This is a genomic window from Devosia riboflavina, assembly GCF_000743575.1.
GTDB classification, from domain to species: Bacteria; Pseudomonadota; Alphaproteobacteria; order Rhizobiales; family Devosiaceae; genus Devosia; species Devosia riboflavina.
Genome location: NZ_JQGC01000001.1, coordinates 1 through 56,982, shown reverse-complemented (window position 1 = coordinate 56,982; position 56,982 = coordinate 1). Strand labels below are relative to the sequence as shown.

General features: G+C 62.2%; 52 protein-coding genes, 1 tRNA gene and 1 pseudogene (1 of these 54 only partly in view). 22 read left to right on the top strand and 32 right to left on the bottom strand.

All coding sequences use genetic code 11. The features are described from left to right. From JP75_RS00270 to JP75_RS26395, 6 genes are all read left to right on the top strand, one after another. Positions 1-324, top strand: partial view of a sugar ABC transporter substrate-binding protein gene (locus JP75_RS00270; RefSeq protein ID WP_035077550.1) — the 3' end only. The gene continues 636 nt to the left of window position 1, outside the view; the window shows 324 of its 960 coding nt (coding positions 637-960); the start codon falls outside the window, past its left edge; it ends in the stop codon at positions 322-324. Positions 325-564: 240 nt separating this feature from the next. Further along, positions 565-1,575, top strand: coding sequence for an ABC transporter permease (locus JP75_RS00265; RefSeq protein WP_051960142.1), 1,011 nt, complete (start codon positions 565-567; stop codon positions 1,573-1,575). Further along, complete coding sequence (locus JP75_RS00260) at positions 1,572-2,300, top strand: ATP-binding cassette domain-containing protein (RefSeq protein ID WP_035077544.1); 729 nt, start codon at positions 1,572-1,574, stop codon at positions 2,298-2,300. The genes JP75_RS00265 and JP75_RS00260 overlap by 4 nt, the downstream gene beginning before the upstream one ends. Positions 2,301-2,454: 154 nt before the next feature. Further along, positions 2,455-2,610 carry a hypothetical protein gene (locus tag JP75_RS26400; protein WP_160194621.1) on the top strand — a complete coding sequence of 52 codons (156 nt, stop codon included), beginning with the start codon at positions 2,455-2,457 and terminating at the stop codon, positions 2,608-2,610. 10 nt (positions 2,611-2,620) lie between these two features. Then, entirely contained in the window at positions 2,621-3,076 is a 456-nt protein-coding gene (locus JP75_RS00250; RefSeq protein WP_035077540.1) for a GNAT family N-acetyltransferase, read from the top strand. 127 nt (positions 3,077-3,203) lie between these two features. Continuing rightward, a complete protein-coding gene (locus JP75_RS26395; RefSeq protein ID WP_160194620.1) occupies positions 3,204-3,359 on the top strand; it encodes a hypothetical protein in 156 nt (51 codons plus the stop codon). On the opposite strand, the gene JP75_RS00245 is transcribed toward JP75_RS26395, so the two are convergent. The 4 genes from JP75_RS00245 to JP75_RS00230 form a co-directional block, all read right to left on the bottom strand. Next, the gene (locus JP75_RS00245; RefSeq protein ID WP_035077538.1) at positions 3,352-4,251 is read right to left on the bottom strand and encodes a dihydrodipicolinate synthase family protein; all 900 of its coding nucleotides are present in this window, start codon (positions 4,249-4,251) and stop codon (positions 3,352-3,354) included. The two genes, JP75_RS26395 and JP75_RS00245, sit on opposite strands and share 8 nt — an antisense overlap. Before the next feature lie 149 nt (positions 4,252-4,400). Continuing rightward, on the bottom strand, positions 4,401-6,131 hold the full coding sequence (gene araD / locus JP75_RS00240; protein ID WP_035078363.1) for an L-arabinonate dehydratase: 1,731 nt from the start codon (positions 6,129-6,131) through the stop codon (positions 4,401-4,403). Positions 6,132-6,231: 100 nt separating this feature from the next. Continuing rightward, positions 6,232-7,512 (bottom strand): Gfo/Idh/MocA family oxidoreductase, encoded by a 1,281-nt coding sequence (locus JP75_RS00235; protein WP_035077536.1) that lies wholly within the window; start codon positions 7,510-7,512, stop codon positions 6,232-6,234. Positions 7,513-7,686: 174 nt separating this feature from the next. Then, a complete protein-coding gene (locus JP75_RS00230; protein WP_035077534.1) occupies positions 7,687-9,015 on the bottom strand; it encodes an MFS transporter in 1,329 nt (442 codons plus the stop codon). Positions 9,016-9,218: 203 nt separating this feature from the next. On the opposite strand from JP75_RS00230, the gene cyoA reads away from it, so the two are divergent. Genes cyoA through JP75_RS00205 form a run of 5 tightly spaced genes read left to right on the top strand, consistent with a single transcriptional unit; the run spans position 9,219 to position 14,165 of the window. Continuing rightward, positions 9,219-10,409, top strand: a complete 1,191-nt coding sequence (gene cyoA / locus JP75_RS00225) for a ubiquinol oxidase subunit II (protein ID WP_051960031.1) — start codon at positions 9,219-9,221, stop codon at positions 10,407-10,409. Further along, entirely contained in the window at positions 10,406-12,403 is a 1,998-nt protein-coding gene (gene cyoB, locus JP75_RS00220; protein WP_035077532.1) for a cytochrome o ubiquinol oxidase subunit I, read from the top strand. The genes cyoA and cyoB overlap by 4 nt, the downstream gene beginning before the upstream one ends. Before the next feature lies 1 nt (position 12,404). Then, complete coding sequence (gene cyoC / locus JP75_RS00215; RefSeq protein ID WP_035077530.1) at positions 12,405-13,034, top strand: cytochrome o ubiquinol oxidase subunit III; 630 nt, start codon at positions 12,405-12,407, stop codon at positions 13,032-13,034. Further along, complete coding sequence (cyoD, locus tag JP75_RS00210; RefSeq protein WP_035077527.1) at positions 13,031-13,441, top strand: cytochrome o ubiquinol oxidase subunit IV; 411 nt, start codon at positions 13,031-13,033, stop codon at positions 13,439-13,441. Before cyoC ends, cyoD begins: the two co-directional genes overlap by 4 nt. A 4-nt stretch (positions 13,442-13,445) precedes the next feature. Further along, the gene (locus JP75_RS00205) at positions 13,446-14,165 is read left to right on the top strand and encodes an SURF1 family protein (protein ID WP_035077524.1); all 720 of its coding nucleotides are present in this window, start codon (positions 13,446-13,448) and stop codon (positions 14,163-14,165) included. On the opposite strand, the gene JP75_RS00200 is transcribed toward JP75_RS00205, so the two are convergent. Next, on the bottom strand, positions 14,162-15,508 hold the full coding sequence (locus JP75_RS00200) for a sensor histidine kinase (protein ID WP_035077521.1): 1,347 nt from the start codon (positions 15,506-15,508) through the stop codon (positions 14,162-14,164). The genes JP75_RS00205 and JP75_RS00200 overlap by 4 nt on opposite strands. Next, on the bottom strand, positions 15,505-16,173 hold the full coding sequence (locus tag JP75_RS00195) for a response regulator (RefSeq protein ID WP_035077518.1): 669 nt from the start codon (positions 16,171-16,173) through the stop codon (positions 15,505-15,507). Before JP75_RS00195 ends, JP75_RS00200 begins: the two co-directional genes overlap by 4 nt. Positions 16,174-16,484: 311 nt before the next feature. Here JP75_RS00195 and JP75_RS00190 point away from each other — a divergent pair, with 311 nt between their 5' ends. Further along, positions 16,485-17,681 (top strand): efflux RND transporter periplasmic adaptor subunit, encoded by a 1,197-nt coding sequence (locus tag JP75_RS00190; RefSeq protein WP_051960028.1) that lies wholly within the window; start codon positions 16,485-16,487, stop codon positions 17,679-17,681. A gap of 5 nt (positions 17,682-17,686) precedes the next feature. After that, complete coding sequence (locus JP75_RS00185; RefSeq protein ID WP_035077515.1) at positions 17,687-20,839, top strand: efflux RND transporter permease subunit; 3,153 nt, start codon at positions 17,687-17,689, stop codon at positions 20,837-20,839. Between the two features lie 42 nt (positions 20,840-20,881). Here the strand turns inward: JP75_RS00185 and JP75_RS00180 are convergent, their stop codons facing one another. Next, positions 20,882-21,484, bottom strand: coding sequence for a DNA-3-methyladenine glycosylase I (locus JP75_RS00180; protein ID WP_035077512.1), 603 nt, complete (start codon positions 21,482-21,484; stop codon positions 20,882-20,884). Positions 21,485-21,635: 151 nt separating this feature from the next. On the opposite strand from JP75_RS00180, the gene JP75_RS00175 reads away from it, so the two are divergent. Next, positions 21,636-21,712 (top strand) — tRNA-Arg (locus JP75_RS00175). A gap of 564 nt (positions 21,713-22,276) precedes the next feature. Here the strand turns inward: JP75_RS00175 and JP75_RS27320 are convergent. From JP75_RS27320 to JP75_RS00150, 5 genes and pseudogenes are all read right to left on the bottom strand, one after another. Beyond that, a pseudogene (locus JP75_RS27320) lies at positions 22,277-23,329 on the bottom strand (recombinase family protein); the annotation flags it as partial. A 504-nt stretch (positions 23,330-23,833) separates the two neighbouring features. Further along, a complete protein-coding gene (locus tag JP75_RS00160; protein ID WP_035077506.1) occupies positions 23,834-24,217 on the bottom strand; it encodes a hypothetical protein in 384 nt (127 codons plus the stop codon). 4 nt (positions 24,218-24,221) lie between these two features. Further along, positions 24,222-24,353: a hypothetical protein gene (locus JP75_RS27170; protein WP_280113982.1), complete on the bottom strand. Its 132-nt coding sequence runs from the start codon at positions 24,351-24,353 to the stop codon at positions 24,222-24,224. A 211-nt stretch (positions 24,354-24,564) separates the two neighbouring features. Continuing rightward, positions 24,565-25,593: a tyrosine-type recombinase/integrase gene (locus JP75_RS00155; RefSeq protein WP_035077504.1), complete on the bottom strand. Its 1,029-nt coding sequence runs from the start codon at positions 25,591-25,593 to the stop codon at positions 24,565-24,567. 67 nt (positions 25,594-25,660) lie between these two features. After that, positions 25,661-26,509, bottom strand: a complete 849-nt coding sequence (locus JP75_RS00150) for a hypothetical protein (RefSeq protein WP_152565680.1) — start codon at positions 26,507-26,509, stop codon at positions 25,661-25,663. Positions 26,510-26,574: 65 nt separating this feature from the next. Here JP75_RS00150 and JP75_RS24970 point away from each other — a divergent pair, with 65 nt between their 5' ends. After that, positions 26,575-27,279 carry a division plane positioning ATPase MipZ gene (locus JP75_RS24970; protein WP_051960026.1) on the top strand — a complete coding sequence of 235 codons (705 nt, stop codon included), beginning with the start codon at positions 26,575-26,577 and terminating at the stop codon, positions 27,277-27,279. Beyond that, on the top strand, positions 27,279-27,572 hold the full coding sequence (locus JP75_RS00140; RefSeq protein WP_035077500.1) for a hypothetical protein: 294 nt from the start codon (positions 27,279-27,281) through the stop codon (positions 27,570-27,572). The genes JP75_RS24970 and JP75_RS00140 overlap by 1 nt, the downstream gene beginning before the upstream one ends. A gap of 503 nt (positions 27,573-28,075) precedes the next feature. Here JP75_RS00140 and JP75_RS00135 read toward each other — a convergent pair. From JP75_RS00135 to JP75_RS00110, 6 genes are all read right to left on the bottom strand, one after another. Next, the gene (locus JP75_RS00135; protein ID WP_035077498.1) at positions 28,076-28,894 is read right to left on the bottom strand and encodes a sugar phosphate isomerase/epimerase family protein; all 819 of its coding nucleotides are present in this window, start codon (positions 28,892-28,894) and stop codon (positions 28,076-28,078) included. 43 nt (positions 28,895-28,937) lie between these two features. Then, complete coding sequence (locus JP75_RS00130; protein ID WP_244446232.1) at positions 28,938-29,741, bottom strand: ABC transporter permease; 804 nt, start codon at positions 29,739-29,741, stop codon at positions 28,938-28,940. 127 nt (positions 29,742-29,868) lie between these two features. Continuing rightward, the gene (locus tag JP75_RS00125) at positions 29,869-30,804 is read right to left on the bottom strand and encodes an ABC transporter permease (RefSeq protein ID WP_035077495.1); all 936 of its coding nucleotides are present in this window, start codon (positions 30,802-30,804) and stop codon (positions 29,869-29,871) included. Then, positions 30,804-31,817: an ABC transporter ATP-binding protein gene (locus JP75_RS00120; protein ID WP_035077492.1), complete on the bottom strand. Its 1,014-nt coding sequence runs from the start codon at positions 31,815-31,817 to the stop codon at positions 30,804-30,806. Before JP75_RS00120 ends, JP75_RS00125 begins: the two co-directional genes overlap by 1 nt. Continuing rightward, a complete protein-coding gene (locus JP75_RS00115; protein ID WP_035077489.1) occupies positions 31,814-32,800 on the bottom strand; it encodes an ABC transporter ATP-binding protein in 987 nt (328 codons plus the stop codon). The genes JP75_RS00120 and JP75_RS00115 overlap by 4 nt, the downstream gene beginning before the upstream one ends. 3 nt (positions 32,801-32,803) lie before the next feature. After that, positions 32,804-34,384 (bottom strand): ABC transporter substrate-binding protein, encoded by a 1,581-nt coding sequence (locus JP75_RS00110; protein WP_035077486.1) that lies wholly within the window; start codon positions 34,382-34,384, stop codon positions 32,804-32,806. A gap of 218 nt (positions 34,385-34,602) precedes the next feature. On the opposite strand from JP75_RS00110, the gene JP75_RS00105 reads away from it, so the two are divergent. Continuing rightward, complete coding sequence (locus tag JP75_RS00105) at positions 34,603-35,307, top strand: GntR family transcriptional regulator (protein ID WP_035077483.1); 705 nt, start codon at positions 34,603-34,605, stop codon at positions 35,305-35,307. A gap of 374 nt (positions 35,308-35,681) precedes the next feature. Here the strand turns inward: JP75_RS00105 and JP75_RS00100 are convergent, their stop codons facing one another. From JP75_RS00100 to JP75_RS00075, 6 genes are read right to left on the bottom strand one after another with little or no spacing between them, the layout of a single operon-like run. Next, the gene (locus tag JP75_RS00100; RefSeq protein WP_341872252.1) at positions 35,682-36,572 is read right to left on the bottom strand and encodes a MurR/RpiR family transcriptional regulator; all 891 of its coding nucleotides are present in this window, start codon (positions 36,570-36,572) and stop codon (positions 35,682-35,684) included. Between the two features lie 48 nt (positions 36,573-36,620). After that, complete coding sequence (locus tag JP75_RS00095) at positions 36,621-37,646, bottom strand: ABC transporter ATP-binding protein (protein WP_035077480.1); 1,026 nt, start codon at positions 37,644-37,646, stop codon at positions 36,621-36,623. Continuing rightward, a complete protein-coding gene (locus JP75_RS00090) occupies positions 37,643-38,392 on the bottom strand; it encodes a glycerophosphodiester phosphodiesterase family protein (RefSeq protein WP_035077477.1) in 750 nt (249 codons plus the stop codon). Before JP75_RS00090 ends, JP75_RS00095 begins: the two co-directional genes overlap by 4 nt. Before the next feature lie 16 nt (positions 38,393-38,408). Next, on the bottom strand, positions 38,409-39,218 hold the full coding sequence (locus JP75_RS00085; protein WP_035077473.1) for a carbohydrate ABC transporter permease: 810 nt from the start codon (positions 39,216-39,218) through the stop codon (positions 38,409-38,411). Further along, positions 39,208-40,074, bottom strand: a complete 867-nt coding sequence (locus JP75_RS00080) for a carbohydrate ABC transporter permease (RefSeq protein WP_035077469.1) — start codon at positions 40,072-40,074, stop codon at positions 39,208-39,210. Before JP75_RS00080 ends, JP75_RS00085 begins: the two co-directional genes overlap by 11 nt. A gap of 60 nt (positions 40,075-40,134) precedes the next feature. Then, positions 40,135-41,394, bottom strand: coding sequence for an ABC transporter substrate-binding protein (locus JP75_RS00075; RefSeq protein ID WP_035077466.1), 1,260 nt, complete (start codon positions 41,392-41,394; stop codon positions 40,135-40,137). Between the two features lie 206 nt (positions 41,395-41,600). Here JP75_RS00075 and JP75_RS00070 point away from each other — a divergent pair, with 206 nt between their 5' ends. From JP75_RS00070 to JP75_RS00055, 4 genes are all read left to right on the top strand, one after another. Then, positions 41,601-42,656 carry an ABC transporter ATP-binding protein gene (locus JP75_RS00070; protein WP_035077463.1) on the top strand — a complete coding sequence of 352 codons (1,056 nt, stop codon included), beginning with the start codon at positions 41,601-41,603 and terminating at the stop codon, positions 42,654-42,656. Further along, positions 42,653-43,717, top strand: a complete 1,065-nt coding sequence (locus JP75_RS00065) for an MBL fold metallo-hydrolase (protein ID WP_035077460.1) — start codon at positions 42,653-42,655, stop codon at positions 43,715-43,717. The genes JP75_RS00070 and JP75_RS00065 overlap by 4 nt, the downstream gene beginning before the upstream one ends. A 77-nt stretch (positions 43,718-43,794) precedes the next feature. After that, positions 43,795-44,784, top strand: coding sequence for an ABC transporter substrate-binding protein (locus JP75_RS00060; protein WP_035077457.1), 990 nt, complete (start codon positions 43,795-43,797; stop codon positions 44,782-44,784). Continuing rightward, positions 44,762-46,498 (top strand): ABC transporter permease, encoded by a 1,737-nt coding sequence (locus JP75_RS00055; RefSeq protein WP_152565677.1) that lies wholly within the window; start codon positions 44,762-44,764, stop codon positions 46,496-46,498. The genes JP75_RS00060 and JP75_RS00055 overlap by 23 nt, the downstream gene beginning before the upstream one ends. Positions 46,499-46,786: 288 nt before the next feature. Here the strand turns inward: JP75_RS00055 and JP75_RS25680 are convergent, their stop codons facing one another. The 6 genes from JP75_RS25680 to JP75_RS00020 form a co-directional block, all read right to left on the bottom strand. Continuing rightward, the gene (locus JP75_RS25680; protein WP_084587325.1) at positions 46,787-47,362 is read right to left on the bottom strand and encodes a DNA-binding protein; all 576 of its coding nucleotides are present in this window, start codon (positions 47,360-47,362) and stop codon (positions 46,787-46,789) included. Between the two features lie 110 nt (positions 47,363-47,472). After that, complete coding sequence (locus tag JP75_RS27315) at positions 47,473-47,772, bottom strand: DUF6634 family protein (protein WP_051960021.1); 300 nt, start codon at positions 47,770-47,772, stop codon at positions 47,473-47,475. Next, positions 47,769-48,374, bottom strand: coding sequence for a hypothetical protein (locus JP75_RS24965; RefSeq protein WP_051960018.1), 606 nt, complete (start codon positions 48,372-48,374; stop codon positions 47,769-47,771). Before JP75_RS24965 ends, JP75_RS27315 begins: the two co-directional genes overlap by 4 nt. Continuing rightward, complete coding sequence (locus JP75_RS00030) at positions 48,371-50,332, bottom strand: AAA family ATPase (protein WP_035077449.1); 1,962 nt, start codon at positions 50,330-50,332, stop codon at positions 48,371-48,373. The genes JP75_RS24965 and JP75_RS00030 overlap by 4 nt, the downstream gene beginning before the upstream one ends. A gap of 84 nt (positions 50,333-50,416) precedes the next feature. Continuing rightward, positions 50,417-51,712 (bottom strand): hypothetical protein, encoded by a 1,296-nt coding sequence (locus JP75_RS00025; protein WP_152565676.1) that lies wholly within the window; start codon positions 51,710-51,712, stop codon positions 50,417-50,419. A gap of 348 nt (positions 51,713-52,060) precedes the next feature. Beyond that, a complete protein-coding gene (locus tag JP75_RS00020; protein ID WP_035077443.1) occupies positions 52,061-52,774 on the bottom strand; it encodes a hypothetical protein in 714 nt (237 codons plus the stop codon). Positions 52,775-53,185: 411 nt separating this feature from the next. Here JP75_RS00020 and JP75_RS00015 point away from each other — a divergent pair, with 411 nt between their 5' ends. Then, positions 53,186-54,376: a DUF3644 domain-containing protein gene (locus JP75_RS00015; RefSeq protein WP_244446220.1), complete on the top strand. Its 1,191-nt coding sequence runs from the start codon at positions 53,186-53,188 to the stop codon at positions 54,374-54,376. A 359-nt stretch (positions 54,377-54,735) separates the two neighbouring features. Here the strand turns inward: JP75_RS00015 and JP75_RS00010 are convergent, their stop codons facing one another. Continuing rightward, positions 54,736-55,923, bottom strand: a complete 1,188-nt coding sequence (locus JP75_RS00010) for an IS91 family transposase (RefSeq protein ID WP_035077437.1) — start codon at positions 55,921-55,923, stop codon at positions 54,736-54,738. A gap of 4 nt (positions 55,924-55,927) precedes the next feature. Further along, positions 55,928-56,833 (bottom strand): tyrosine-type recombinase/integrase, encoded by a 906-nt coding sequence (locus JP75_RS00005; protein ID WP_035077435.1) that lies wholly within the window; start codon positions 56,831-56,833, stop codon positions 55,928-55,930. Positions 56,834-56,982: the final 149 nt, after the last annotated feature.

Here is a 56,982-nt window from a genome sequence, read left to right as displayed (position 1 = left end):
ATCGCCAACCCTGATATCAAGGCCGTATTCGGCACTGGCTCGGTGACCTCTACGGTTGGCGCAGGCGCTATCAAGGATGCGGGTGTTGAAGTGCCGTTTGGCGGGTTCGACCTTGCGGTCGAAATTGCCGATGCCGTCGAGAGCGGCGCCATGTTCGCAACCATGGACCAACAGCCCTACCTCCAAGGCTACTATCCGATCGCCCAGATCGCCTTGGCCGCGCGCTATGGCCTGACCCCGACCGACGTCGATACCGGTCAGGGGGCTTTCCTCGACCAAGCCCGTATCGGCACCGTCAAGCCGCTCATCGGCTCTTATCGCTGATCGTCCGGGATGGAGCTGCGGGACTGGTTCCCGTGCCCCACCCCACCCTCGTTCCTTCTTCCTCAAATCTCTCCACCGGAGAGATTTGCCCTCGGGACGGCTCGAAGCCCATCAAGGGGAGGGAGGCGATTGACAAAGCTTCGGTTCCTTAGTCTCCCTCCCCCCTGTGGGGAGGGATCAAGGGTGGGGGTGCGGCAGTCTGATGTTTATTGTGACAACTGGATACAAAACGTGACCGATATGACCCATGACCGGGCCGTTGCGCCCCGGCGCTCGGCAGGAGAGTGGCTCCATAGCCTTCTCAGCATGCCGGCGGGCGCCATTCTGCTGCTATTCCTCGTTGTGCAGCTTGGCTGCATTGTCGCCGGGCTCTTGTTTCCCGACGACTTCCGTTATCTCTCATCGGCCAATATGGGCATCATGATGCGCTCCGTGCCAGTGCTCGGCTGCCTCGCGCTCGGAGCGGGCGTGCTGATGATCGCCGGTGAGTTCGATCTCTCCATCGGCTCAGTCTATACGCTCACAGCCGTCATCATGGCCCTGCTCGTGGGGGTGGGCGTCGATGCGTTTATCGCCGCACCTGTCGGGCTGCTGATCGGCGCGACCATTGGGCTTGGCAACGGGTTTCTGACGCTAAAATTCAACCTGCCGAGTTTCATCGTTACGCTGGGTGGCTTGCTGTTCTGGCGCGGTGCGGTGCTTCTTATTAATGGCGCGGTGCAGGTGCGGTTCGACCCGAACCCGGTATTCAATGCGCTGTTCTCGGGCACGATCTTTGGCATCAATGCGGCGTTCATCTGGTTCATCGCGCTGTGCCTGGTCTTCTGGGCAATGCTGCATCGGCATCGGCTGGGTAACCACATCTTTGCAACGGGTGGTAATCGCGCGGCTGCTACAGCCATCGGCGTCAATACCGGGCGGATCAAGATGATCGCCTTCGCCATCGCAGGGTTCATGGCTGCCTTTGCCGGCATTCTGGCGACCACGCGCGTTGGTTCGGTGCAGCCGGGGCAGGGTGCTGGGCTGGAGCTTCAGGCCATCGCCGCCTGCGTCATCGGGGGGCTTTCCCTTCGTGGCGGCCGGGGTTCAATCCTTGGAGTGTTTCTCGGGGTGATGCTGATCTTCACCATCACCGACGTGCTGCTGTTGATGCGGGCACCGGGTTTTTATCTCGACATGTTCATTGCCACGCTGATCGTCGCTGCCTCGATCTTCAATCACGGTCTTGATCGCCGGGGAGCCGAGTCATGAGCCTCTTGGAACTGCACAACATCAACAAGACCTTTGGACCGCTGAAGGCGCTGACGGATCTGTCTTTCACTGTCGGGCACAGCGAAGTCGTCGGGTTGCTGGGCGATAATGGCGCGGGGAAGTCGACCACCGTCAACATGATCTCGGGCATTCATCAACCAAGCTCGGGCTACATCTCGGTCGATGGGCAGCGTCAGACCTTTGCCAATCGCCGCGACAGCGCCGAGGCGGGGATCGAGACCATCTACCAGAACACGGCGCTTGTGGACTGCCTGTCCATATCGCGAAACATCTTCCTTGGGCGTGAGCTGACGGATCGCTTCGGGTTTCTGGACCTGAAAAAGATGCGCGAGATCGCCATGCAGGTGCTGGAAAGCGCCGTGCATATTTCGGGCATCGATAGTCCGGACAAGATGGTGGGTGATCTCTCGGGCGGGCAGAAACAGGCCGTGGCGATTGCACGGGCGGTGTTCTTCAAGCGGCGAGTGCTGCTGCTCGACGAGCCGACATCGGCGCTATCGGTGCGCGAAACGGAAGCCCTGCTCAATCAGGTGCTGAAGTTGAAAGCCGAGGGCGTGTCGAGCGTGCTGGTGACTCACAATCTCTACCATGCCTACCAGGTCTGCGATCGCTTCGTGATCATGAGCCATGGCACGAAGGTGTTCGATGTGGCAAAGGCCGACACGACGATCGAGGAACTGACGCAGCAAGTGGTTCTGACTTAGCGGCGTGGTCCGTCACCCCGGATCGGACCGGGGTGACGGACCATGTGAGCGCGGCTTCTTTATGCCGGCCTTATATCGCGTGCATGATTTCGAATGGAGGCTTTATGCGCCAGAGGCGCAGGATCGTCTTGCAACCAACATGGAGTGCAAGACCATGCGTCCCCCCTATTACCTTCTTCACTATCGAAATGGCCTGTCTGGCGATCAGCCGCATGAAGTGGTCGAGACGAAAGGCGGTAGGTTTGTCCTGTTCACCTGCTCGATCATCATGGCAGGGCTGATTGCCATCGCCTTTCTCAGTGGCTGGTGAGGAGCAGGTCATGTCCATGGTGACAGCGATGGCGCGCCTTGAAACCTTTGCCCGGCTGCATGAGGCGCGCCTGGTGGATGTTCACGGCCTGTGGGGCTTATCGGAGCGGCTGCCGGGTGGCGTCGGTGGCGAACACCCGATCTGGCAGACATTGCTACAGGCAGAAGATGCCCATGTGCATGTCGCGACGGAGTGCCAGCTAGTCGTCGGCGCAGTGGTGATCTGGCACCACAAGGGCGCCGATGTGGCCCGGCTGGCCTGGCTTGGTGTCGAGGCTTCGACGCGGCGGCGGGGCATCGGGCGGCTATTGCTCGAAACCGGCATTGCGCGGGCGGACCTTGCTGGTGCCACGGTCGTAACCGCCCATGTTCCGGGTGACGCGGCCGATCTGCAGGCCTTTCTCGCCGATAACGGCTTTCTCAGTGTAAAGGGTGGCGAGTTTCGTCTGCCGCTGGTGGCGTCATGAGGCGGGATATGGCTCAGCGCGGGCCTGAGGCGCATGAGCGCGATGCCGACAAGGGCGCGCTACTGATCATTGCCTTTGTTTGTGTGTCGTTCTGTGTTCTCGCCGGTTTCGTCGTAGGGGTCGCCGGATGAGACGGCCGATCAGACGAGCGAAAAGCGGCTCAAGCACGGCGCGCGATGATCTCGAACGGGGCGTCATTGCCGTCATTGTGCTGATGGCATTGGTGCTGGTCGCCATAGGTATCGGCGCAGTGGCAGAGGTGCTGAGTGCGGGGACTATGTGAGCCCGTTCTCCGCTATGAAGGCTTCGAGCTTCTGCTGCTGGGGCGGGCTCAGCGGCCAGGCGGAGGGTGGGCGCGTGGGGCCGCAATCGCGACCCAAGGCCTGCAAGGCGGCCTTTACGCCGGTGACGTTTGTGCCGTTCATTTCTTCGGCGCGAATGTCTTCGAAGGCTTTCATGCCGGCGATGAGCTTGTTGGCGCTGACATAGTCTCCGTTATCGAGCGCAGCGTGGATCGCGAGGGAGCGTTCGGGCCAGACATTGATCAGGCCCGAGGTGAAGCCGCGGGCGCCGACGGCGTAGAGGGCGGGGGCCCAGACTTCGGCAAGGCCACCGACCCAGACGATTTCGGGATCGCAGGCGGCCTTGGCTTCGGCGAGCTTTAAGGGATTGGGCGTCGCCCATTTGACGCCTTTTACGCCGGGAACGGCGCAGAGATCGGCAATCGCCTTCGTGCCGATGGTGTCGTTGCGGAGATAAAGCATCATGGGCAAGCCGCCAGAGGCGTCGGCAATGGCCTTCAGGTAATCGACGATGCCACGTGGGGCGACGAAGGGATCGGGCGGCTGGTGCACCATGAGGGCGGTGGCACCGGCATTGGCTGAGGTTTTAGCCAACGCCTGTGCATCGCGGATACCGCGGCCGACACCGGCGAGGACCGGCGCGCGACCGGCGACGAGGTGAACCACCTCGCGCACCATGGTCGAGGCTTCTTCGGTGGTGAGCGCGTAGAACTCGCCGGTATTGCCGTTGACGACCGGCATGTGGAGGCCCGCGCCGAGGGCGCGGTCGAGGACGGGCACCAGCTTTTGCGGGGCGATGTCGCCGTTCTCGTCATAGGGCGTGACGAGAATGCCTGAAATGCCGGTGAGGGCCCGGTCGAGCGTACGGGTCATTTTTTTTGGTCCTTTTCGTCCGAGGCTGCCACGCCCTCGGTTGTCACCCCGGCGACGGCCGGGGCCGATCCCGAGATTTCAAGATGGGCCCCGACCGTCGCCAGGATGACGGCCAGAGTTTGTTTGAACACTGTGCCCATCAAGCTGTCCTAGTAAATATCCGGTTCGCCAGCGGCTGCGCCGAACCTACGTTCTAAAAAGTCGAAGTCGCAGCCCTTGTCGGCCTGGGTGACGTGTTGGGAATATATCCAGCCCCAGCCGCGTTCAAAGCGTGGGGAGGGTGGGGTCCAGGCGGCGCGGCGGCGTTCCAGCTCGTCCTCGGCGACCAACATGTCGAGCCGGCGATTGTCGAGGTCGAGGCGCACGATGTCGCCGGTGCGCAGCAAGGCGAGCGGGCCGCCAATATAGGATTCGGGAGCGACATGGAGGACGCAGGCGCCATAGGAAGTGCCGGACATGCGCGCGTCGGAAATACGCAACATGTCACGAAAACCCTGTTTTATGAGCGCCTTCGGGATGGGGAGCATGCCCCATTCGGGCATGCCGGGGCCGCCGAGAGGGCCGGCATTGCGGAGGACAATGACATGGTCCGGGGTGACGTCGAGGTTCTCGTCGTCGATGGCCGCCTTCATCTCGGCATAGGAATCGTAGACCAGCGCCGGGCCCTCATGGCGGTAATATTTTGGGTCGCAGGCGGCGGGTTTTATGACGGCGCCATCGGGGCAAAGATTGCCGCGGAGAACGGCCAATGAACCTTCGTGATAGACCGGGTTCGAGAGCGGGCGGATGACGTCGGCGTTGTAGACCACGGCGCCTTCGAGGTTTTCGCCCAGCGTCTTGCCGTTGACGGTGACGGCGCCGAGATGCAGCCGGTCGGTCAACTGCGTCATCAGGGCGCGAAGGCCGCCAGCGAAGTAAAAGTCTTCCATCAGGTAGCCCTGGCCGTTGGGCCGGACATTGGCGATGAGCGGGGTCGTGCGGCCAAGGGCGTCGAGATCGTCAAGTGAGAGTTCGACGCCGGCGCGGCGGGCCATGGCGATCAGGTGCACTACGGCATTGGTCGAGCAGCCGGTGGCCATGGCGACGATGGCGCCGTTGCGTATGGCGGCTTCGGTGACGATGTGGGCCGGGGTGATGTCTTCCCAGGCCATATCGACGATGCGGCGGCCGCAATCGGCGGCCATGCGCTGGTGCGCTGAGTCGACGGCGGGAATCGAGGAGGCGCCGGGCAGGGTGAGGCCCGTGGCGTCGACGATTGCGGTCATGGTCGAGGCGGTGCCCATGGTCATGCAGACGCCGGCTGAGCGGGCTATGCCGCCTTGCAGGCCTTGCCACTGTTCGTCGGTGACATTGCCGGCGCGGCGCTCGTCCCAGTATTTCCAGGCGTCGGAGCCGGAGCCGAGGGATTTGCCGGCATAGTTGCCGCGCAGCATGGGGCCGGCGGGCAGGTAGATCATCGGCACATTGGCTGATATCCCTCCCATGACGAGGCCGGGCGTGGTCTTGTCGCAGCCCCCCATCAGCACCACGCCATCGAGCGGGTGCGAACGGATATTTTCCTCCGCTTCCATGGCGAGGAGGTTGCGGTAAAGCATGGAGGTGGGCTTGGTGAAACTCTCGTCGACCGAGAGGGTTGGCAGTTCGACGGGGAAACCACCGGCTGCGAGGACGCCGCGCTTTACCGCTTCGACGCGTTCGGGAAAATGGCTGTGGCAGGCGTTGAGTTCGGACCAGGTGTTGAGGATGCCGATCACGGGTTTGCCCATGAAGTCGGCTTCCGAATAGCCGAGCTGCATCAGCCGCGAGCGGTGGCCAAAGCTGCGTAGGTCGTCCGGCGCGAACCAGCGCGCCGAACGGAGTTGGTCGGCTGACTTCCGCATGGCCTTTTCCTCCTCGGGCCCCTGCCGCAGCATCGCCGCCCATTCTCCCTAAGGGCATTGGCGATGCTGCAGGGCGCTAACGAAAGTCGTTCCTTTAAGGTCAGAGTTTGACCAGCGTTTTGACGTCGACCGGAAGGCCGGTCGCAAAGGACTGGTTGGCGGCGATGCCGGTCAGGATCGAGAGGGCGCCATCGCGATGGTTGGCACCGTAGCCAGGGCGCGGCGTGGCGTTGCCAAAAATTTCTTCGAGCATGATCTTGTCGCCGCCGCCATGGCCGCCTTCGGCATGCTTGATGGGGATGATGCGCGGCTCGCCGTGAAGCGGGAAATGATAGAGATCGACCCCCTTGGCCGCGCCTTCGGCGGTCGAGGTGGAGCCGGCATTGATGTAGGAGGTTTCGCGGACCATCAGTTCCAGACGGCCACCGGTGCCGTTGATGGCGACATTGAAACCTTCCCAGGGGGCATAGGCATAGAGCGAATAGGTCATTACCGCCTTGTTGCGGTAGCGGACCATGACATTCATCGTGTCTTCGATGGAAATGCCGTCGCCAAAGACGTTCTGATCGCGCTGGTAGCCATCTTCCTTTTCGGCGTCCCAATAGAGCGATTTCTGGACGGGGTTCGAGGTCAGGTCGATGGCGAACTTGTCGTCCTTTGCCGCTTCCACGCCCGTCGTGCGGGTATAGGGCGTGAAGACGCCGCGTTCCTCGGCATTGGCGCGACCGTAGAATTTGAGATCGCCCATGGCAAAGACGGTGTCAGGCTGGCTGCCGAGCCAGAAATTGACGAGGTCGAAATGGTGGGTCGACTTGTGGACCATCAGGCCACCCGAATTGCGCTTGTCGCGGTGCCAGCGGCGGAAATAGTCGGCGCCGTGGCGGGTATCGAGCAGCCACTCGAAGTGGATCGAGGTCGGGGTGCCGATGGCGCCTTCGGCGATCAGTTCTCGCAACGCCGAATTGTGCGGGGCATAGCGATAATTGAAGGTGACGCGGATGTTCTTGCCGGTGCGCTCGACGGCGTCGAGGATGTCCTGGCACTTTTCCTTGTCGACCGTCATCGGCTTTTCGGTGATGACGTCGCAGCCGAGTTCCATGGCGCGGATGATATATTTGTGGTGGGTGCGGTCGACGGAGGTGACGATGACGAAATCGGGCTTTTGCTCGGCGATCATCTTCTCGAAGTCGCTGGCCTTGTAGGTCGGCACAGCCTCTCCGCGCAGCTCTTCGACGAAGATGCGATTGGTGTAGTCCATGCGGGTCTGGTTGGTGTCGCAAAGGGCGACCACGCGGGCATTGTCTTTATGGGGTCCCAGAATGGCCTCGTAGAACATCCTGGCCCGTCCGCCCGTGCCCACGATTGCATAAGTCTTGGCCATTTCCGCTCCTCGCATGCCATCAAAACCGCAGCGTGATGACTCATCTTTTCGCCGCGCGGTTACATGTACCATACAAGATTGACGGCGTGCACTCGTTCTTTTGGCGGAAGACAAAAAAGACGAAGCGCGCGGCCATCGGAGTGGTCGCGCGCTTCAATAGATCTGCGATATCAGTTAGTTAGTGCGGGCCAGGTGCCGGTTGAGATAGAGTGCAACAAGCGTGCAGACCGCGCCGGAAAGCAGATAGGCCCCCGAGGAAATGAGGCCGAAATTGCTCGACAGCAGTAGGGCAACCAACGGAGCGAAGCCGGCGCCGAAAAGCCAAGCGAGGTCCGAGGTCAGGGCCGAGCCGGTATAGCGATAAAGCCGGGTGAAGTTGGCGGCGACGACACCAGAGGACTGACCGAAGGACAGACCAAGCAGGGCAAAGCCGATGATCATATAGATGGTTTCGCCGGTCTGGCCGGCACCGAGCAGGAGCGGCGCAAAGATACTGAAGACGCCGATGGCGGCGGCCGAATAGCCGAGGAGCTGGCGGCGGCCGATGCTGTCGGCAAGATAGCCCGAAAGCACCACGGCGACGAGACCGACACAGGCAGCGGCAATCTCGATGACGAGGAAATTGGCCGGCACTTCCTGGGTATAAAGGAACACATAGGAGAGCGGGAACACGGTCACCATGTGGAAGAGGGCGAAGCTGGCCAGAGGCGCAAAGGCGCCGATGACGATGTTGCGCCAGTCATTGGTGATGGTTTCGCGCAGCGTCGAGGGTTCGAGTTCGCCGCTTTCGAAGAGATGCGTGTATTCGGGCGTGACCACGATGCGGAGGCGCGCGAAGAGCGCGACGATATTGATGGCGAAGGCCACGAAGAACGGGTAGCGCCAGCCCCAGCCGAGGAAGTCTTCGGCCGAAAGAGCCCAAGAGAGATAGGCAAAGAGCGCTGATGCAACGATGAGGCCGATCGGGGCGCCGAGCTGGGGCACCATGGCGAACCAGCCGCGCTTGGTATTGGGCGCATTGAGCGCGAGGAGGGAGGCAAGACCATCCCAGGTTCCGGCGAGGGCGAGACCTTGGCCGATGCGGAAAATGACGAGGATAGCGACGGCAAGCCAGCCGACCTGATCGTAGCCGGGGAGGAAGGCAGTCGCCACGGTCGAGACGCCGAGCAGCATCAGGGCGATGGTAAGTTTGACCCCGCGCCCATAGCGACGGTCGACGGCAAGGAAGATCGCCGTGCCCACGGGACGGGCGACGAAGGCCAGGGCGAAAACGGCAAAGGAGAGGAGCGTGCCGGTCAAAGGATCGGCAAAGGAGAAGATCAGAGTCGGGAAAACCAGCACCGAAGCGATGGCATAAACGAAGAAATCGAAGAATTCCGAGGTGCGACCAATAATCACACCGATGGCGATTTCATTGGCATCGACGGGTCTGTGGGTGTCGTGCAGTTGGCGCGCGTCGTGTTCGGCTGAAGTCTCAGGGACCTGGGGAGTGGAGGCTGCCATGTCGCTAAGCTCCTGGTTTTATTGAATTTCCGATCCGCATTCCGGGAGAGGGGAGAAGGCGGTCAGTCGTTCGCTACGGACTGGTTTGATGGTGTCTTGCATCAAAGAGCGGGCGCTTGCGAGTGGACAAAATGTCCGATGGCGCAGAGGATGCCACGGGAGTAGTCCGCAAACCAAGCGCAGTCTTCCTCCCAAGGGCCGCAATGTCTCGTTTTGCCAAACTTCTTCTCGTGCCCCTCGCGGCACCACTTCTCGCTGGCTGTAATGCCGTGGTGATGGCGCCGGCCGGCGATGTCGCCGTGCAGCAGCGCGATCTCATCATCATCGCAACAGTGCTCATGCTGCTCATCATCATTCCGGTGATGGTGCTGGTCGTGCTGTTCGCGCGCAGATATCGGCAGGGCAACAATGCCAAGTACGAACCGAACTGGGATCACTCGACCCAGCTCGAGCTGGTGATCTGGTCGGCGCCGCTCGCCATCATCATCTGCCTTGGCGCGGTGACCTGGGTGTCGACGCATCTGCTCGATCCCTATCGCGAGCTTGGCCGTCTCGGTCCTGATCGGCCGGTTGTCGCGGAAGTTGAGCCCCTCGAAGTGGAGGTCGTGGCGCTCGACTGGAAGTGGATGTTCATCTACCCGCAATATGACATTGCCACCGTCAATGAACTGGTGGCGCCGGTCGATCGCCCGATCAGCTTCAAGCTGACGGCGTCGACGGTGATGAATTCGTTCTACATTCCCGCAATGGCCGGCCAGATCTATGCCATGCCGGGAATGCAGACCCGGTTGCATGGCGTGATCAACGAGCCCGGCACCTATAAGGGCATCGCGGCCCACTATAGCGGCCACGGTTTCTCCGGCATGCATTTCGAAACCAAGGGCGTGAGCGATCGCGAATTCGAGGCCTGGGTCGCCGAGGTTCGCAACTCGCCCGACATGCTCAGCCGCCAGCGCTATCTCGAAGTCGAAAAGCCCAGCGAGCACGTTCCGGTCATGCACTTTGCCGGCGTCGAAAGCGGGCTCTATACCGCCATCGTCAACATGTGCGTCGAGCGCGACAAGATGTGCGTGAGCGAGATGATGTCGATCGACGAGCAGGGTGGGCTCGGCCATGCCGGCGTCAACAATCTAGCGCCCGAGCTTTATGGCGGCGGCGAGAAGAACCGCTCGCCCTTCGGCCCGCAGAAGACTTATGTCGCGGCGATCTGCTCGACGGACGAAGCCATTGCCATGACGGCAAAGCTGCCGGCCATCAAGGCGCCTGATGCTGCGCCGCTTGTCGGCAAGGGTCTGATCCGTCCCGAAATGGTCGCGCACAGCAATGCGCCCGCGCTTGACTGGCTCGCCGGCAAGCTCGCCTTCAACCAAAACACCTCGGCTGACGCGCTATGACAAACGAATTCTGGTCCTTCATTTTCGGGCGTCTCACCTGGGACGTCCTGCCGATCCACGAGCCGATCCTCGTCGTGACCTTCATCGTCGTGGTGCTGGGCGGCCTCGCAGTGGTTGGCGCGCTGACCTATTTCAAGCTCTGGTCCTATCTCTGGAAAGAGTGGTTCACCAGCGTCGACCACAAGAAGATCGGCATCATGTACATGGTGCTCGGTCTCGTCATGCTGCTGCGCGGCTTTGCCGACGCCTTGATGATGCGCCTACAACAGGCCATCGCCTTCAACGGCTATGAGGGTTACCTCAACGCCCACCACTATGATCAGCTGTTCTCCGTACATGGCGTGATCATGATCTTCTTCGTCGCCATGCCGCTGATCACGGGCTTCATGAATTATGTGGTGCCGCTGCAGATCGGCGCGCGCGACGTCAGCTTCCCGTTCCTCAACAATTTCTCGTTCTGGATGACCGCCGGTGGTGCCGTGCTGGTCATGATGAGCCTTTTCATCGGCGAGTTTGCGCAGACCGGCTGGCTGGCTTTCCCGCCATTGTCGGGGATCGAGCATTCACCTGCATCGGGCGTTGACTATTATATATGGGCGCTGCAGGTGGCGGGCGTCGGCACAACTCTCTCGGGCGTCAACCTGATCGCGACTATCATCAAGATGCGCGCCCCGGGCATGAGCTTGATGAAGATGCCGGTCTTCACCTGGACCTCGCTCTGCACCAACGTGCTTATTGTCGCGTCCTTCCCGATCCTGACCGCTGTGCTGACCCTCCTGGCGCTTGATCGCTATGTCGGCACCAATTTCTTCACCGCCGATTTCGGCGGCAGCCCGATGATGTATATCAACCTCATCTGGATCTGGGGTCACCCGGAAGTCTACATCCTCATCCTGCCGTGCTTCGGCATTTTCTCGGAAGTCGCCTCGACCTTCTCGGGCAAGCGCCTCTTCGGCTACACGTCCATGGTCTATGCGACCGTGGTGATCACGGTGCTGTCCTATCTTGTGTGGCTGCACCACTTCTTCACTATGGGCTCGGGCGCCAGCGTCAATTCGTTCTTCGGCATCACCACGATGATCATCTCGATCCCTACAGGTGCCAAAATCTTCAACTGGCTCTTTACGATGTATAAGGGCCGCATCCGCTTCGAACTGCCGATGATGTGGCTCATCGCCTTCATGCTCACCTTCACCATCGGTGGCATGACCGGCGTGCTGCTCGCCGTGCCGCCGGCCGACTTCGTGCTGCACAACTCGCTGTTCCTCGTGGCGCACTTCCACAATGTGATCATTGGCGGCGTGCTGTTCGGCATCTTTGCCGGCATCAACTACTGGTGGCCCAAGGCTTTTGGCTACAAGCTCAACACCTATTGGGGCAAGATCTCGTTCTGGCTCTGGAATGTCGGCTTCTGGTTGGCCTTCGGCCCGCTCTATGTGCTGGGGCTCATGGGCGTTACCCGGCGCCTGCGCACGTTCGACGACCCATCGCTGCAAATCTGGTTCATCATCGCCGGTATCGGTGCGCTGGTGATCGCCGCGGGTATTGCGGCCATGCTGGTGCAGTTTGGCGTCTCCATCTTTGGCAAGAACAAGGAATGGGACACGACCGGCGATCCGTGGAATGGCCGCACGCTCGAATGGGCCACGTCCTCGCCGCCGCCGCAGTACAATTTCGCCTTCACGCCCATCATTCACGACAATGATGCCTGGGCCGACATGAAGGCGCGGCATGCACAGCGTCCGACCAAGGATTTTATGGAAATCCACATGCCGCGCAATACCGGCACGGGCGTGGTCCTCGCGGGGCTCAGCGTCGTGCTCGGCTTTGCCCTCATCTGGTACATGTGGTGGCTCGCCATCCTGAGCTTCGTCGCGCTCATCGGCGCCGCCATCATCCACACCTTCAACTATGACCGTGACTATTACATCCCGGTCGAGGCTATTGCCGACGTCGAGAACGAACGCACGCGCCTTCTGAGCGGAGCCCGCTAAGATGAGTTCACAAGCAACAACCGCTGAGGGCGAAGCCCCGCAGTTCTATGAACTGGTGCCGCATCACCACGCTCCGCATGGCTCGACCCAGATCGGGTTCTGGATCTACCTGATGAGCGACTGTCTCATCTTCGCCTCGCTCTTTGCCATCTATGGCGTGCTCGGCGGCAATTTCGCCGCCGGCCCGTCGCCGGAGCATCTGTTCAACCTGCAACTGGTGGCTGTCAGCACAGGTGCGCTGCTCCTCAGCTCGATCACCTATGGCTTTGCCATGCTCGACATGGACGAGGGCAAGAAGACCGGAACGCTGGTCTGGCTGGTAATCACCGGCCTCCTGGGCGCGGTGTTCCTGGGGCTGACGCTCTATGAGTTCTACCACATGATCCATGAAGGCGCGGTGCCGCAGCGTTCGGCCTTTTTGTCGGCCTTCTTCGTGCTGGTGGGCACGCACGCCCTCCACGTGACCTTCGGCATTCTCTGGCTGGTTACGCTGCTGGTGCAAATCAGCGCCAAGGGCCTGGTCCCCGCCAACAAGATCCGCGTGCAGTGTCTGTCGATGTTCTGGCACTTCCTCGACGTCATCTGGATCGGCGTTTTTACGGTTGTCTATCTCATGGGGATGCTGCGATGAGCGCTTCGACCTCTCACGACACGCTAGCTTCGGGCACGCATGCCCACCCCAATCCCGATGCGCATGGCGACGGGCACGATCACGGTACGCGCCGTACCTATCTCATCGGCTTCGCGCTTTCGGTCATCCTCACCGCGATTCCGTTCTGGCTGGTGATGGCCGATGTCATCGCCGACACCATGATCGCGACCCTCGTAATCATGGCTTTCGGCGTGGTGCAGATCTTTGTGCACATGGTCTATTTCCTGCACATGAACACCAAGTCCGAAGGCGGCTGGACGATGATGGCGGCGATCTTCACCATCATAGTGATCGTGATTGCGCTGTCGGGCTCACTGTGGGTGATGTTCCACCTCAATACCAATATGATGCCGGGCCATATCATGAACCCGGCAGACTTGATCTGACGCTATGACGAAGCGAGAAGGGCAGGGGGCGCGGAAGCTCTCCTTCGGCCTCGTTGCCTTTGCCGCTTTCGCTGCGGTCTGCGCCTTGGGTTTTGCGACCCTAGGCGTGTGGCAGGTCGAGCGGCTGGCCTGGAAAAACGATCTCGTGGCGGCGGTGGAAGCGCGCAGCACCGCCGCGCCACTTGATCTCAACGAGGCAGATTGGGGCGCAATCGATCCCGAGGTCAGCGAATATCAGCGTGTCTCGGTTCGTGGCCGGTTCGAGGGCGATGATACGCTGAGCCAGGCAGTCACCGTGCATGGCGGTGGCTTCTGGGTGATGACCCCTCTGGCGCTGGACGATGGTCGGGCACTGTTGGTCAATCGTGGTTTTGTGACAGCCGCGGAACGGGATGCTGGTATAGCGCGGCCTGACGACGCGGTTGCGGTCTCCGGGCTATTGCGGGCCAGCGAGCCCGATGGCGGCTTCCTGCGCAGCAATGATCCCGATGCCGGGCGCTGGTATTCGCGCGATGTGGCCGAGATTGGCGCAGCGAGTGGGATCTACAATCTGGCGCCGTTCTTCGTCGATGCGGATAAGACGGATGAAAGCTATCCGATCGGTGGGTTGACCGTCCTCACCTTCTCGAACAATCACCTCGTCTATGCCCTGACCTGGTTCGGGCTGACGCTGCTTTCGCTCTTCGCGCTCTACTGGCTGCTGCGCGATCGGCTCCGGCGCTAGGCCGTAATCAGGGGCAAGCTGATCTCGAAGAGGGCGCCGCCTTGTGGCGCGGTGGCTACACTGACCTTGCCGCCATGACGCTTGATGATGTCGTAGACCAGGCTCAGACCCAGCCCGGCGCCATGCGGGGATGGCGATAGCCGATGGAAAGGCCAGAATATCTCTTCGCGATGCTCGGGATCGACGCCCGGGCCATTGTCCGAGACGCAGATACGGCCATCGGGATTGACCTCGACCCGGATATTTACCGCCGGGCCGCCATGGGACATGGCATTGAGAACAAGATTGGCGACGGCACGGGAGAGGGATGAGGCATCGCCCTTAACCTCGACGGGTTTTTCGGGGCCAACGAATTCGATATCGCAGCCGGCGTCGATGGCGAGGGGTGCGAGATCGGCGGTCACCTGGGCGGCGATGTCGACGAGGTCGACGGTTTCAAAACCGTCCGGGGACAGTGCCAGGCGATGAAGATCGAGGAGTTCGTTGGCCATGCCGCCAAGCCGGGCCGAGTCTCGCTGCAACTGGCGCTTTTCCGGGCTATCGGGAAGTGATTCGAGGCGCGTTTGCAGGATGGCGATGGGCGTGCGCAATTCATGCGCTGCGTCGGCGAGGAATCGCCGCTGGCGGGCAATACCGCTATCGAGACGATCCAACGCCTCGTTGAAGGCGCGGACCAGGGGGATAAGTTCGACCGGGACATTCTTGTAGGACAGTCGAACATCGCTCTGGCCGATATCGATCTGCTCGGCGTCGCGCGCTATCTGCTCAACGCCCAGAAGCGACCTGCGGATCAGCGATGGAATGGCGAGAACCGTTGCGGCGGACAAGAGGATGATCAGGCCGATAAACATGGGATGGCCGAACGTCTTCATGACAACGCTGAAGCTGACGGGCGGGCCGCCGCCGGTCATCACCCAGAGGCGTCCCATGCTGGTATTGCGCGTCCGGACGATGGCGTAGGGGTGTTTGGAATCCCCGAAATCGGTGAAATTAGCCGACGAGACATGGACCAGGTTTTGCGGGAAGAGATTGACCGGGGCAGGGACATTGCCGCGCCGCAGGATATTGCCCTCCGCATCGACCATGATGAACCAGAAATCGGGATAGATCTCGAAGGCTTCCTGCAGGTCGGAATTGGGCTCCAGAGAAAAGCTGCCATCCTCGAGACGTTGCGCGGAGCGGACGATGTCGTCCACGATGCCTTCATCGAGCCCCTGCTGGGCGCTGATCGCAAGCAGGAATGGCACTGCGGCCACGAGCGTGAAGCCTACCAGCACCACGATCTGAATGGCGATGAGGCCGCGCGAGAGGACGAGGCGCAGCGATAGGGCCCGGCGCTTCATGAGGTTGCCCTTAGAAGGTAGCCGATCCCCCTGATGCTGTGGATTTCGACATTGGCCGGAGCCAGCTTGCGCCGCAGCCGGGAAATGTGGGCGTCGAGCGTGTTCGAGGCGATTTCGTCGTCAAAGCCATAGACGGCTTCTTCGAGGGCAGAACGGGCCACGGTTCGGCCGGCGCGGCGCACCAGGACTTCGAGGGCGAGCACTTCGCGACGGGTCAGCGTCATCGGCTCGCCGGCAGCAGTGGCCGTGCCATCGCCGAGATTGAAGGTGAGTTTGCCCACCGTAATACCCATATCCGCGATCATGGCGGGACGGCGCATCAGGGCGCGAATGCGGGCGACCAGTTCGTCGACGACAAAGGGCTTTGCAAGATAGTCGTCGGCGCCGGTTTCGAGGCCTTCGATGCGATGTTCGGGAGAGCCGAGGGCGGAAAGCACGATGATCGGCAGGCCGGACTGCGCCCGGCGCAATTGCGGAATGATCGTCAGGCTGTCGCCATCGGGCAGTTTGCGATCGAGAACCGCGATGGAATGAACAGCATTTTCGACCGCTTCGAGCGCCATTTCCAGCGTTGAAACGTGATCTACCAGAATGTCGTGGCGTTCGAGAGCACTGATCAACGCCCGTGCCAGATCGAGCTCGTCCTCCACCAAAAGTATACGCATGGCTACCTCATCATGGACGGGGTTATGTCTGACAATGATTGCCATTGCATTGCGCGGACTTTGCAGTTTCGCAATGTTGCGGCAATATGGACAATGGAAAAGGACCCCGATGCGAGCATTTTGACACCGCGGCGGCCGGTTCTCCGGACCTTGCGCCAATCCTGGACTGGACACAGCCTTGGCCGACAGTTTGCGACATCTGCGCCGGGCGACGCCGCCCTCGCGCTCCCTCCGCCCATTTATGCCCCGATAGGCCAGTGCCCACAGGCCGATAGACTATCAATCGACCCCATTTTATCAGGACACTCTCCATGACCACAGCCCATGAAAAGCCCGAATGGGCACAAAGCAAGCGGGAAAAAGAAAACGCCCGCCGGGTCGCCGAGGGCCTCAAGCCCAAACGGCGGATCGGGCCATGGATCGTGCTCGGGCTGATCGTTGTCGGCGGCGTCGTGTTCTTCTTGACGCGTCCGCCCGCGCCCGCGCCTGTCCAGGTTGCAGAAGAAGCGCCGGTCGTGCGGCAGCTTTTGTCATCCGAGACAACGACGATTGCGCCGCAGGTTCTGCGCCAGACGGTGCGGGTTACCGGTTCGCTGGTGCCCTCCAAGCAGGCTGTTGTGGCGGCACAGGCCGCTGGTCGCGTTCTGAGCGTTGCGGTTCGGCCCGGCGATAGTGTCAAAGAGGGTCAGGTGCTGGTCGAGATCGATCCGGCCAATCTCTCATTGCAATTGGCGCAGCAGCGAGCGACGGCCGATGCGACGCGCGCGCAACTGGTCTCTTCGCAGCAGCAGCTTGAGCGCACTGAAGAACTGGCACGCCAAGGACTGACGAGCCCTTCGGCGCTAGAACAGGCGAGATCCGCTACCGCGGCGCTTGAGGCCAATATGACGGCGCTCTCGACCGCCGTGTCGGTGGCCGAGCTAGCGTTGAGCAATGCCACCGTTCGTGCTCCGATGGACGGCGTGGTTTCCGAGCGTTCTGTTGAAGCCGGCCAGACCATTGGGACGGGCACAGCACTCTTTACCGTGGTCAATCTCGACGACATGGAATTCCAGGCGTCCGGTTCGGTGACATCGAGCGCGCTCGTGGCGCCGGGCCAGACCGTGGAAGTGACAGCGACGGGTCTCGCCAATCAGACGTTTGAAGGCGAGGTTTCGCGCGTCAATCCGGTGGCCGCCACGGGTACCCGTACCATTCCGATCTATGTTCTGATCGACAATGACGCAGGTCTCCTGCGCGGCGGCATGTTTGCGACCGGCCTGATCACCGTCAGCGAGAAGGCCGACGCCATCGCAGTGCCGGCAACGGCGATGCGCGAAGACGCCGAGGGCGAATTCGTGCTCAGGCTCGACAATGGCACGCTCGTCCGGCAGGCGGTCGAACCGGGGGAAGCCTGGAACCGCGGCACCATCGTTGAAGTGACGGGCCTCAATGCGGGCGATGTTATCGTCTCTGCGCCGCTGACCGAGCTCACCGCTGGTTCGGCCTATCAAACAGTAGAGGACTGACGGTCATGTTCCTCACGCGCATCAGCGTCAACCATCCGGTCTTTGCGACCATGATCATGGTCGCGATCCTGGTCTTTGGTGTCTATTCGTACCAGCGCCTGCCCATCGAGCAGATGCCCGACATCGACTTTCCGGTCGTTGCCGTGGTGGTCAGCTACCCCGGCGCTTCTCCGGAGGCCGTGGAAGCCGACATCGTCAAACCTATCGAAGACGCCGTGAATACGCTCGCGGGTCTCGACACCATCCAGTCTACGGCCCAGTCGGGCCAGGCCATGGTGCTCATGATCTTCGACCTTGAGCAGAACTCCCAGCAGATGGCCCAGGAAGTTCGCGACAAGATCGACCCGATCAAGGCGGACTTGCCCGACAATGCCGGCGATCCGCGCGTGCTGCGCTTTGACCCGTCGGCATTGCCGGTGCTCTCGCTCGCCGTTAGCTCCGACACGCTTTCGGACCGTGACCTCACCTCTCTCACCGAAGACATTATCGTCACCCGCCTCTCCAATATTTCGGGTGTGGGTAGCGCGTCGGTGGTCGGTGGCGTGCCGCGACAGCTCAATATCCAGATCGATCCCGATCGTCTGACGGCGTACAACATCGCGCCCAATGCCGTGATCTCGGCGCTGCAGGCTTCGAACCGCGACCTCTCCGCCGGTTCGATCACCGAAGGGAGCATTGTGCAGTCCATCCAGGTGCTCGGACGTCTTGAGAACCAGGAAGATTTCTACGACATCATCGTCGGCAATCAGGGCGGTCAGCCGGTTACCCTGCGCGATGTGGCGACGATCGAGGACGGAACCGGGGAAGCTTCGAGCCTTGCCATTCTCAATGGCGAGCGGGCTCTGGCGATCGACATCCTCAAGACCCAGGGCGCCAATACGGTTGGCGTGGCGGAAAACATCCGTCGCACCATCGACAACCTTCTCACCAACGAATTGTCGAACGCCGGCATCAATATCGAAGTCGTGGTGGATAATGCCAAGCCGGTAGAAGACTCGTTCCATGCAGTTCAGAACATGCTCATCGAAGGTGCCATCCTCGCCGTCGTGATCGTGTTCCTTTTCCTCAACTCCTGGCGATCGACCGTCATTACCGGCCTTACCCTGCCGATCTCGATCATCGGAACCATGGTGGCGCTCAACTTCCTGGGCTTTACGCTCAACATGATGACGCTGCTGGCCCTGTCGCTGGCAGTGGGTATCCTCATCGACGATGCTATCGTGGTGCGCGAAAACATCACGCGCCACTTGCACATGGGCAAAAACCACCGTCAGGCGGCTTTTGACGGCACCAACGAGATCGGGTTGGCGGTTCTCGCCACGACCCTCTCTATCGTTGCCGTGTTCCTCCCCGTCGCCTTCATGGACGGCATCATGGGGCGGTTCTTCCTGCAGTTCGGCGTCACCGTTTCGGTTGCGGTGCTGATCTCGCTCTTCGTCGCCTTCACTCTCGACCCCATGATGTCAAGCGTGTGGTACGATCCGGCATCCAACCCCAACGTCAAACGCGGACCGGTCGGCCGAGCGATCCAGCAGTTCGACCGCTTCTTCGAATGGGTCACCGAGGGCTATCGCCACCTCATCCGCTGGGGCCTCAAATATCGCAAGACGGTGTTGCTGATCGCCGTGCTGTCGCTGGTGGGGGCGCTGGCTCTCTTCCCACGGGTTGGGGTGGAATTCGTGCCGGCAACGGATACGGGTATCTTCACCGTCACCGCCGAGACGCCGGCCGGGTCGACCAAGGAACACACGGCGCAAAAGCTGCGGCAGGCCGAAACCGTTCTGCGCCAGATCCCGGAAGTCGAGCGGACCTATTCGACCATCGCCGGTGGCCTTGCCTCGAGCGGCGCCAATACCGGCACGCTGACCGTGACCCTGGTTTCAAGCGAGGAGCGTACGCGCTCGCCGCAGGACCTGATGCCTGAGGCGCGACGCCTGCTCGAAGCCGTGCCCGGCGCCAAGTTCCAGGTGTCGGCGGCCTCTGGCCTCGGTCAATCGACTGCCCCGGTTTCGATCACGCTTTATGGCGATAGCTTCGTTGAACTTGGCCGTCTCGCCGACCAGTTGATGGCGGAGATGGAAAAGATTGACGGCCTCATCGACATCACCTCGAGCCTTGATGACGCGCAGTCGATCGTCGGCATCAATGTCGATCGCGAACTGGCCAATAATCTGGGCGTGTCTATGTCGCAGGTGGCCGCGACCATGGGGCCGCTGATCAGCGGCGAAGAAGTCGTGGACTGGACGGCGCCCAACGGGGAGATTTCCTCGCTGGTCGTCCGGCTGCCGGAGAGCCTGCGCAACGATCTCGATGCGATCAGCAACCTGCCGATCGCCCAGTCGGGCGCGACGGGTTCGAATGGCATGATCACGCTTGGCCAGGTGGCGGAAGTCGTTGCCAGCACCGGGCCGGCGACGATCAATCGCCAGGACCTGCAGCGTGGTGTGACCGTCGAGGCCTATCTCTCAGGTGTTGAACTGGGCACGGTAACGCCGCAGCTCCAGGCGGCCGTTGACAGCCTCGAATTCCCGACGGGCTATCGCAGCAGCTTTGGCGGCGAAGTCGAGCAGATCGCTGACACGATGGGCGCCATCGGCTCGGCGCTGCTGTTGGCGGTGATTTTCATCTATCTGGTCCTCGCCAGCCAGTTCGGCAGCTTCCTGCAGCCGATCGCCATCATGGGTTCGCTGCCCCTCGCGCTGATCGGCGTGATGGTGGGCTTGCTGATTGGCGGATCGACACTCAACATGTTCTCGGCCATCGGCTTCATCATGCTGATGGGTCTCGTGGTCAAGAACGCCATCCTACTCGTCGACAACGCCAACCAGCACGTCAAGGCAGGCTGGAACCTCTATGAGGCTCTGGTCGAAGCCGGGGTGACGCGCTTCCGCCCGATCATCATGACGACGCTCGCCATGATCTTCGGCATGCTGCCGCTGGCGTTGAGCCTGCATGAAGGCTCCGGGCAGAACGCGCCGATGGCCCATGCCGTGATCGGCGGTCTTGTCAGCTCGACGGCACTGACCTTGCTCGTCGTGCCGGTGCTGCTCACCTATATCGACAGCTTTAGCGCCTTCACCCGCCGCTTCCTGCCCAAGGCGCCGGATGATCATGAGCACGACGAGGCCGGGGCCACGCCGGCCAAGCCCGCCGAATAAACAAACCGCGCCATCTCAAAAAGGGCGGCGCGGTTTTCGCTTTCAGCGGCCGGGGACTGTGAAGGCCGCACGGTCCTGCGCCGCCTTCTCCCGGCTGATACAGCCAACGGCATGATCGTTGACGAGCCCCATGGCCTGCATGAAGGCAAAGACCGTCGTCGGCCCGACGAATTTCCAGCCACGCTTCTTGAGGTCCTTTGAAAGGGCAATGGCGGCCGGACTGGTGGTCTGGCTCTGCGGCGGCGCTTCGTCGGGCGTTTCATAACGCCAGACATAGGCAGCAATCGAACCAGCCTCCCTGATCAGCTCCTGGGCGCGCCGTGCATTGTTGATTGCCGCTTCGATTTTGCCGCGATGGCGCACGATGCCCTTGTCGGCCAGGAGGCGGTCGATGTCCACTTCAGTGAAGGTCGCGACCTTATCGATATTGAAGCCGGCAAACCCGGCGCGGAACGCCTCGCGTTTGTTGAGAATGGTCCGCCAGCTCAAGCCCGACTGAAAGCCCTCAAGACATAGCTTTTCAAAGAGGCGGGTATCGTCGCCAACGGGAAAACCCCATTCATGATCATGGTAGGGCAAAAACTCTGGTGCACCCGAGCACCAACGGCAACGGGGCAATCCATCAGGACCGGGAAGAGTGGTCATCGGCAATTCTCCAAAGGCGAAATCCTGCTCTCCCATAGGCTGATGCCAGTTCCTGTCAGGACTTATCAAGCGCCGGGATTTCCCCCGTTGCGCCGAAGGCAAGCTTCGACTAGTTTGCGCCCATTCTTCGGGCCATGCCCGAATCCGGCATGCACCCGTAGCTCAGCTGGATAGAGCGCTGCCCTCCGAAGGCAGAGGTCGTGAGTTCGAATCTCGCCGGGTGCGCCATTCTCGGGCAAAAGTGGGCACCATCGCCCGAGCGGAATCCTCCCCATCCGAAACAGCTTTCAAAAGCTGATCTTTAGGCCCGCAGATGCGTATGCGATCCTTGCCGATGGTGACCTTGCTGACGAACATGTGCAGCCATGTCCGGCGGAAGGATGGATCAGCATCGCGAAGCCGTCGGCGGATGTTGGAGGAAAAGCGCCGCACCAGAGCGGGCGAGAGTTCGGCTTTGGCACTCCGGCGCTGGTGCAGAACCTCGAGGTTGGCGTTTCCTTCCCGAATCTGGAGCTTGGCCAGATCAACCCGTGCCTTGAACTTTGGGTCCCGCACTTCGGCGACACCGGCCTCGATGGCATCATAGAGACGGTCGAGCCGGGACTGGGATTCGCCAATCGCCCCACGCTGACGGTCGATTTCGGCTTCGAGCTGTTGCCGCGTATCGTCAGTGCGGTCGGTCATGGCTTCGAGTATGGCGGTGAGCCGGCCGGGTGCGAACACCTGGTCCTCCATGGCCTTGATGACCAGTTCATCGACCTTGTCCATGCGGATGGAATGGCCGCAGCCTGTGCCCTCGGTGGCGCTCTTGGCGCAAGTCAGGTATTTGTATTGCCCGCCCTTGCCGGTGCGCAGCATCATGCCGCGTCCGCATTTCTCGCAGACCGCAATCCCGGTCAGGAGCGTCGGACCGGTGACGACGCGAGGGGCGGTCTTTCTGGGATTGCGCGCCTGAAGGGTGCGCTGGACGGCATCGAAGGTTTCCTGGTCGACAATGACGGGCACGTCCATCCTGATCCACTCGGATGGCGGGCGTTCCTTGCGCGTCCGGCTATCGATGCGATTGTAATAGTGGATTCCGATATAGGCCTCGTTCTTGAGGATGCGCTCGACCGAAGCGGTATAGAAGGCCTTGCCGCGATAGCGGTATCCCTTGGTGTTGAGATGGGTGGTGATGGCCTTGATACCCATGGGGCCATTGCCCGCATGACCATGCAGGTAAAGCCGGAAAGCCTTATTCACGATGGCGGCCTCTTCCTCGTCGATTTCGAGGACCTTCTTTTCTTTGCGGCGCAATACTAGGGCGACCTTAGTGCGATAGCCGAAAGGCGGAGCGGATCCGTTCCAATAGCCTTCTTCGGCATTGGCCATCATCATGTCGCGGACGATACCGGCATTGACCTCGCTCTGGTGGCCATCGAAGGCGGCGAGAATGGTTTCCATCAACTCGCCATGCGGGCCTTCCGGAATGTCCTGAGTCGCCGAGATCAGGCGAACGCCGGCCTGCTTCAGCTTTTCCTTATACTGGAGGTACTGAGTGACATTGCGGAAGAAGCGGCTGAACGCGTAGACGATGACGAGATCGATGCGGTTGACCGGGTCGCAGGCAAATTCAAGCATGCGCTTGAGTTCGGGACGCCGGTCGGCACGAGCGGTGAGGCCCGGTTCGACAAAGGTCTCAATGAGATCGGCATCGCGCAGTACGCAGGTCGCGTCGATCTTCTTTTCCTGCTCTTCGAGCGAGATCTGGTGATCGGCCTGTCTTTTGGTGCTGACGCGGCAATAGCCGACAGCCCGAAGCCTGTTCGGAGAAGCCTTCGGTACGGTCTGCCTAGCTGGTGTCATCGTCATCATCCTTTGCCGGGGTCAGCAGATCACTGGCCCAGTGCAGATAAAGATCGGCTTCGGCAACGGACACTTCAGGCCCGATGACGAGGTCGAGGATGACCGTCATGTCGATGACGGTCTTTGCGGTTGCGCCGGTGCACAGGCGCTCTTCTTCCTGAACCGGCCTTTGCGTGCGAACCGCACATGGCGCCGGCGAGCCGGAGGGTTTCGACGCCATGTAAACCGTGGAGTCCCGCGCCAGCCGGTGGCCTACGCATCAGGGATCGACCACCGGCCGACGCGGGAAGTTTTCGGCACCTGCCCCTGAGCGGCACCCGGCGGGATGAAGGGTCAACCCCTCGGATGCACATCCAGCGTCCTCGATTATTTTCGGGCTGGCAAACGTATTTTTGTAGAGAAAATCAGAAAGTTACGGGATCGGCCGGTCCATTGGTCCATTGGTCCATTGGTCCGTTGGTCCGCGGGTCCGTGGGGCCGTAGACCCACGGCATTGCCCAGCGGTCAGGCGCTGGGGCTGCGCAGATGCTCGGCAGGGGCGGCGCCTCGCCAGTTGCCTGGAAACCATTGGCCGATTTCGCGTACCCGACGCTTGATCCGACGCCAGCGCGCCGTGCGCCGCGGCTCGGTGACACACAGGTCCACCAGAACTTTCACGATGCGGTTCACGGGGATGGCGGCAAGCGCCTCCGGCCCATCGGCGCCGAGGCGGTCCATGGCCTTGGTCACGATGGTTGCGGCGCTATGGTATTCCGGTGGCACCGCGCACCAGATCAGCATGGCGGTTCTGGTTCGGGCCGCGAGTTCGCGACGCAACAGGTCCGGGGATCGGGACGCGACGAGATGGCGATGGCCAAGGCCATCTTCGATCAGAGCAACGATCTTCATGACCTTACTCCCGACCGGCAGGGCAGGGGGCACCAGGCACGACGGTGCGAATGACGATGGTAAAGAACGGGGAGTTCGACGTGACGGACACGTCATTGACGACGCGCGATGGCGCGTTCAGAAGAAGGATAACCATGTAAAGCCTCTGTGTAAGCAGAAGTTGATCATGGCCAGGTCGCTGCCGGGATTGCCGTCCCGGTGGCGGCCGCTTCATGCGGTCGCCAACCATGTCCATCGATCCTGGGAAAAGATCGACGCCTGCACCATAGCAATCGCCGGGTCCAGGGCAAGCAAAGGCTGTTGCCGTCATTAACGGTTTGTTTCCCGCCCGCATTCACCACGTTCACTCACATCGGCTTCGGTCCGGCCGACACCTGCATAGCCCAGCCCCGCGATCTATTGCCCGGTCGAACCTTGGCGACCAGTTCGGGTTCTACCGCAGGCGGTTTTGCACCCACCGCACCCTTCCAGGCGCTGCGCGCCGGCGCATAGTGGGATTGTGCCGTCATGGCGCTGGCATGGTTCATGACCACGGCGACCTCTTCGGGCGACATGCCCATTGCCGACATATTGGCGCGGGCCTGATGGCGAACGGTATAGGCGGTGACCCGCCTGGAGCGGCCGCCAACGGCCTTGCGGGCCTCGCGAATGGCATGCTGGCAGCGGCGCAGCAGGCTGGCGGTCGTTGCACCCGTGGCGCGCTCGGCCAGAAGCAGGGCGGCGATCTCCTTGAGTTCGTCAATCTCGAAAGGATCGAGATTGTCGACGACGAGCATGCGGAGCGGCTGCAAGCCTTTTCCGTTGGTCTCGGAATATTTTGCAGAGCGAACCCAGAGCTGGCCGCGAGGGTCCTCCCGCATGGTCAGGAACTCGCCGGGGCGCGTGGCCAGGTCGACGCCATATTCGAGCAGGGCGGCGGCGATACGGCGGATCGCGGTCGGGCGCAGGAGCAGTTCGGTGACCAGCGCGGACAGGGTTTCCGGCTTTACTGACTTGGCGCGACCGGCCGAGGTCTTGTGGCCCGCCTTGCCCGTCGTCGCTTTCGGCATGGGCGCCTGCTGGCGCAGCAATGCATCGATGCGGGCGACCTGGTCGAACCTGATGGCGCACTCATCCCAGAGATCCCGCAGGTGCTGACGAATGGCGGCATGGTATTGTTTGAGTGTGTTCCGGCTCAGGCCGGATGACCGGTAACCGATATCGGTTGCCAGCTCGAACGGGGTCACCACGTCCACCCGATGCCGGCGGCGCCAGGTCTTCGCCATCCCCTGATAGCGCTTCCGATAGCGGGTTTCGGTCTTCGTCGTCCGCGTCTGCACATGGCCGCCAGCATCGGGACGGCGCAGGCATTCAGGATAGGATGAGGTCTCGGTCATTTTGGCTCGCCGGCTATGTTACCGTTGACTCGACTGTAACCGCGTGAGCAGCAAGAATCCCGCGCCTTTAATTTCGGCTATCGCCTCGCGACTGCAAGGATGGGGCAAAGGCGGTGTTGACAGCCGACTTCCGGCGATCCGGCGCCGGCGGGCCATGGGGCGATATGACCGCGCCCGATCCACCGAAAGCCATGACACCGATATTCTTGAGGTCCAGATCCATTATGCAGCGATGCATGTGGTCCATGCCACGATCATGCTGCACGGCAATCCAGAACTCGGTGACGAAGCTCGCTTCCGTCGCCCAAGCGGCAAAGCGTCTATGCAGGGCTTCCTGATCGACCTTTTCAGGCATGAGCATACAGTCCCAGGCAATGATCTGGCCGTTGGGCAGAAAGGCCAGAAAGTCCGGTTTGAGATAGGGATGGTGCGGTACCCGATCGAATAGAGCTAGACTCGACTTTTGCTCGAGAAAGCTATTCACGCGGTCCCGAAAATTGCCCAGGGCCAGCTTGCCCGCCGCGTTGGGGGCCGAACGCCGGGATCGTGCCTTCTCGTATTGCGCCAGGAGCGCGCCATAACTCGGCCAGCGCTCGGCCTTGAGCAGGTGTTCAACTGCGGCCGCATCGGCTTCCCAAAGCCGGCCCAGAACCTCGGAATGGGTAAAGGACAGCGCATTCAAAATGCCCGCATGATCTGGCCAGCGCTGCACCATAACCTCGATCAAGGACGAAGCCTTGCTCATGCGCCGGAGATGATTGGCCGAAAATCCCGATATGGCTTCGACCGCACGAATCCAGGGTTGGCCATCCGGCGCCAGCGGTGCACTCGCTTCCAACTGCGCCAATCGCCCAGCCAGGATACGCCACGGCATGGCCTTTTCGCGGGCCTGATGGAGAGAGGACAGCAGATCCATGGCATCGGTCTTTGTGAGTCGCAGAAATTCGTATATCATGCGATTCGTTAATGGAGAAGTTGGTTATGCGTCATCCACAGCCTGAAAACCCGATTGCCCTGCCGCCCTCGTTCAAGCGCTTCGTGCTGCTCCTTGCCGCGTCCAAAGGCGGCACCGGCAAAAGCACCCTGGGTGTCAACGTCGCGGTCACGGCCCATTGCTGTGGTTTGAAGACCGTCATCTTCGACACCGATATCGATGGTGATAGCGGTCAGCAGTCTTGTGTGCATTGGGCTGAAGCCCGCGGTGTCAAGCGGGAGGGTCCGCTCGTGCGCCGGGCCAGTCTCGCCCGGATCGGGGAAGCGATCGATTGGGCCGAGAAGAACGGGTTCGAGTTCATCGTCATCGACACCGCCGGGCGCGATGCTCTGGGCATGAAGCGGGCGGTGGACCTGGCGGATTTCATGCTGACGCCGAGCCAGCCCTCGCCTCTGGACCTCAAGGCGACGGAACCGATCCGCAGGTTGTGGGGCGTTTCCAGGACGCCGGGCAGCGTCGTCCTGAACCTGATCGTTCGGGGGAACCTGCCGCGTACGCAGTTTTATGTCGATCGATACGCCGAGCAGGGCGCGGTCCTGCCCGCGGTCGTCGGGCGCCGGGTGCAATATATCGACGCCATGGAGAAGGGGCTCGGTGTTTCCGAATATCTGCCTGGAGATATCGGGGACCGGGAGATGCGCAAGCTGCTCGCCGCCATCTTCACCGAAGCAGAAAAGCGCAAGGTGGCGTGATGACCGATCCTATGGACATCGAGCAGAACTGTGTCTCTCAAAAGACCGAGATCGTCAGGGAGGTCAGGATCAGGTTGCCGGATGTGATTGTCCTGGACCTCAAGCTTCAGGCCCACATGGAAGGCACGACGATGAATGCTCTGATCGCTGGCTATATTGACGAGGGATTGAAAAAGGCAGGCCGCCCAGGTGTCTTCTCTCGGGCAACGCGCTTCTCAGACTATCTTCGGCGCAAGGGGGGATACAACAGTGCTGCCGCCAATCGTGCCCAGGACGACGGGAACTTCACCTGATCGCGAATATCCCTTGACTGCCCTGCTCTTATTCAACTTTTCACGGGTCCACGGGTCCACGGGTCCACGGGTCCACGGGTCCACGGGTCCACGGGTCCACGGGTCCACGGGTCCACGGGTCCACGGGTCCACGGGTCCACGGGTCCACGGGTCCACGGGTAGGCCTAACGCTTGACCTGCGATGTTGGGGTGGTCAGGGGATGCAATGGGGCCGGGAGCCGCCTGGCGGCTTCTGGCTTTCTGGTTGCCATAGCTGCCCTTTCAACTTCCGGGTCCGGGTGGACACGAGATCCGACCAGCAGACACCGGCACGTGGCATAGCTCTCGCAGAAGACCGAATACTCGATCCACCGTTGGACGGCGGGAAGAATCTCAAATCGTCAATGACGCTGTTGGAACAGTTGGGTCTGCTCTCCAATGGGCAGAAGCCGTGTTGAATGTTCGACGGCTGGCCCGGTCAATCGCCAAGACCTGGGTCTTGGCGATTGAGGTGATCGAGTTTTCTATTGGGCCAGGCCGAGGGCAGCGAGGTGGGCGGCGGAGGCCTGGATCTGGGATTTATCGCGGATTTCAATGATCAGGCGCGGATTGGAGGTGATCTTGGCGAGGTTGGCGAAGATGGCGCGGAAGTTGACGTTGCCATAGCCCAGCGGCCAGTGGCGGTCGGCATAGCCATCGGCGTCCTGCAGGTGGACATGGGCCAGCATCTCGCCGGCATCCTGCACGAAATAGTCGACCGGCGGGGCGCCCGTCGAGCCATAGGCATAGGCTGCATGGCCGGTGTCGATCGACAGCGCAAAGGCGGTCGAATTGAAGCTTTCCACCAGCTTGCGGCGGTCGGCGGGGTCCTTGTCCTCGATGTTCTCAAGTACGAAGACGCAGCCCTGGTTCTCGGCGCGCTTGACGGCGGCACCAAGCGTCTCATGGGTCAGGTTGATGACCTGCTGGCGTTGTTCGGGCCAGTTGTCGAGATTGTTGTGCATCCAGGTCGAATAGGGGCTGTGGATGACGATCTGCGTGACTTCGAGCGCCTCGGCAACATCGAGCGCCTGATCCATGCGCTTGGCGACGACGGCGCGGATATCCGGGTCGGAGGAGGCGACGTTGAGGCCCATGAAGGGACCATGAATGCCCAGGCGCCCCTGGTGGCCGTCGAGCAGGCGGCGGGCTTCGGTGGCCACGCTCTGCCAGTCGCCAGCGAGCACTTCGGCCGGAACAAAGTCCTGCAGTTCGAGGTCACGTGGCTTTTCCAGCAACCAGTTGCGGTTGATTTCGACGTCCTTCAACGTCATGGCGGCGCCAACGATAGGCAGATCAGTCATAGTCGCGTCCTTTCGTAACCGGCCGTCGGGGCCGGGGGGTAAATCAGGTGAGGGTGGGGTCGAGCTTGTCGCGCAGGCCGTCGCCGACAAGCGAGATGCACAGCGCGGTGATGGTGATGACAAAGGCGGGGGCCAGCATGATCCAGGGGGCGCTCGAGAGATATTCACGCCCGAAGCCGACCATATTGCCCAGCGAGGTATTGGGCGGCTGCACGCCCAGGCCCAGGAAGGAAAGCCCGCTTTCGAGCAGGATGATTTCGGGGAAGGCCAGGGTCATCGAGACGATGAGCGTCGAGGCGATATTGGGCAGGATGTGCCGACCATAGAGGCGCAGGGGCGAGGCTCCCAGTTGGTGCACGGCCGCCGAATAGCCCTGGGCATTGCCGCTGATCGCGAGGCCTCGCGCAATACGGGCATAGCGCTCCCAGGCATGCAGACCGAGCAGGCACACGAAAAGCACGATCGAATTGCCAAAGAAGGCCAACACCGCCAGCGCCAGGACCAGGAAGGGGATGGCCGCTGAAAAGTCGACCAGGGCCAGAACTATCTGCTCGATGAAGCCGCGGAAATGGGCCGCCACGAAACCCAGCGTCACCCCGATGACGGCCCCGATGATCGTGGCGCCGAAGGCAATGAGCAGGCTCATGCGGATCGAGGCGATCAGACGGGACAGCACGTCGCGGCCCAACTCGTCGGTGCCCAGCGGATGAGCCCAGTCGCCGCCCATGAAAACCGGGCTGCTCAGCCGGTTATGGAGGTCCATCTGGGTATAGGGATAGGGGGTGATGAGGTCAGCCAGAATGGCGACGGCGAGCATGAAGCCGAGCCAGGTGACGGCAATCAGCATCAGTACCGGCAGCTTGCCGAACTGGGCGAGCAGGGCCTGGGCGCGGACGGCCAGGGTTTGTCCGGCGCCAAGCTCGCTGGATGGAATATCGGCCATAGGCGGTCTCCGAGGGTGAGTGTCGAGGCGGTCAGGCGCGCGCCGCGCGCGTCTGCGATTGCATCTTGGGGTCGAGCAGGCCGTAGAGAATGTCGACGACGAAATTGGCCGCAACCATGGTCAGGGCGATCATCAGGACGATGGCCTGGACGACCGCCAGGTCACGGTTGGAGACCGAGACGACCAGCAAGCGGCCGACGCCGGGCCAGGAGAAGACGCTTTCGACCACCACCGCCCCGGCCACCAGACCGCCCAGCATGAAGCCGATAATGGTGACGGTGGGGATGGCTGCATTTTGCAGTGCATGCCGCCAGACCACAGCGGACCAGGAGAGACCCTTGGCGCTGGCGGTGCGGATATAGGACTGGCCGAGCACTTCGAGCATGGCGCTGCGGGTAAAGCGGGCTAAAAGGGCCGCGCCCCCAAAGCCCATGGTGACAATGGGCAGGATGGCATTGAGCCAGGAATCCTGGCCCGCCGATGGCAGCCAGCCCAGATTGACCGAAAACACCAGCACCAGCAGCATGGCCAGGATGAAGGAGGGCATGGCAAAGCCGGTGACGGCCATGACCATGACGAAGCGGTCGATCGCGGTGTTGCGGTGCAGGGCCGCATAGACGCCGGCGGGAATGCCGATGCCCACATTGAGCAGGAAGGCCGGCACGGTCAGGGCCAGTGTGGACGGGACGCGTTCGAGCACCACGGCAACCGCGTCGCGCCCATCGCGCATCGACTGGCCGAGATCGCCGCTGAAAATGGCCTTGAAAAAGGACAGATACTGCACCCAGATCGGCTGATCGAGGCCCCAGGCGGTGCGGAAGGCATCCACGGCCTCCGGCGGCGCGTCAGCGCCCATGATGACGACTGCAGGATCGCCCGACATGCGCAGGACGATGAAGACGAAGGTGACGACCATCACCACGCTGACGGTGGCGCGCAGCAGGCGCGTGCCCAGATAATGCAACATCAGCTCAGCTCCAATTGGCCGACATGGCCGGGGGCGACCTCGCCCTGCGCGACGTGGCAGGCGACGCGGCGCCCATCGCTCGGGCGCGGCTTCAGCAGCGGCGTTTCGGTTCGGCAGCGCATCGCTGTCACCGGGCAGCGGGGATGAAAGGCACAGCCGGGGGGACGATCGGCCGGATTGGGCGGATCGCCTTGCAGCACGATGCGCCGCGCGGTCTTGCCCGGATGGGGAATGGCCGAGACCAGGGCCTGCGAATAGGGATGGGCCGGCGCATGGAGGATTTCGTCGGGCGCGCCTTCCTCGACGATCCGCCCTAGATACATGACGGCGACGCGATGGCTGATCTGGCGCACGGCGCGCAGATCATGGCTGACGAACAGCATGCCCATGCCCAGCCGTTCCTGCAGCTCGACCAGAAGGTTCATCACCTGCGCCTGGATCGAGACGTCGAGGGCGCTGATCGGCTCGTCGCAGACCAGAAGATCTGGCTGGGTCACCAGCGCCCGGGCGATCACGGCGCGCTGGCGTTGTCCGCCGGACAGGGCATGGGGGTGCCGGTCGGCATGATGGGGCTGGAGTCCCACTTCTTCCATGACTTCGGCAACGCGGGCATTCTGTTCGGCGGGGGTACCCATGCGGTGGATTTCGAGCGGTTCGCGGATCTGCAGGCCAACCGGCAGGCGACGGTCGAGCGCGCTCAGCGGGTCCTGGAAGACCAGTTGCATGCGCTTGCGCAAGGCGGCCCAGCCCGGGCTGCCCGAGCCGGGCATGGGGGCGCCGTCAAAGCGCACCTGACCTTCATCTGGCCGCTCGATCCCGAGCACCAGACGAGCGGTGGTCGACTTGCCGCAGCCGGATTCGCCGACCAGCCCCAGGGTCTCGCCACGCGCTATGGTGAGAGTGACCCCGTCGACGGCCCGTACATTGGTGACGCGACCGGCCATGCCCCGGCGAATACTATAGGTGCGCGCCAGGTCTTGCGCACTCAGCAGCGGCATTTGGGATGCGGTCATGCCAGGACCCTTTCGGGGGTTCGGGTGCCGGTCTTGGCCGGTGTGGCCCTGATGCAGGCGGCAAGATGGTTGGCCTCGACAGTGACGGCGGCCGGATCAACGCGCGTGCAGTCGGCAATGGCCTCGCTGCAACGCGGCGCAAAGGCACAGCCCTGTGGCATGCGCGAAGCCTCCGGAACGCTACCGGGAATGGACACCAGCTTCTGGCGCGGACCGCTGATCGGCGGCATTGCGCCAAGCAGGCCGCGAGTATAGGGGTGACTGGGATTGGCAAAGATCGCGGCGCTTTCGGCCTGTTCGACGATGCGGCCGGCATACATGACGGCGATGCGTGAACAGGTTTCCGAGACCACGCCCAGGTCATGGGAAATCAGGACCAGCCCCATGCCGGTATCGCGGCGGATGGTGCCCAAGAGGTCCAGAATCTGCGCCTGAATGGTGACATCGAGCGCCGTCGTTGGCTCGTCGGCCACCAGCAATTCGGGCTCGCCCGCCAAGGCCATGGCGATCATGACGCGCTGGTTCTGGCCGCCCGAGAGTTCATGCGGATAGGCGTTAGCGCGGGTCTTGGCGTCGGGAATGCCGACCTGGTCGAGCAGGCGGATGACTTCGGCGCGGGCTGGCGCGCCGGTCAGCCCGCGATGGAGGGCCAGCGCCTCGGCAATCTGGTGGCCAATGCGATGGACAGGATTGAGGCTCGAGGCCGGGTCCTGGAAGATCATGGCGATGCGTCCGCCCCGCACCGGCTCCAGCACCGATGGCGATGCGCCGATGAGTTCGACCCCATCGAGCAGCACGGAGCCGCCCACCTTGGCCGACCGCGGCAACAGGCCAAGGGCGGCCAGCCAGGTTATGGACTTGCCACAGCCTGACTCGCCGACCAGGCCGAGCGCTTCACCACGCTCGACCGAGAGGCTGATGCCACGCAAAGCCGGGGCCGAGCCGAAGGCCACCGACATGTCGCGGATCTGGACGAAAGCCATGGCTCACGCGCCCCAGTTGTGGCGGCTGAAGTCCATGACGAAGGACTGGGCGGCCGTCCACTGGATGTCCTTGCGCTTGGCCGTGAAGGAGGCGTTGCGATGCAGGACGACGTAAGCGGGATCTTCGATCTCGATGATCTGCAGCATGCGGCGCCAGATTGCGATGCGACGGGCTTTGTCGGTGCTGGTTTCGAGTTCGTTAGAGAGCGGGCCAAATTCCTCGTTGGTCCACTGGCCATTCCGCCAGCCATTGCTGGTGGGGCCCCAGGAGCCTGGCATCTGCACGCAGGGATCCGGCAGGGAGGCAGCCGCCGACCAGTCATGGATACCGCGGGTGGCCGGTTCGCCTTCGCTGATCTGGCCCCAGTTTTCGACCATCTGCAGCTCGACATTGAGCCCCACGGCGCGCCAGTTCTCGGTGTTGATCTGGGCGGTCGAGGTCTGGTTGGTGTAGTAGTCGTTCAGCACGCGATAGGGGATGGCTTCGCCGGCATAGCCCGCTTCAGCCAGCAGGGCACGAGCCTTGTCGGGGTCGTAGGCGGGGTTTTCATGGTCGGCGATGTAGAAGTCGCCGTAAAATTCCCACTGCAGGCCCCGTGGCACGGTCGTGCGGCCGCCCCAGAGGGCTTCCACGATCAGGTCACGATCCACCGAATGGGTCAGGGCCTGGCGGATCAGCGGATTGGCCAGTACCGGGTGGGACTTGTTGAAGATGGTGTAGCGCGAGTTGTTGATCGGGCCGCCGACGACTTCGAAACGGCTGTCGGCTTCAACGGTCGCGATCTGGTCGGGCGGAATATCGCAGGCAAAATCGGCACCGCCCGAGCGCAGCAGGTTGATGCGCGATGCGGTTTCGGGTGTTTCCACGAAGCGCAGCTTGCTCAGCGGCGGGCGACCATCCCAATGATCATCAAAGGCTTCGAGGCTAAGCACGGAGTCGGCCTGGAAGTCGGCGATGCGATAGGGGCCGGTGGTGATGGGCATGCGGGCCCAGGTCATCCAGTCGCCGGTCTCAAGGAATGCACGCTTGTTCACGACCATGCCGATGGCACTGGCAAGACGCCCTTCAAGCACGGGGTCGATGATCGAATTGTGAAAGCGCACCTTGGTGGGCGAGAGGATTTCGACACGATCAAAGGCCGGCAGCGAGCGACGCGACGCGGCAATGACTGCCTCGGGCACTTCAATCGTGCCACCGCCCCACATGCGGTCAGGACCGAAGGTGAAGGCCACGTCTTCGGCCGTCAGCAGGTCGCCATTGTGGAACTTGACGTCGTCGCGCAGCTCGACCTCGATCGTATAGTCATCGATCCGGTTCCAGGATGTGGCGATCGATGGCTTGAGCGACATGTCGCCAACCCAGTCGGTACCGATCAGCGGCTCGGCATAGCTGGTATAGATGCGGGCGCCGACATTGGACTGTTCCGACAGCATTTCGAGCGTGTTGGAATTGGAAACCTTTTGCACGGCCACGGTGACTTCCGGGCGGTCGTCAGCCTGGGCAAAGACAGCGCGCGGCAACGCCAATGCGGCGGCTGTCGCGGCCCCCAGGGTCAGGACAGTGCGACGATTGAGATCAGTCATGGTGTCTCCTCTCGGAATGCCAAGTGGCTGTAAAAGCGCACACCGCTGCGCAGACGGACGCACATGGCGCCCGACGCTTCGGTTGCGAATTTGCTATGTTCAGTGATGGTCGGGCGCGCAGGGGAGCCGTTCGCCGTGACGTGATCTGTCTAGGACGTCATTGTGTAACGCGCGTGACAGCTGTAGGTACAGCTCAAGAAATTTGTCGGGGAGAGTTCATGGCGGCTCAGTGGTTCCGCGTCTATGATGCACTGCGCAAGGCGATCATTGTGGGTGAGTTGCGCCCAGGCAGCCAATTGCCACCCGAATTTGAGCTTTCGGCATCTCACAATGTCAGCCGCAATACGGTCCGGCGCGCCTATCTGGCCCTGTCTCAGGATGGATTGATCCGCAGTATCAACGGGCGTGGCTCCTTCGTGATGCCGACCGGCATAACCTACGAGGTCGATGCAACATCGCGCTTCAGGGATGTCCTAGATGGTCAGGGGGTGAGATCAAGCATGCAGGTCCTCGATTACACCATGGTGTCAGCCGACACGGAACTGGCAGCCAACCTTGCCATTGCGCCGGAAATGCCGCTGCTGCGGGTAACCGCGCTCATCACGGGCAATGACATGCCGTTCATCCTTACCGTCCGTCATATTCGGGCCGACCTGGTGGACAACCTCCAGGCAAGGCTGGCGGAAACCGACTCCCTGACGCGGATCGTTCGCAATGAGGGGCTGGGACAGTTGCGGCGTGTCTCGACAACGGTCAGCGCCCGCTTGCCGAGTGAGCGGGAGGCAGAATTGCTGCAGAGTCCGGCAAATGCGCCGATCCTGGTCGTGGCCTCTACCGGACGGATCGACAACGGCCAATTGCTGGAATGCCAGAATGCGGTGATGAACGGTCAATTGGTGCGCCTGTCTTTTCGCAACAATTAGTCGATCGCTGCGACCAGTGTTGAGCGGTCACATTTGAGGCGGAAGCCCCGTATTCATCCTTGTAGCCGATCCTGTATCTGGCACGATTTTCTCTGGTGGCCGGCCAGGCTGGTTGATTCAGGTTTGGGTTGCCAGTTATCTTGGATGGCGGTCGTTAAAGCTCTTTTTTGGCCGTTGCTGCTCAAACCGCGCATCCCGGTTCTCCACATCTGGTATTCGCTGTCCGCAGACAGTCGCCGCCTGCTCAAAAGCGAACACACAGCGAACCGCATCGCACTTGCCGTGAATACTTGCAGCTCTAAAAGGCAGCTCTCGGGATCCCATCCGACCCACTTTACCGGCCGGAATGGGGGCGCTTAGCTGCCCGTAACGCCTCAGGTCAGAGAGCGTGAGAGGCCGCTCTGGGTGCGAAAGGCCTTGAACCGCTCAAGGGAGCGGATCGAATGACCTTCATCGATCGAGGCAAGATCGAGGATGATGGCATTGGCGATCGTCATGGGAACGACGAGCGACTGCGACTCACCCACAGCCCCGCGCGAGACAGCGATGTGGTGGTCGGGCGGGGGGCTGATCAGTACGCCCTTCAGGTCGGTAATCGCCATGGTCGTAGCCTTGGCCGAATGCGCGATGGCCCTGATCTCGTTCAGCACCGGCACCGATCGGCGGAAGGAGAAAAGCCAGAGCGTGTCCTTGCGCGTCATCTGGCTCAACACCTCGGGGAGTTGGTGCATGTGACTGCCGAGATCGACGCAAGGATAGCCAGAGCGATTGAGGCGCAAGGTCACCAGGGCCGAGAGAGAGGCAAAATGTCCGCGCCCGAAGACGAAAACGCGCCGGCTCTCGCGGATGCACTCGGCAAATCGGCGGATGTCACCGCCCGATACGCGCTGGCGGACCTGCTCGAGTGCGGCGATTTCGCTGTCGAGGATCGAAGAGAGAACGCCGCCGTCGTCCGCCTTGACGAGTCGCGCCGCCATTCGCGCAGCGGGACTGTCGAGGTCGCCCCCGCCCGCGATCAGGCTCGACTGGATGAAGGTGCGAAATTCTGGATAGCCGGAAAAGCCAAGCCGGCGCGCCAGGCGAACCGCCGATGCCGGATGAACGCCCGCCCGGGACGACACAGCCGCGCCATTGTCGATGGCAGCGCGCACCGGGTCCTGGGTGAGGACTTCGAGCAGGCGCTCGTCCGCCCGCGTCAGTCGCGTCGAATTGCGTGCGATGAGGTTCCGCAATGCCTCGGAAACCGTATCTTTCGTTTCGATCACGGACGATCCCGGCCTGGATGAAAAGGGACGCAGGTGTGCTTCCTGCCTTCAGGACAATTCAACACGCTTGCCGTCTTCATCGAAATAGAGCGCATGCGAAAGCTCGAGATTTACCCACAGGGCATCGCTCCCCTGTGGCATGTCCTTGCGCGCGCAGTTCAGCGTGATACGCCCGGCGGCACTCTCGCAATGAAGGATGACCGTCGCCCCGGTCATTTCCGAGAGCAGGAGCCGCACACCCAGCCCGTTGGCCGCCGGCTCCCCGGCATGAATGGACAGGTGCTCGGGGCGGAGGCCTATGGTCAGTCCCTCGGGTCCCGAATAGCCCGGCACCGCTTTTGCCGACAGAAAGTTCATCGGCGGCACGCCAAGGAACCCGGCGACGAACCGGTGCGCCGGCCGATCATAGATCGCCTCAGGCGTATCGAACTGCAACAGGTGCCCGTCCTTCATCACGGCGATGCGATCGGCCAGCGACAGGGCCTCGGTCTGGTCGTGGGTCACATAGACCATGGTGGCACCAAGTTGGCGATGCAGTTCCTTGACTTCAGTGCGCATGGCGATGCGCAATGCATTGTCGAGATTGGAGAGCGGCTCGTCCATCAGGAAGATGGAGCTCTTGCGCGCCATGGCCCGGCCCATGGCCACGCGCTGGCGTTGCCCGCCCGAGAGTGCGCCCGGCTTGCGCTCGAGATAGGGGTCGAGCTGCAGCATCCCGGCGACGCTCTCGGCGCGCGCGTTGCGTTCGCGCTTGGGCACGCCGCGCAGTTCGAGCCCGAAGGCGATGTTCTCGCGCACGCTCATATGCGGGTAGAGCGCATAGTTCTGGAAGATCATCGCAATATCGCGGTCCTGCGGCGGCAAGTCGTTGGCGCGGGTGCCGCCGATTTCGATATCGCCGCCATCGGCGCGCTCGAGCCCGGCAATGAGGCGCAAAAGCGTGGACTTGCCGCATCCGGAGGGGCCGACGATAACGATGAACTCCCCGGCTTCGATTGCCATCGACAGATCGTGGAGCACCGTCGGACCGCCGTGATAAGCCTTACGGACGTTACGTAGCGCTATGGCGCTCATGCCGGCTGCCTCCCCGCTCGATTGTCGCGCAGAGCAATGGCCAGGCTCGGCCGGTCGGTCGTGAAGACCTTGATCCCCAGCCCAAGTGCCTTTTCGATCTGTTCGGCCGTATGTGCTGCCCAGCATCCAAAAGCGATTCCCGCGTCGTTGGCCGCCGCCATCAGCTCGGCGTCCGCCTCGTCGATGTGGACCCCGATCTCGGATATCGAGCGCGCGCGCACTATTTCAAAGAGCGCGGTTCTGCCGACGAGCCGCAAGACCTGCGGGCTAACCAGCCAGAGACAGGGCCGCTGCGTCACCGCACCGAGCTCCACCAGCGTATCGAGCAGGAACGACGAGAACCGCGTCCGCTCCCGCATACCGCCTTTGCGCAAGGTATCGACGACCCCTGGCACGAAGTTACTGTAGGCGCGGCCTTCGGCATCCGGCTTGATCTCGCAGCGGAACTCGACCGTGCTGTCGCGATAGATGTCGCAAAGCTCGTCCAGCGAGAGCGGATGCTCGCCGCCGCTGTAATTGATGGTCGCGGCCCGCACCTCGGCTTCGCTCAGCGTTGCGATCGCCCCGGTCTTGTCGGTGGTGCGCTCGAGCGTTGCATCGTGATGGACCATGATGGCGCCGTCGCGTGTCGGATGGACGTCGAATTCGACCTCCTCGAGCGCCATCTGCGCCGTCTTGCGAAATCCGGTGGGCGTGCTGTCGCCAAATTCGAGCGTGCCGCCGCGATGGGATGCGATGCGTGTCATCGTCTTTGTCCTTGTATCATTTGACGGCGCCCATGGTGATGCCGCGCACCAGATGCCGCTCCACCAGGAAAAAGCCGAACAGGACCGGCAGGATGGTGATGGTCGAGGCCGCCATGACCAGCGGCCAGTCGATCAATCCTTCACCGGGGTTGACGCTGTAGAGCCTGGCGAGCCCGAGTTGCAGCGTATAGAGGTCTTCCTTGCCTACCGCGACGAGCGGCCAGATGTAGTTGTTCCACTCGCCAAGGAAGATGTAGAGCCCCATCGAGAAGATGGCGGGCCGCGAGATCGGCACGATCACCCGCCACAGGACCTGCAGCGGCCGTGCCCCGTCCATGTAAGCTGCCTCATCGAGTGCGCGCGGAATGCCGCGGATGTACTGGCGCAGGAAAAACGCGGCAAAGCCGTTGGAGATCGCGGGCAAAATGAGCCCGGCATAGGTATCGAGCAGGCCGACCCGCGCCAGGGTCAGATAGTTCGGAATGAGCGTGATGTGGCTCGGGATCATCAAAGTCGCCACCGTGATCCCGAAGAGCAGGTCGCGGCCCTTGAAGTCGAAGCGCGCGAAGGCAAACGCCGCCGTCGTCGAAACCGCCAGCCCCACCAGCGTCACCATGCCCGACACAATGATCGAGTTGACGAGGTAGCGGGCGAAATTGAACTTGGTGACCGCCGTCCCATAGTTGCCCAGGCTGAATTCGAAGCCGCCGCGATAATAGGACTGCGCCGTCTGGAACGACATCCAGATCGAGTAGAGGACCGGCGACAGGAACAGGAGCCCGGCAACGAGCGCCAGCGCGGTCGTTGCGTTTTGCCTAAGCTTCATAGTGCACCTTGGCGCCGAGGGCCCGCGCCTTGACCAGGGCCAGCCCGATCAGCAGCACGAAAAGGATGATGGCGAGCGCCGAGCCCGTGCCGATATCGAAGAGCACGAAGCCGGTGCGATAAAGCAGGTGCACCAGCATGTCGGTCGCTCCCGCCGGCCCGCCGCGCGTCATCACGTTGATGATGGTGAAAATCTGGAAGGCCTCGATGACCGAGATCACCAGCAGGAAATAGGTCGTGGGCATAATGAGCGGCACGGTGACCCGCCGGAACACCTGGAAGCGCCGTCCCCCGTCCATGGCGGCAGCGTCGTAGAGCTCCTGAGGCACCGCCTGCAGCCCGGCGATATAGATGATGACGTCGTAGCCAAGCTGCTTCCAGGTGTTGATGAAGATGAGGACGAGGAGCGTCACGCTCGGGTCCTGCAGCCACGGTACCTTGCCCAGCCCCATGGCGGTCAGTAGGCCGTTGGCGAGACCATAGTCGGTGGAGAATACCCAGGAAAAGACAACCGCGATCGAGACCGTCGAAGTGATGGTCGGCAGAAACATGGCCCCGCGCAAGACTCGCGAGCTCAGCGTTTCGCGCTTGAGGTAGCTCGCGATGGCCAGGGCCAGCACCAGCCTGATCGGCACCGATATGACCGCAAAGATCGTCGTGACCTTGAGCGAATCCCAAAAGTCGTCCCAGGCAAAGAGCCGCGCATAGTTGGAAAAGCCGACGAACGGCATTTCCGGCGACATGAAGTTCCAGGAGCGGAAGCTGAGGTCGACGCTCGAAACGATCGGGACATAGGTAAAAATCGCGATGAAGGCGACAAGCGGCGCGACCAGCAGATAGGGCGTGAGCTTGGACATTTCGCAGGCTCCTGGGAGGGCAGCGGACCGGAAATGGCCCGCCGCCCATCTGGCAGAGGATCAGTTGCTGATGCGGGCTTCCTCAGCACGGGTGTCTTCAGCGAATTTGGTCATCGCCGCTTCCACGGGGGTCTGGCCCAAGGCCATCGCTTGCCACACATCGTACTCGGTAGTGCGCATCCAGGTCACCACCGGGGTGCGGGCACGGCCGTGGGCATAGGGAAGGGACTTGATCGCTACGTCGATGCCCGGCTGGTTGGCCAGTGCTTCGGCGGCGACAGGCTGTTCGGCCGAGTTCTTGTTGATCGGCAGGTAGCCGGTCGCGGCAAACCAGATGGCGTTGGCTTCGGCCGAGGCGGCATAGCTCACGAAATCATAGGCCGCGTCCTGGACGTCCTGCGGAGCGCTGGCAAGAATGCCGATGCCGGCGCCGCCGATCGGCACGGAGCAATCGGGATTGCAGGGCATGGGCAAAACGCCGAGGTTATCGCCGAGAGCTTCGCGGGCGCCGACATAGTTGCCGGTCGAGTTCATCATGATGCCGACCTTGCCGGCGAGGAACGCGTCACGTCCGTTGTCTTCCTCGGTGACACCGTCGGCCGAGGCTACCTTGTGCTCATCCACGAGGGATGCCATCCATTCGTAGGCCTCGATGGTCTTGGGATCATCAAGCAGGATTTCGCCGGTCATGGAATCGATGAGGTCGCTGCCATTGGCCATGACGAGGCCCCAGCGTGCGAACTGGCCGGGTGCGGCGATTCCAGTGATGCCCTCTGATCCAAGCGTTTCGGTGATTGTCTGGGCAGCCTTGAGGATCTCGTCGAAAGTGCCGAGGTCGGGCTCGCCCTCAATGCCGGCGCGGGCGAAAATGTCCTTGTTGTAATACAGGATCGGGGTCGAGGAGTTGAACGGGACGGTATAGTTCTTGTCCCCTATGACCCCGATTTCGCGAGCATAATCATAGAGCACGTCCTTGAGCGGGTCGGCTTCGAAATAGGGCGTGAGGTCCACCAGCACACCGCCATCGGCAAAGAGCCCGTAGCGCGTGACCTCCAGGATCACTGCGGCGGGCGCCCGGTTGGCAGGAATGGCGGCCTGCAGGCGAGCGACGATGTCGTTGTAGTTGCCGACATACTCACCCTGGATGTCGACGTCCGGATTGGCGGCTTCGTAGTTGGCGATGATTTCTTCGAGAGCTTCACCGGCTCGATTGTTGAAGCTGTGCCAAAAGCTGACTGTGGTCTGCGCCTGGGCGGCGATGGTGGAGGCGGCCAGGGCGACGAAGCTGGCTGCAATCGAAATGTGCAAACTGCGTGACATGATCTCTCCCTGCAATTGTAATTGCATTGCCCGGTCGATGTACGCGGCAGAGCTGACGGTTTCTTAACGCTAAGGCGAAGGTTGCGTGACGGAGGATCGACGTGCGAATTCCTGGCTTCGGAGGCCAGGCAGACCCGCAGCCGGCCTTGCCGTTACACGATTGTCACATCGCCTGCCTACAGCCACCGCCCGAAGGGGAGATTGCGATGGACCAGATCACACTGAGGCAGATCAACAAGCGCTTCGGCAACACCGCAGTGCTGCAGGATGTGACGCTGTCGGTCGAGCCGAGCACCTTCCTCGCGCTGCTGGGACCGTCCGGCTGCGGCAAGACCACCTTGCTGCGCCTGATTGCCGGGCTCGAACGGCCAACCTCCGGCGAGATCGAGATCGCTGGCCGCGTGGTGGCTGGCCCCGACCATTGGGTTGAGACCGAAGCGCGCAAGCTGGGCATGGTATTTCAGTCTTATGCCCTTTGGCCGCACATGAGCGTCGCCGAAAATGTGGGCTTTGGCCTGTCGGTGCGGGGTATGCACGGCCGCGAGCGCGCGGCACGGGTCGAGGCCGCCCTTGCGATGGTTGGACTCGAGGGCCTGGGCAGTCGCCGACCGCCCGAACTGTCCGGCGGCCAGCGCCAGCGCACCGCACTGGCGCGCTGCCTCGTGACCGAGCCTGAACTCATCCTGCTCGACGAGCCGCTGGCCAATCTCGATCCGCACCTGCGCGAGTCCATGCAGGCCGAGTTTCGCCGCATTCACCGCAAGACCGGCACCACCTTCGTCTTTGTCACGCATGACCAGGCCGAGGCCATGGCCCTGGCCGACCGGGTCGCCGTCATGAATGCCGGTCGCATCGAGCAGCTGGGAACGCCCCAGGAGCTATATGGGCAGCCGGCGACGCGGATGGTGGCCGAGTTTTTCGGCAAGGGGGTGGTTCTGCCGGTCGACGTGGCCGCACGGCTCGACGACCGAACGCGCCGCGTCTCCCTCGGCGGCGTGACGCTCGACCTTCCGGGTGTGGCTGCAGTCGGCGCCGCCCAGCTCAGCCTGCGTCCCGAAAACGTCGTCCCGGCAGCGGCCGGACTGCGGCCCCATCTGGTCGGCAGGGTAGTCGACACATCCTTCCGCGGCGCCGATCACCTGGTGACGCTGGCGCTGGAGCAGTTTGGCGGCAAGACCATCGGCCTCGGCATGGCGGCGGCGCCAGAGCCCGGTGCGCGTGTCGATCTTGCCGTGACCGGCGGCTGGGTGCTCCCGGCATGAGGCTGACCGCGATATCGGGCTATGGACAAAAGGGACCCGCCTGCTTCCTTCTCGAGATCGCCGGACGCCGCCTGCTGCTCGATTGCGGCAAGGGGCCCGATGACGACCGCGAACCCGACCTGGTCGGCGTCGGCACCGTGGACGCAGTTCTTGTCAGCCATTCCCACCGTGACCATACCGGTGCCCTGTATCGCCTCGGAGACATCGGCAGCCCCCCGGTCTTTGCCACCGGCCTTGCCGCACGGCTCGCCGATATCCGCGCCGTCGGCGATTTTGACGATGCCGCCCGCCATCTCGGCCTCGAGATCGCCACCGGCCGCTGCGGCCATGCCCCCGGCGCCGTCTGGATGCGGATCGGCGGCGCAGAAGGATTGCTCTATACCGGCGACTTCTCGCTCGAAAGCAACCTCTATCCTGCTGAACCCTGGCCGCGCGCGCGTGCGTTGGTTGCCGATGCCTCCTATGGCGCCTGGGACGGCACGGTGCAGCAGGCCCTTGCCGAACTGACCGCACTTGCCGCCGCCGGCCCCTTGCTGCTGCCCGCTCCGGCGGCGGGCCGCGGCCTGGAAATGGCGCTCTTGCTGTGGGAGGCAGGCCATCGCGTCCGCCTCTGCCCCGTCCATCGCGCCGTGGCCGCCATGCTGATCGAGGGCGGCGCGGAACTGGCACCGGGCGCACTAGAGCGCCTGGCCTCCCTGCTCGAGCAGACGGAAACTCTCTATGCAGATGACGAGCCGGACGGCGTCATGATCGCAGCCAAGGCCGATGCAAGCGGCGGTCTCGCCGCGCAATTGCTCGCCACCTGGCGGACCGGCGAAGTCAAAATCGTCTTCACCGGCCATGTCTCGCGCGGCACGCCGGCGGCGCTTGCCGTTGCCGGAGGCCGCGCCAGCGTCCTGCGCTGGAACGTGCACCCCCGATTGTCAGATATTCGGGCCCTTCTCGACGCGGTCGAGCCGGAGGTCGTGATGCCTGCCTTCGTGCCGGCGGAACAACTCCGCGCCCTGCATGCGGCGTTGCCCGCCATCCCCTGGACGGAAGGCGCGCTGCAACTCGCCTGAGCGTCACGCCGATGTCACGCGATTTGGCTACGTCCCCTCCGACGCTCGCACCCGCGGGTCACACGATGGAAAATCCGATGAAAACAACGCTTCTTCGCCTTGCGGCAGCCTTCGCCATTTCGGCCGTTCCGGCCTCCGTTCTGGCCCAGGATGGCTCGACCATCACCGTCTATACGTCCCAGCCCACCGAGCAGATGACAGCCGTGATCGAGGCGTTCAACGTCGATCACCCCGAGATCACCGTCGAACTCTTCCGTTCGGGCACGACCGAAGTGATGAGCAAGCTGCAGGCCGAAGTGGCCGCCGGTCAGGTCCAGGCCGACGTCATCCTGATCGCCGATGCGGTCGCCATGACGCAGCTCAAGAACGAAGGCCTGCTCTATGCCTATACCGACGCGCCGGTCGAAAACCTTCCGGCCAGCGTCGTTGATCCGGACATGACCTTTTTCGGCACCAAGCTGATCACCACCGGCATCATCTACAACACCGACCTGGTCGACACGCCGCCGACTGCCTGGGCCGACCTCACCCAGCCCGAGATCGCCTCAGGCCTCATCATGCCGAGCCCGCTTTATTCCGGCGCGGCCGTCATCCATGTCGGCACCGTTGTGCAGCAGCCCGAATTCGGCTGGGAATATTACGAGACTCTCGCTGACAATGGCGCCGTGGCCGGCCAGGGCAATGGCACCGTGGTCGAGGCCGTGGCGCGTGGCGAAAAGCCCTATGGCATCATCATCGAATATATGGCGCTCAACGCCAAGAAGGACGGCTCGCCCGTCGATTTCGTCTTCCCGGCCGAGGGCGTTTCCTCCATCACCCAGCCGATCGCCATCTTCAAGGACACCGACGCGCTCGAAGCTGCCAAGATCTTTGTCGACTGGCAGTTGTCCGCGTCCGCCCAGGAGCAGTCGGTCACCCAGGGCTACTTCCCGATCTTTGCCGGCGTTGCCGTTCCCGAAGGCTATCCGGAAGTCGATTCCCTGAACATTCTGCCGGCCGACTTCGACCAGATGCTGGCCGACGACGAAGCCAACAAGCAGCACTTTGCCGATCTCTTCGGCGGCTGATCGCCTGGGCCTGCTGCCACCCCTGCGCATGCGGTGGCCTTCGCAGTCCGGCGAGGTTTTCCTCCTCGCCGGACTGTGTCTTTACGTGCTCGTGGTCGGGGTGATGCCGCTCGGCCGGCTGCTGATCGAGGCGCTGCGGCCTGGCGAGGACGGCCAGGCCTTCGGCATCCTGTTCGACGTCTGGCAGAGCCGCGCGGCGCCACGCGCACTCGGCAATACGATGATTGCCTCGGTCGGCGCGACCATGGTCTCGCTGCTGATCGGGGGGCTGGGCGCGGCCGTGCTGCATCTGACCGACATTCGCGGCCGGACAGCACTTGGCTTCCTGCTATTGCTGCCCATGCTGATCCCGCCGCAGATCTCGGCCCTGGCCTGGATCGAACTCACCGGCCCCTCAAGCCCGCTCCTACGCCTCGCCGGCCTTGCGCCGCCACCGGGCACCACCAATCCTCTATATTCCATGGGCGGCATCATCTGGGTCATGGGGCTCGAACATGCGCCGCTGGTCATGCTGGCGACGCTGACCTCTTTGCGCGCACTGCCGCGCGATCTCGTCGAAGCCGCCAGCGTGAGCGGCGCGCGGCGCACGGCGATCCTCTGGCGCATCGTCTTGCCACTGGCCCGGCCGGGCCTGTTGGCCGGCGGTGCCCTTGCCTTCGTCGCGGCCATCGGCAATTTCGGCGTGCCGGCACTGCTCGGCATCCCCGGGCGCGTCACGGTGCTGACGACCCTGATCTATCAACGCCTCACCGGCTTCGGGCCGTCGGCGCTGGCGCAGGTGGCGAGCCTGTCGCTGGTGCTGGTGCTGCTGGCTGCAGCCGGATTGTTGCTCCGCTGGCTGTTGCTGCGCCGCACCTCCTACCTCGACCGCACCGGGCAGCCCCTTGATCCCTTCGCGCTCGGCAGGTTCCGCCTGCCCATGGAGTGTGTCGTCTGGCTGCTTGTGCTGCTGATTTCGGTTCTGCCGCTGCTGGCACTGATCGCCAGCGCCCTTGTTCCGGCGCTTGGCGTTCGCTTGAGCGTTGCCACCCTCAGCCTCGATAATTTCGGCTTCCTTTTCAGCAATGCCGCCCTGCGCCGCGCCTTCACCAACAGCTTTCTTCTGGCCGGCGCCGCTGCGCTGATTTCGGCCCTGGCCAGTTTCATCCTCGGCTACCTGACCACCGTCCGCCGAAATGCGCTCGCCCGGCTGCTAGATCTTCTTGCCGACGCGCCCTATGCCGTTCCCGGCACTGTGCTGGCGCTTGGTGTAATCATGGTCTTCCTGCCGCCACTGCCGGTGTTCGGCGTGTCACTCTATGGCACCGCCTGGATCATTCTTGTCGCCTATCTGGCCCGCTTCTTGCCGCTGGCGCTCCGTCCTGTCGCGGCAAGCTACGCCACGATGGATCCGGCACTCGACGAGGCCGGCCAGATCCTCGGTGCGCGCGTGCCGCGGCGGCTTGTGCAGCTGTCGCTGCCCTCGGTGCTGCCCGCAACCATTGCCGGTGCCCTCCTCGTCTTCATGAGCGCCTTCAACGAATTGACGCTCTCGGCCCTCCTGTGGTCAACCGGCACAGAGACGCTGGGCGTGATGGTGTTCTTCCTGCAGTATGAGGGGAACTCCCCGGCGGCCTCGGCCCTGGCCACCGTCGTCGTTGCCGTGACCCTGGCGGTAGCCCTGCTGCTTGAAGTCACCGCGCGCCGCTTTGCCCCCAGCGCGTCGCTGCTCTAGCTTCCGGATGCGTGGCTTTGCCCATATCCGACAAACCGACTGAACTGCCCAAATGCACAATCCCGCGTAGTGTATGGAAGGGGAAACAGCGGGGGCTGCTGGCGGAACTATCCCTGCCAAATTTGCATGTCTGCTTTCGAGAACCGGCTTTTTGGCTCTTAACGGCCGGAACGGGGCGCGTAGCAATCGGTCCGTTCTAGGTAAGCCAGGCACGAAACGGGGTCCTTGCCACTGATAGCCAGAGGTGTCGCCCAAAAAAGTCGTGGGTTTAGACGCAGTCCCATTGCGCTATTTCTTGTCCGCACTCGCAGGAGCCAACTGCGTGGCAAGAGCTGTAAGTCTCTCATCGAACCCCTTCATGGCCGCGGCGAGTTGGCGCTGGGCGACCATTTCCTTTTCGCTGAGCTGTGCTGTCAGTTTCTCGATCTTGCGATCCCTAGCCACGATCTGCGCTTCGGCGCTCGACAGAGCCTTGCTGGACTTATCGAGCTCCCGACCCAAGTCGACGACTTGCTCGTCCAGCGCAGCATTGACCGCCCCTAGCGTTTCCACCTCGGCCTCCAGGTCACCGAGCATCCGGTGCAGCCGCTCAATCTGATCGCGGGTTCGCACCGCTTCAGCTTTTCGGCCCTCGGCAAAGATCTGCGCGACGACTGGCCGGACCAGATCGAGGATACCCGCCGGAAGGTCGTCCACCGCTTGCGGCGGCTCCTCACGCAATGTTTTAAGATGCTTCAATACCGTTGGTTTCGAGCCACCGCCGATCGCGGCGATCACCGCGTCGGCGGTGGCGCGTTGGTTGTTCAGATGAAGCTGCGCGACGGCGGCGCGAACTTTTTCGAGGCTGGCGATTTCTGCGCTCATATCGCGCTCCTGATGGACTTGAGGGTTTAGTATAGTACGGTTTAGAACCGTACTTCAATATGGGGTGACGTTCGGCTGCTAGCCCGCGACTATGTGCGGACCGGCTGGCGCTAATGGAGGGTCTCTCCACGCTGCGGACCGAGCCGGTAATATCGGCTGATTGTGCGTGCCCAGCCCTCGTGGACATCGGCTGCCAGCACCACGGAAGTGCTGCACGGCCCGTCTTGAAGCTTTGGATGCCCCCGAACCTGTCCGACCAAGAACATGACACCCGTCGCGGTCCAGCGTGGCTCCCAGTCCGTCAGCAGCGGCGCACTGGACAGATCCTCAGGGCTAGGCGAGTGCCCATTGGACAGTTTCTCCCAGTCGCGGAGCGCGCGTTTCAGCGTTTTGGCGGAGACCCGGCTCATGACCAGGCCTCCTTGGCGTGCTCACGGCAACGCACGCTCCACCAGCCGATGTCCTTGCGCAGGTGACCCTGGGCACCGCACACTTCGCAGATATGGCTGGACACGTTTTCGGCCACTGAGATGATTTCGTCGCCAAGGTCAGGCAGGTCGCCATACCAATAGAACCTCAGCGTCCCAAACTTTTCCTTGATCTGCGTCGGTGCCCAATCCCTGTCCGGTGCGATCTCGTGCAGCCAGACAAAACTGGCGTCCAAGAGATCGGTCCAGCCAGGGCCGCATTCAAAGCCAACAACTGCCTTGTCGTGCTTCCTGTGAAGCGCCTGCAAGTCTCGATCTTCTGGGGGCCACCCCTTGGGATTGTACGGCAGAGATCGAGTCCAGCGGAGCCGCTGCATGCGCACAACCAATTCTACCACGGTCTCGCGGAGGAAGGGCGGATGAGGGGAGAAGCTCGATCCACCAATCGCATTAAGCGGGCGGCCTGGCGCGATATGCGCAGACAAGGTGTCAGGAGCGGTCCCCACCACCGCCAGGGATGCAAGAGCGGGATCCCCAGCAAGACAGGCTTCGATCAAGGCTTTGGTTTCTGCGGCGATACTCATGATGCGGCCTCCGCCAAAGCCAGGGGCTCGTCATGGTCAGGTGGCAGATCGGGTTGGGCGCTCTCGGAAGCACCGAGGATTTCGTCGAGACGCTCGCCGGTAATGACCCGTTCATCGAGCAGCACGTCGACAAGGCGGGCAATGTCGGTCTGGCGCCGGATGACGATCTCGGTCGCGCGCTTGAGGAAGCGGTTGAGTTCGATGTCGATGACCACGGCGAGAGGAACACCATTCTTAAAATCCCGATAGTCGGTGTTCTTCGCCGTTCGCAGTGAACCATAGAGCCCGAAGTCCAGCATCGCCGAGCGCAATAGGCTGTTGACGCTTTCAAGGTCTGCCGCTGCCCCGGCATGGCCTCCAGGGCCCAGAGCTTCGTCGGCAGCCCGACCGCCCAGCATCATTGTGCCGGTGCGCTCGATCTGTTCTCGGGTGAGAAGGGAGGTATCGCCATCACCGGTGGTCACATAGCCGCCAATGGCGCCCATGCTCAGGATGGACACTTCCTGGACAGGCAGCCCCAGTTCAATGGCAACCACAGCGTGCCCGGCCTCATGTAGGGCTATTGCACGGTCCTTGTGCGGCGATCGGCCATCGGGCGGCGCGACCAGGTCCAAAACGTCGCGCAGGACCAGAGGGCGCCCCGCTTTTTGGGCCCGTGCCACGGCAGTTTCACACCAGCTCTTGATGCGCGCCGGGCTGGCACCAATTGCCAGCCGCGCCAGCTGGACTACTGCGGATGTCGGCAGCCTGTCCCCAAGGAAACAGGCAAACAGCCGCTGCCGGTCCATGGAATCGGGCAAAAGAACCGGAACCCGCCGCTCCAGCCGGCCGGGACGGATAAGGGCCCCGTCCAGCTTTTCAAAATGATTGGTCGCGCCGAGCAGCAGGATGGGCTTTCCAGCATGCCGCAGCTTGTCGATCTCTGTGAGAACGAAAGTGACGACGGGCGTCCACCACTGGCTGTCCTTTTCATCCATGGCGGCGCGGTTAGGCAAACTGTCGATCTCGTCGATCAGACCGACGACCGGCGTGGTGGCCAGCGCGATTTCGTCAAAAAACCGGCGGGCTGCGCGAATGACATCACCCAGATGTCCGCCGGAACTCGCAAACCATTCGCCAACGGATGTCCGCACGAACGTCCAGCCGGCCGAACCGGCCACAGCTTGGGCCAGTGTGGTCTTGCCCGTGCCCGGCGGACCTTCCAGGCAGCCATGGATCAAGCTCGTTGACTTGAGCTTTCCCTCTTCCACCTTTTCCATGAGGTCCAGCGTCTCGAGGGCCCAGGCAGAGACAGATCGGGTCATGGCCAGGTCCCCAAGGGTAACCGTAATCGCGGCGCCGACGTCCTTGCGCAGAGCCTTGGACGCCCGGCGTAGATTGAACACGCATTCTCGCGCCGAGAGCAGAGGGCGAATGGCAGTGACAAAATTTTCAACGCCCAAGCCTTCGATGTCGGCGCGATGCAGACCTCGGACGGGCTGTCCCGTGACCGACCGGATAGTCTGCCGGACCACCGCCAAGTTCGGCGGTGGGACAGTAATGATGACATCCGCACCAACCAAAGCCTCTGGCACAAGCACGCGCTCTGGATCCGGGGAGATCAGGATGACTGTTCGCCCCCATTGCAGTTTGGCCAGTTCGTGCCGGCCATTAAGGTCCTGCGATTTCCCCGGGCGCGGCGGCTCGCAATAGGCTTCGACGACCACGTTCCCATCCTGGGACGCGATGTAAGTGTCGAGCAGCCGGGCGGTGGCTTCATCCTTGGTCTTGATGATGATGAGCTTGGCCGCAGACTTGAACAGCCGGCGCAGCTTGGGCGTAAGAGCCCTGTCGAGTAGGAGCCGGCCCAAAGCCTCACCGGGACGTTCGAGTTCCCGTGGCGTTGTGACGGGTTCGGATCCGGCACTGGTCTTGCCGGTGTCCTTGCGGGACTTGCGGTTGAGAGCGGAAAGAGACATGCGTGTTCTCCGTCGGCGGCGGCCGAAGCCGCGCCTTGAACAGAAAATGAGGAAAGGTGTGGGAGGCGGAGTGTGGGACGCGCTCTAAAGAGCGAGCGCGTCGATCTCACAGTCGTCCGGGTCTATCGGCTGCCAACAGCTCAGGCCAAAACCTTTGCTGCCCGAGACGAAGTGGCCGACGGCGCTGCCGGAGGAAAAGACAACGTCGCGCATCAGGACATAGCAGCTGCCATCCTCGGCTAGCTCCAGCAATCCCGAATGAAGCCATGCCGCGCGCTGGAACGACGCATTGGCTGAGGCAGATTTTACCGTGTCGATGCGCACGTCGCTGCCCCGCAGCAGCAACCAGGTCCCGTCATCACGCTCTGCGGCCAAAGCCGTCAGACCGCGATAGTTGAGTTCCATCACCCGGCCTTCGGGAATGGAATCAAGGGGACGGACCGCTCCGAGGCGATCGGGTTCCGCGCGTGGACCGGCCAAGCGCTGACGCACCGAACCCTCGAGGAACATGATGCCGCCTTGGCGTAATGCGAGAACCACCTGCGCAGTGAACTGGACAAGCTGATCGTAGCGTTCGACGCTGATCGGGGCCCCGTCGGGCTGTTTGTTGACGACAGTGAAGTCGGCATCGTCCGATACATAGGCCCAAAGAATGCGTTCGAGGGCGAGCACGTCTTCTTCACTCAAACTATTGTTCGCGTCAGTGATCACCAAGATGGTGTCAGGCAAAGCATCCATCTGTTTGCCCATGGCGATTCGGAACCCGACATCGCCGCCAAAGCCAACGTAAGCTTCCGAGCCGCAGAGCTGGATATAGACACCAGGCTGCTGCAGCCCGGGCGCATATTTGAAGGCAGCGCGATGCCTGCCGGAGCCACGAAGGATCCGCGGCTGCAGTGACGAAGCTGGGACCTGAACCAATTCTGGCGGCAGCTCAGCCTCGGCGTCAGCCACAAAGTCGGTCCACTGCACAGCGGCGAGCTGGTCTTCCAGGCTTTCGCGCGAAGGGGCTGGTGAAGGAGCTGGGTCAACCGGGACGAGGTCACCGGATTGGTCAGACGGCAGCCGCCGGGCCAAGACCGTGTGGGCATCGATGATGCCTTCCGATAGCACCACCAGGGCGCCGGCAGCGACGAGAGCAAACACGGCGCTAACCGGATCGTCATGTCCCGGGAGCTCGGCGATGATGTCGCTGATGCTGGCCGAGCCAGTCGCATCGACCGCGGACAGGATCTGCACCTGGACACTGGGCGTCAGCGTCGGATGGCTGATCAGTCCGGGATGCGAAAGATCGGTGCGGCCCGATGCGGGCAGATCGGATGTTGGGGAATTGGGGTTGCATGCAGCCATGCGGCCGCTAGAAGTGGCATTAGCCTTCATTGTACTGGTCCAATCAGTATGATGTCGGTCAGGTCGACGGCGGGTTTGCAGACCTTCCGTCGGCCGCCCTTTGCAGAGGGCGGTTCCAACCGTTTCGACGCCGGAATTGACATCGTCGCAAAACGCTGCCGGATCCGTTTCGGCTTGGCAATCCCCATTCTGCGCCAGCGTAAATCGTAGTTAATTTTTGGTTCCGGACCGCCGAACGCACCAGGTGGAGAATAGATTAAGGCACGGAAGGGAACTGGTTTTCGGCTTTGCGCCGGTCCAAATTGATCGGCAGCGCTCAGCGCCTGGTCAGCCTCTCCATACCTATAGGTCTCTACTATTGGGCATTGTCTCGTCCCGTCATCGGCCCAGATGACTGCCCACCAAGCTCATGAACGCTGGCGGCGCGCCACGGAAAATCCTCACGTCGATCGGGTCGTCGCGCTCATCTCGAAACATTGTGCTGGCGGGGGCGAGTTGGTATTTTCCGTGTGGCGTCAGGAAGACAACGAGGTCACCTTTGCCGGCGTAGCTGAGGTAGATGTGTTCGGCACTGGTCGTGCACCATTTTGTGCCCAGTCCCCAGAAGCGGGCTGCGGCAAAACCCTTCAACCGCACCACCATCCATTTGCCATCGCGGTAGAGAATTTCGGATTGGCGATAGGCCTCGGCCTTGAGGCTTTCGCGTTCTTTCCGACGCTGGGATTCTGCAATGCGTGTCGGAATGATTGACCGTAAGTCATCGACCGTTCGGTACTGGCCGATATCGCGCTGCTCGACGGGCAGCCGGTCCTTGAGGTCATGGAATCGAGCCAGTGCCCGCCGGACGTCTTCCAGCTGCATGAGGTCCACGCTCGTCCGAAAACCTCTTTGGTCCCAGAGCCGGCGGCGCCAGTGAGACAGCCAGCTGTGGTATTGACCCTCTGTCGGGTCGAACTGGCAGATCAGCGGAAAGACGCGTTTTTCGCGCTCGACCGACAGATACGGGTCCAGGTTTTCCCGGCCCGCGCGAGCCCATGCCGCCTGCAGGTGGTCGATCAGCACAAAATCGGCGCGGTTGAGATTCGTAGGCATGCCGCATGGTGACTGACGGTGGTGCTGAGGTGCCACCACGCGGCTTGTGGATCCCTAGGAGCGCGCACTTGACGTTGCTACGGGCGAAGATATTGGCCCCTATTGTACACGTTGGAACACGATGGAGTCAGAAGCAGGCCCAGTAGACGGTGCAGACACCGTTCGGCATGCCGGTGGCTATGCGCTGATATTGTTCGGAGGCGGATCCACAAATGCTCGGCGTGGTGACCTTCTAGCAGCGGACGGGCAGCAACGCGCCCCATTTCTGCCGTTCGGGCAGGCCTTTTGAAATCCTGAAAGCGGTCGGTCCGCTCAGTGTTTTGCCAGCGTCCCAAAAAAACGGGGTGGTTTTCAGACGGTCAGTTTTGGGTAGTATTGATGCAGTGATCTGCCGATTGTCTGGGGGCGAGTTTGGCAAAGAACGCCGTGTCACTGACACCTGAGGAAAAACGTGTTGCCAAAGCGCTACTTGCGCAGAAGTGGCGCAATCAGGACATACAAGCCCTCATCAACGTTGGTCGAAAGGCGACCATTAACAGCGGACGCATAACCGGCGTCAAAAAGAACGCCGAGCAGGAGTCGGCGTCCGGAGATGAGGTTGCGTTCTTCCTCCTGAAGAAGAAGTCGTACGATCAGCAGACTGGTCTCAACCGATACGATGACGAGCGGCTCATACGTGCCCGCGAGGCCATGATCCTCGCAGTCCAAGTGTTCAACAGTGCTGCTCTCAGGTTTAAAACCGAGGTGTTCACGATGTTGGCGAACGTAGCGTGGACCTACCTCATGCATGAGTGGCACTCACGCAATACGACGGTGGAACTCATAAATGCCGACGGATTCTCTAAGCCGCTAAGCGAGTTAGTGGAGCGGGCAGACTGCCCGCTGCCGGACGGAGTGCGGCAGAATCTGCGGGCGCTGAAGGTGCTGCGGGATAAGGTAGAGCACCACCTCTTGGGCAAGGCCGATCAGAAGTGGCTCGGGATTTTCCAAGCGTGCTGTCTGAACTTTGACAAGGCCCTATGCGAGCTATTCGGAAAGGAGCTGACCCTCGCAAGCGAGCTCTCGTTTGCATTACAGTTCGCAAGCATGAACCTCGAACAGGTGACAACGCTCAACCAGTACGAGCTCCCCGTTGACATCAACGCCATTGATGCTCTCATCACTGATGGAATGACGCCGGAGCAGCTGAATAACATCGAGTTCCAGTTTCAGGTCGTATACACCCTCAGCGCCGCCCCGAAGTCCAAAGCCCACATCCAGTTCGTCAACCCAATATCGGCTGAGGGAAAGGAAATCCATAACGTTTTGGCCAAGAAGGTCATCTCGGATGACCTCTATCCGCTAAAGCCGGGGAAGGTCGTCAAACAGGTCGCAACAAAGACCAAGAAACACTTCACGTCGCACACGCATCTGCAGGCAATGCGGCACTTCAACGTGCGGCCGAAGAATGGCGCTCCTCAGCCAGAAAACACCGACAAGACTCACTGCATCTACCACCCGGTTTACAAAGCGTATGCATATTCACCCGAGTGGGTGGAGAAGCTTGTGGCCGCGGTTAATGACCCAGAGGTCTACCAGAAAATCAGGGCCGTGAAGCTCTGAGGCGTTTAGGTTTATCTTCGTCACTGATGGCAGCTTTTGGGTATTGATCAGTTAGCGCTGAGCTTCCGAGATGGTGAAGGGTTTCGGGCGCTGTTTTGCGTACGAAAGCCACCCATGCAGGAACCCGCGGTCCGCATGCACTGGGCTATGGGGTTTTCTGATTTGACCTGACCGAAGTCCTGCTGCGGGCAGCGGCATATGGCGTGGCGCACCTGCCTGTTGAACGTCGTCCGGGCAGCCTTTGAGCCTCAGCGGTGACGGTGTTGCTGAGATTGGCGTGTATGATGATGGTCGACGTGGCGCCTGGCGCGAACCATCCCGTCGGCCCACGATGTGGCGCAGCCGTTGGACCAGTCGGATCATGCCGGGTCATGGACGGTCTCCCGGGTTGGCGGCGCTCGCGGCCGGCACCAGGGCGCAAAGGTCTCGATGATCACCATGGTGCCGCCGCAGCAAGGACAAGGCGGGCGCGGATCTGGAGCGGTCTCGGGGGCGTGCGGTTCGTCCGTCGTCGGCGCCACCCCCAGCATGTCGCGGGCCTTGGCGAGGCAGTCCTTGCGGGCGGAGCTGGCGAGCAGGCCGTAGTGCCGGATGCGGTGGAACCCACGCGGCAGGACGTGGATCAGGAAGCGGCGGATGAACTCGTCGGCGGCCAGGGTCATGATCTGCTGCCGGTTGGCGCCGCTGCGGCGATAATCCTTGTAGCGGAAGGTGACCTCATTGCCGTCGAAGGCAATGAGGCGGCTGCTCGAGATCGCGACCCGGTGGGTGTAGCGGGAGAGATAAGCGAGCACCGCCTCAGGCCCTGCAAAGGGCGCTTTGGCATAGACCACCCAGCGCTTCTTGCCGACCGGCGCGAAATGACGCTGGAAGGCACGGCGATCGCTGAGCCCTGCCAGCTTGCCGAAGAAGTTGAGCTTCCCAGCATTATGCAGCTCGAGCAGCCTGCTCAGGAACAACCGGCGGAACAGCGCCCCCAGCACCCTGACCGGCAACAGGAAGGCTGGCCGCGATGATATCCACCGACCATCCGGTGTGATGCCGCCACCGGGCACGATCATGTGGATATGCGGATGATGAGTCATGGCCGAACCCCAGGTGTGGAGCACGGCGGTAATGCCGATGCGGGCGCCCAGGTGTTTTGGGTCGGCGGCAATCGTCAGCATGGTCTCAGACGCCGCCTTGAACAGCAGGTCGTAAATCAGCGCCTTGTTGTGGAAGGCGATGTCGGCGACCTGAGCGGGTAGCGTGAACACGACGTGGAAGTAGCCGACCGGCAGGAGATTGGCCTCCTGGGCCTCCAACCATGTGCGTGCCGCCGCGCCCTGGCACCGTGGACAGTGCCGGTTGCGACAGGAGTTGTAGGCGATCCGCTGATGCCCGCAGTCGGAACAGGCTTCGACGTGACCGCCCAGAGCAGCAGTGCGACAGGTCTCGATCGCCGACATCACCTTGAGCTGGCTGAGGCTCAAATGCCCGGCATGGGCGAGCCGATAAGCAGGGCCGGCAGAGCGAAAGATATCGGCAACCTCGATAGTGGAGCGCACCGGGTCAGGCGGGCGGAGGCTTGTCCTCCATCAGGGCCATCAACCGGTCGAGCGGACTGGCCACCGCCTGGATCGTGCGGGTCGAGACCTTGGTGTAGAGCGCGGTCGTCTCAAGCTTGGAGTGGCCGAGCAGCACCTGGATGACCCGGATATCGACATCCTGCTCCAAGAGGTGCGTGGCAAAGCTGTGCCGCAAGGTATGCGGGCTGACCTTCTTGCGGATGCCGGCGACCTCGGCCGCCTCCTGCACCGCGCGATGCAGTTGTCGCGACGAGATCGGATCGGTGCGCCAGCGCCCCGGAAACAGCCAGCCATGGGGCAGCATGACGCCAGTTCGCTTGCCCTCGCGCCACCACAGGCGCAGCAGCTCCAGCAGTTGGGGCGAGAGCATGGCGTTACGATCCTTGCGCCCCTTGCCCTGCTCGACCCGGATCAGCATACGGGCGCTGTCGATATCGTCGATCTTGAGATGCGCCACTTCGGAGACGCGTAATCCGGCGCCATAGGCGACCCCGAGCGCCGCCTTGTACTTGATGCCCGGCGCTGCCTGGAGCAATCGACCTGCTTCCTCCACGCTGAGCACGTCGGGCAGCTGGCGCTGATAGCGGGTAATCACCAGGGCGCGCGACAGATCTCGCCGCTTCAGCGTTACCTCGAACAGGAAGCGCAAGGCCGAGACGGCACCATTGATCGTCGAGGGACTGACGCCGTTTTCATGCTGAAAAAGTTGATAGCGACGGAGATCGTCTGCCGTGGCCACATCAGGGCTCTGCCCCAGAAAAGCGGCAAAGCGCCGGACGTGACGGACATAATCATGCTGGGTGTGGACGCCCAGGCCGCGCATCAGCATGTCCTGCTGCATGCGCTGGCGAAGCGGCGATACCGGTGAAATGGCCGGTGACGTAACCATGGGGAGTTCCTCTCGTTGAAAGAAACTCCATGATCCGACTGCGACCTTAGCCGCTCAAAGGCCTAAACGATGACGCTGAACCAGCAGCGCGCTCCCCTCCCGCGGAGCGGGTCGTCTAATCGCCTGGCCGTCAAGAGGTATGTGCAAGC

Coding starts and splice junctions, on each gene's coding strand:
- JP75_RS00265 (WP_051960142.1), top strand. CDS start 565: ATGACCCATGACCGGGCCGTTGCGCCCCGGCGCTCGGCAGGAGAGTGG.
- JP75_RS00260 (WP_035077544.1), top strand. CDS start 1,572: ATGAGCCTCTTGGAACTGCACAACATCAACAAGACCTTTGGACCGCTG.
- JP75_RS26400 (WP_160194621.1), top strand. CDS start 2,455: ATGCGTCCCCCCTATTACCTTCTTCACTATCGAAATGGCCTGTCTGGC.
- JP75_RS00250 (WP_035077540.1), top strand. CDS start 2,621: ATGTCCATGGTGACAGCGATGGCGCGCCTTGAAACCTTTGCCCGGCTG.
- JP75_RS26395 (WP_160194620.1), top strand. CDS start 3,204: ATGAGACGGCCGATCAGACGAGCGAAAAGCGGCTCAAGCACGGCGCGC.
- JP75_RS00245 (WP_035077538.1), bottom strand. CDS start 4,251: ATGACCCGTACGCTCGACCGGGCCCTCACCGGCATTTCAGGCATTCTC.
- araD (WP_035078363.1), bottom strand. CDS start 6,131: ATGCGGAAGTCAGCCGACCAACTCCGTTCGGCGCGCTGGTTCGCGCCG.
- JP75_RS00235 (WP_035077536.1), bottom strand. CDS start 7,512: ATGGCCAAGACTTATGCAATCGTGGGCACGGGCGGACGGGCCAGGATG.
- JP75_RS00230 (WP_035077534.1), bottom strand. CDS start 9,015: ATGGCAGCCTCCACTCCCCAGGTCCCTGAGACTTCAGCCGAACACGAC.
- cyoA (WP_051960031.1), top strand. CDS start 9,219: ATGTCTCGTTTTGCCAAACTTCTTCTCGTGCCCCTCGCGGCACCACTT.
- cyoB (WP_035077532.1), top strand. CDS start 10,406: ATGACAAACGAATTCTGGTCCTTCATTTTCGGGCGTCTCACCTGGGAC.
- cyoC (WP_035077530.1), top strand. CDS start 12,405: ATGAGTTCACAAGCAACAACCGCTGAGGGCGAAGCCCCGCAGTTCTAT.
- cyoD (WP_035077527.1), top strand. CDS start 13,031: ATGAGCGCTTCGACCTCTCACGACACGCTAGCTTCGGGCACGCATGCC.
- JP75_RS00205 (WP_035077524.1), top strand. CDS start 13,446: ATGACGAAGCGAGAAGGGCAGGGGGCGCGGAAGCTCTCCTTCGGCCTC.
- JP75_RS00200 (WP_035077521.1), bottom strand. CDS start 15,508: ATGAAGCGCCGGGCCCTATCGCTGCGCCTCGTCCTCTCGCGCGGCCTC.
- JP75_RS00195 (WP_035077518.1), bottom strand. CDS start 16,173: ATGCGTATACTTTTGGTGGAGGACGAGCTCGATCTGGCACGGGCGTTG.
- JP75_RS00190 (WP_051960028.1), top strand. CDS start 16,485: ATGACCACAGCCCATGAAAAGCCCGAATGGGCACAAAGCAAGCGGGAA.
- JP75_RS00185 (WP_035077515.1), top strand. CDS start 17,687: ATGTTCCTCACGCGCATCAGCGTCAACCATCCGGTCTTTGCGACCATG.
- JP75_RS00180 (WP_035077512.1), bottom strand. CDS start 21,484: ATGACCACTCTTCCCGGTCCTGATGGATTGCCCCGTTGCCGTTGGTGC.
- JP75_RS00160 (WP_035077506.1), bottom strand. CDS start 24,217: ATGAAGATCGTTGCTCTGATCGAAGATGGCCTTGGCCATCGCCATCTC.
- JP75_RS27170 (WP_280113982.1), bottom strand. CDS start 24,353: ATGGTTATCCTTCTTCTGAACGCGCCATCGCGCGTCGTCAATGACGTG.
- JP75_RS00155 (WP_035077504.1), bottom strand. CDS start 25,593: ATGACCGAGACCTCATCCTATCCTGAATGCCTGCGCCGTCCCGATGCT.
- JP75_RS00150 (WP_152565680.1), bottom strand. CDS start 26,509: ATGGATCTGCTGTCCTCTCTCCATCAGGCCCGCGAAAAGGCCATGCCG.
- JP75_RS24970 (WP_051960026.1), top strand. CDS start 26,575: ATGCGTCATCCACAGCCTGAAAACCCGATTGCCCTGCCGCCCTCGTTC.
- JP75_RS00140 (WP_035077500.1), top strand. CDS start 27,279: ATGACCGATCCTATGGACATCGAGCAGAACTGTGTCTCTCAAAAGACC.
- JP75_RS00135 (WP_035077498.1), bottom strand. CDS start 28,894: ATGACTGATCTGCCTATCGTTGGCGCCGCCATGACGTTGAAGGACGTC.
- JP75_RS00130 (WP_244446232.1), bottom strand. CDS start 29,741: ATGCTGATTGCCGTCACCTGGCTCGGCTTCATGCTCGCCGTCGCCATT.
- JP75_RS00125 (WP_035077495.1), bottom strand. CDS start 30,804: ATGTTGCATTATCTGGGCACGCGCCTGCTGCGCGCCACCGTCAGCGTG.
- JP75_RS00120 (WP_035077492.1), bottom strand. CDS start 31,817: ATGACCGCATCCCAAATGCCGCTGCTGAGTGCGCAAGACCTGGCGCGC.
- JP75_RS00115 (WP_035077489.1), bottom strand. CDS start 32,800: ATGGCTTTCGTCCAGATCCGCGACATGTCGGTGGCCTTCGGCTCGGCC.
- JP75_RS00110 (WP_035077486.1), bottom strand. CDS start 34,384: ATGACTGATCTCAATCGTCGCACTGTCCTGACCCTGGGGGCCGCGACA.
- JP75_RS00105 (WP_035077483.1), top strand. CDS start 34,603: ATGGCGGCTCAGTGGTTCCGCGTCTATGATGCACTGCGCAAGGCGATC.
- JP75_RS00095 (WP_035077480.1), bottom strand. CDS start 37,646: ATGAGCGCCATAGCGCTACGTAACGTCCGTAAGGCTTATCACGGCGGT.
- JP75_RS00090 (WP_035077477.1), bottom strand. CDS start 38,392: ATGACACGCATCGCATCCCATCGCGGCGGCACGCTCGAATTTGGCGAC.
- JP75_RS00085 (WP_035077473.1), bottom strand. CDS start 39,218: ATGAAGCTTAGGCAAAACGCAACGACCGCGCTGGCGCTCGTTGCCGGG.
- JP75_RS00080 (WP_035077469.1), bottom strand. CDS start 40,074: ATGTCCAAGCTCACGCCCTATCTGCTGGTCGCGCCGCTTGTCGCCTTC.
- JP75_RS00075 (WP_035077466.1), bottom strand. CDS start 41,394: ATGTCACGCAGTTTGCACATTTCGATTGCAGCCAGCTTCGTCGCCCTG.
- JP75_RS00070 (WP_035077463.1), top strand. CDS start 41,601: ATGGACCAGATCACACTGAGGCAGATCAACAAGCGCTTCGGCAACACC.
- JP75_RS00065 (WP_035077460.1), top strand. CDS start 42,653: ATGAGGCTGACCGCGATATCGGGCTATGGACAAAAGGGACCCGCCTGC.
- JP75_RS00060 (WP_035077457.1), top strand. CDS start 43,795: ATGAAAACAACGCTTCTTCGCCTTGCGGCAGCCTTCGCCATTTCGGCC.
- JP75_RS25680 (WP_084587325.1), bottom strand. CDS start 47,362: ATGAGCGCAGAAATCGCCAGCCTCGAAAAAGTTCGCGCCGCCGTCGCG.
- JP75_RS27315 (WP_051960021.1), bottom strand. CDS start 47,772: ATGAGCCGGGTCTCCGCCAAAACGCTGAAACGCGCGCTCCGCGACTGG.
- JP75_RS24965 (WP_051960018.1), bottom strand. CDS start 48,374: ATGAGTATCGCCGCAGAAACCAAAGCCTTGATCGAAGCCTGTCTTGCT.
- JP75_RS00030 (WP_035077449.1), bottom strand. CDS start 50,332: ATGTCTCTTTCCGCTCTCAACCGCAAGTCCCGCAAGGACACCGGCAAG.
- JP75_RS00025 (WP_152565676.1), bottom strand. CDS start 51,712: ATGAAGGCTAATGCCACTTCTAGCGGCCGCATGGCTGCATGCAACCCC.
- JP75_RS00020 (WP_035077443.1), bottom strand. CDS start 52,774: ATGCCTACGAATCTCAACCGCGCCGATTTTGTGCTGATCGACCACCTG.
- JP75_RS00005 (WP_035077435.1), bottom strand. CDS start 56,833: ATGGTTACGTCACCGGCCATTTCACCGGTATCGCCGCTTCGCCAGCGC.